This is a genomic window from Marinomonas maritima (assembly GCF_024435075.2).
Taxonomy (GTDB): Bacteria; Pseudomonadota; Gammaproteobacteria; order Pseudomonadales; family Marinomonadaceae; genus Marinomonas; species Marinomonas maritima.
On record NZ_JAMZEG020000002.1, the window covers coordinates 461071 to 518741 of the forward strand.

The following is a 57671-nucleotide window of genomic DNA, read 5'->3' on the forward strand; positions in this document are numbered from 1 at the left end:
GGTTTAAGCCCCATCGTGCGCCGAGCCAACCACCAAACAAATTCGTTACCACACCAAAAGCTTCGTAAAATAAGAAGAGCAAGGCAATCTCTAATGCGCCATAGCCCAGTTCGTAAAAATACAAAACAACCAGCATGCGCAGAGCGCCATCGGTGAGAGTAAAGCACCAATAGTTACCGGTTACGATAAGATATTGGCGAACATCATTTGATAGTTGTGAAAGCATAGGGCGGTTATTCGCTTCGTTTTTTGCAGTTTTATGGTTTTTAAATGAAAGCGGTTTAAACCGCTTGGTCTAAGCGTCCTACTTTACGCATAAGCTCGGCAGTGCGGTTGGCGTAACCCCATTCGTTGTCATACCAGACGTACAGCTTCACTTGCGTGCCGTTGACCACCATAGTACTTGGCGCGTCTATGATGCTAGAGCGAGGGTCAGTTTTGTAATCGACTGACACCAGAGGGCGTTCTTCGTAGCCCAATATGTCTTTCAACTCGTTTTCACTGGCGGCTTTTAGGATCTGGTTGATTTCTACTTCCGTGGTCGCGCGATTCATTTCGAATACGCAATCGGTTAGCGAGGCATTCGTCAACGGTATGCGCACGGCATGGCCGTTTAGTTTGCCTTTTAGTTCTGGAAATATATGTGTAATAGCGGTCGCGGAGCCGGTTGTTGTTGGAATCAAACTGGTACCACACGAGCGAGCGCGACGTAAATCTTTGTGCGGCGCATCAATGATGGTTTGGGTGTTGGTGATACTGTGAATCGTCGTCATTGAACCGTGTTTAATGCCAATGGATTCGTGCAGAGCTTTCACCACTGGCGCTAGGCAATTTGTGGTACATGATGCGGCGGTGACGATAGGGTGTTGGCTTGGGTCGTAGTCTTGATCGTTGACGCCCATGACAACATTCAGTACGCCGTCTTCTTTTACGGGCGCTGTGATGACCACTCGCCTCACGCCTTGATCAAGGTAGGCTTGTAAAAGGGCTTTGGTTTTCATTACGCCAGTTGCTTCGATAACCACATCGCATTGTGACCAATCTGTCGCGGTGATATCACGATTCTGCGTGCAGGCGATGGTTTTTCCATTGATGATAATATTATCGCCTTCACTGGTGGCGTTGTGTGTCCAGCGGCCATGAACGGAGTCGAAGTTAACCAGGTGAGCGAGCGTAGCCGTATCACCGGCGACGTCGTTGATTTGAACGAACTCTATGTCGTCCCAGTCAAAGGCAGCACGAAACGAAAGGCGACCCATACGTCCGAATCCGTTTATTCCTACTTTAATCGTCATTATTTGTCCTCGTGAAAATACATTAAGTGATTAGCGGCAAGTGCCTGTTCGCTTTGGTCGGCCGCCCATGGTTTCGAGTTGGTTAATATTGCCTTTCAGCCACAAAACCTGATTATCTAACGTGATTTTTAAGACATTCTTGGCCCAGCTTGGTAGTTCAGGGTGAAGTCGATAAAACACCCATTGTCCTTGTCTGCGATCGCTCAGAACGCCGCCTTTTCGTAGCTGGGCGAGATGTCGAGAAATTTTGGGTTGTGTTTCATTAAGCGCCGCCATGAGCTCGCAAACACAAAGTTCATTGTATTGAGTAATTAGTAATAAGCTTCGCAAGCGAGTGTCATCTGCGAGTGCCTTATAAAATAGATCGGGGGTCATTTAAATTTGACTCTGTTATAGCGTTGTTTGAAGTATATCGTCTAATGCATATATATGTAAAATCATATATTTGATTTTTAATATATTTAATCTAACTGTCATATTTATTTTTTGTGGGTGATTCAAAGTACAAGATGTGGGTGATTCAAAGTACAAGATGTGGGTAATTAAAAAGGGCGAATCCCGAAGAAGGCGCCCTTTAAAAGAAATTTTTGAATGGTTAGCGAAGAATTAAAAGAGGAATGTTACTTTCAATGATCATTTTAGTGGTGTTGCTCCCGACAAAGAACTGACGAACTTTTGAATGTGCATAAGCCCCCATTGCCATTAGCTCGATGTTATTGTCGTCACGGTATTGGGTTAATACTGGATAAATCTTACCTGGTCGAATGCTTGATATAACGTCGAAGCCTTCTTCTTCAAGAATGGCTTGCGCTTCTTCTAGTTTGGCACGTCTTTCAGGCGTATTATCACCCGCCATAACAAGATGGCATGGTAGACCTATCAATAATGGACTTTGAGCAATCCGCGCAATGGCATTGTCTGCGGCTTCGCGACCATCATAAGCAATCATAAAGTTTTTTGGTGCTTTAAATTTACCGACGCTGATCAGGATAGGTTTGTGTAAAGTACGCGCCACACGTTCAATGTGTGAACCAACCGTGTGAGCGTCCATCGTATGGCTGATGCCGAGTCGACCTATAACAACCAATCTAGTCTCTTCTTCAAGATCAAGAAGGTTTTCAACAAGGTCGCCATGACGCTGTAACTCTTCTACAAGTTTAGCGCCGACTTTTCTGGCTAATTCTCTGGCGTTTTCAAGAACGAGTTTTCCATGCTCTAGTGCCAGTTTAGCGCGCTTTACATCTAAAGCGACAAGTTCATCTAACAAGTGCTCTCGACTACCGAACCCAATAGATCCAGACAAATCGTCATTGGTTCGCAGGGCTTCTTTCTCTAAGGAGTGCAGCAAAGTCAGTGGGCAGCCCATTTGTTTGGCAGCCCACACCGATGCGGTGGTGACATATTCTGATAAAGCAGAACCATCGATACAGGCAATAATATTTGTCATTGTTGCACTCCTTCTTTTTCTTATTTAAAAGTATAGAAAGTATGTTGTGTAGCCACTTATTATTAGTGGCCGCCCATGACTTTCTCGACTTCTTCAGGATTATTATGAACACCAAATTTATCGACGACGGTCGCACTGGCTTCATTCATTCCCACAACATCAACCTCGGCACCTTCACGACGGAATTTGATGACAACCTTATCTAATGCAGAGACTGACGTGATGTCCCAAAAATGTGCGTCAGATAGATCGATAGTGATTTTTTCGGCGGCTTCTTTAAAGTCAAAAGATGCAGTAAATTGGTCTGATGACGCAAAAAATACTTGGCCGATAACTTTGTAGGTGCGGTGTTTTGTGACTTTATCTTGATTGCTTTTAACCACCATAAAGCGCCCGATTTTGTGTGCGAAAAACAAAGCGGCAAGCAAGATGCCGACAAACACTCCCAACGCTAAGTTGTGTGTGTAGACCACAATAGAAACGGTCGCCAACATAACAATATTAGTCGATAACGGGTGTTTTTTCAGGTTGATGACCGATTCCCAAGAAAATGTACCGATAGACACCATGATCATCACGGCAACTAAAGCGGCCATTGGGATTTGACCAATAAGATCGTCAAGAAAAACCACCATGATCAACAATAGGAGACCAGCAATAAATGTTGATAAACGACCGCGTCCTCCAGACTTTACGTTGATAACCGATTGTCCGATCATGGCGCAACCTGCCATGCCGCCAAGTAAACTTGAACCTATGTTAGCGATACCTTGGCCTTTGCACTCACGATTTTTATCACTGGTTGTGTCGGTGAATTCATCAACGATGGTGGCTGTCATCATAGACTCCAATAAACCCACAACCGCAAGGCCGATAGAATAAGGCAAGATAATCATCAATGTCTCCAGTGTTAGTGGAACATCAGGCCATAGGAAAATGGGTAGGGTATCTGGAAGTTCGCCCATGTCTGATACGGTACGAATGTCTAATCCATAAGTCATGGCAAAAACAGTCAGTACAACAATACACACTAATGGAGAAGGAAGGGCTTTACCTATAATAGGAAGCAAAGGGAAAAGGTAAATAATGCCCAAGCCAGCGGCTGTCATTGCATAAACGTGCCAAGTGACATCCGTTAACTCCGGTAACTGAGCCATGAATATGAGAATGGCTAAGGCGTTTACAAATCCAGTTACAACGGATCGTGAGACAAATCGCATCAAGGAGCCAAGTTTCAAATACCCAGCAAAAATTTGAATAACACCGGTTAATAGGCTGGCAGCAAGTAAATATTCCAAACCGTGGTCTTTTACCAATGTCACCATTAGTAATGCCATGGCTCCAGTCGCTGCAGAAATCATCCCAGGACGACCGCCAACAAAAGAGATGATCACGGCGATACAAAAAGATGCGTATAAGCCAACTTTAGGATCTACGCCCGCAATGATGGAAAAAGCAATGGCTTCGGGAATTAAAGCAAGTGCAACCACTGTACCAGCGAGGGAGTCGCCTTTAATGTTCGAGAACCAGTCTCGTTTTATCGAATCGATCATTTACTACCTTCTGAATTTAAAAGAAAAATACGCTGTCGCTTTTTATAAAAAAATAAGCTTGGGATTATTGCGCCACCTTGTGGCAAATGCATGACGTTGCCTTAAGGGCTCATTGCTCGAGTCAAGAATAGACTCAGAAATAGGTTACGGGCGTAGTTAAAGTGGCTGTAACGCTAAGGCCTGTGCCCGAAATTGCGGAAATTATAAAGATTTGATGGTTTTTTAGCAATCGTAAGCCCGTTTAAGGCCGCGATTTTTATAAAGATAGCGTTAATCGATAAATAAGCGTATCGACTGTACCAAGGTACAATAGATACTTTGCTTTTATTCTTCTATCTTGTCAGTAATCATTAAATTATTCCGTCTTATCTAGAGTCCAGGAGATTCACCATGAGCGACAATCAAATTCCTTTTGCAACGATGGGTAATGCCATCGGTTTCGTTACTAAATTAAACGGTTCTGTAACGATTGAATCTATCGACGGGCAAGAGCGGATAGTAAAGCTAGGTGATCCAATTTTCTTTGGCGAGACGGTTGTTACTGGAAGTAATAGTAGCGTTACGATCGAGTTTATTGACGGCACCGATGTGGTCATCGGTGGCGACTCTATCATAGAGATGACGGACGAAATTTATAATACAGGCGATAATGAAGATCTTGTCGCGGATTCTTCTTCCGAAATTGATGCATTACAACGTGCCATTTTAGCGGGTGATGACCCTACCCTTATTCAAGATGCGCCAGCAGCAGGTAACGCACTTGCTGACCAGCAACGTTTCGATGTGTCTATTGAGCGAAATGACGCACAAAACAGTCTTCCAACCTACGGTTATGACACAGGCAACGGTAGTGGTGGTCAAGGGGGTGAAAGTCAATATTCTGACCCCTCTTTATCTCGTGCGCTTAATCAAAACCCTTTGCTTATAAATTTGGATATTGATCCGATCACTGGAGACAGCATTATCAATGCGGCTGAGGCTGGCGGGATTGTTACTTTAACTGGTGTGGTTAATGGTGATGTATTCAGTAGTGGTGTCGTTACGCTTGTCATCAATGGTGTTACTTACAGCACCAATGTAAATCCAAATGGTACATGGTCTGTAGGTGTTGCTGGCTCTGATTTGAGTGCGGACTCTGACCGTATAGTAGATGCTAGTGTGGTTGTTACGAATGGTGCTGGACAGCAAGGTACAGCAGATTCAACAGAAAGCTTTATTGTAAAAACGAGCTCTAGAGCAACAATAAGTGTTAATTCAATTACTTCTGACGATGTAATTAATGCAGAGGAAAGTAATAGCACAATTACCGTTTCTGGTCGTGTGGGTCTAGACGCTTCCGCTGGCGATACGGTATCGATGACTATTAATGGAACCCTTTACACCACTGTTGTATTGGCAAACAAAACATGGAGCGTGGGAGTTTCTGGTAGTGACCTTGCTCAAGATGATTCCTTTCAAGTGTCTGTTGCAGGTCAGGACAGTGCTGGTAACCCATACACAGGAACTACCACTTCAACTCATACCGTTGATACAGAAGGGAACGAAACCACGGTAGATGCCGATGGCAACTGGACAGTGGATGTGGCGGGCAGCGACCTTGCGGCCGACACCGTGTTCGATGTGAACGTGGCGTCTACGGACGACGGGCAACCCAGTGACCTCAACAGGATCTTCAGAGCATACGGTCGTTCTAGAAGGGACAGAAGGCACAGTGACGGTTGATGCGATTACGTCTGATGACGTGATCAACGCGGCAGAAAGCGGACAAACCATCGCGGTGACAGGTACGGCGACAGGTGGCGATATCGCACCAGGCGATAAAGTGACCATGACGATCGCAGGTACGCCTTACGAAACCACGGTAGATGCCGATGGCAACTGGACAGTGGATGTGGCGGGCAGCGACCTTGCGGCCGACACCGTGTTCGATGTGAACGTGGCGTCTACGGACGACGTGGGCAACCCAGTGACCTCAACAGGATCTTCAGAGCATACGGTCGTTCTAGAAGGGACAGAAGGCACAGTGACGGTTGATGCGATTACGTCTGATGACGTGATCAACGCGGCAGAAAGCGGACAAACCATCGCGGTGACAGGTACGGCGACAGGTGGCGATATCGCACCAGGCGATAAAGTGACCATGACGATCGCAGGTACGCCTTACGAAACCACGGTAGATGCCGATGGCAACTGGACAGTGGATGTGGCGGGCAGCGACCTTGCGGCCGACACCGTGTTCGATGTGAACGTGGCGTCTACGGACGACGTGGGCAACCCAGTGACCTCAACAGGATCTTCAGAGCATACGGTCGTTCTAGAAGGGACAGAAGGCACAGTGACGGTTGATGCGATTACGTCTGATGACGTGATCAACGCGGCAGAAAGCGGACAAACCATCGCGGTGACAGGTACGGCGACAGGTGGCGATATCGCACCAGGCGATAAAGTGACCATGACGATCGCAGGTACGCCTTACGAAACCACGGTAGATGCCGATGGCAACTGGACAGTGGATGTGGCGGGCAGCGACCTTGCGGCCGACACCGTGTTCGATGTGAACGTGGCGTCTACGGACGACGTGGGCAACCCAGTGACCTCAACAGGATCTTCAGAGCATACGGTCGTTCTAGAAGGGACAGAAGGCACAGTGACGGTTGATGCGATTACGTCTGATGACGTGATCAACGCGGCAGAAAGCGGACAAACCATCGCGGTGACAGGTACGGCGACAGGTGGCGATATCGCACCAGGCGATAAAGTGACCATGACGATCGCAGGTACGCCTTACGAAACCACGGTAGATGCCGATGGCAACTGGACAGTGGATGTGGCGGGCAGCGACCTTGCGGCCGACACCGTGTTCGATGTGAACGTGGCGTCTACGGACGACGTGGGCAACCCAGTGACCTCAACAGGATCTTCAGAGCATACGGTCGTTCTAGAAGGGACAGAAGGCACAGTGACGGTTGATGCGATTACGTCTGATGACGTGATCAACGCGGCAGAAAGCGGACAAACCATCGCGGTGACAGGTACGGCGACAGGTGGCGATATCGCACCAGGCGATAAAGTGACCATGACGATCGCAGGTACGCCTTACGAAACCACGGTAGATGCCGATGGCAACTGGACAGTGGATGTGGCGGGCAGCGACCTTGCGGCCGACACCGTGTTCGATGTGAACGTGGCGTCTACGGACGACGTGGGCAACCCAGTGACCTCAACAGGATCTTCAGAGCATACGGTCGTTCTAGAAGGGACAGAAGGCACAGTGACGGTTGATGCGATTACGTCTGATGACGTGATCAACGCGGCAGAAAGCGGACAAACCATCGCGGTGACAGGTACGGCGACAGGTGGCGATATCGCACCAGGCGATAAAGTGACCATGACGATCGCAGGTACGCCTTACGAAACCACGGTAGATGCCGATGGCAACTGGACAGTGGATGTGGCGGGCAGCGACCTTGCGGCCGACACCGTGTTCGATGTGAACGTGGCGTCTACGGACGACGTGGGCAACCCAGTGACCTCAACAGGATCTTCAGAGCATACGGTCGTTCTAGAAGGGACAGAAGGCACAGTGACGGTTGATGCGATTACGTCTGATGACGTGATCAACGCGGCAGAAAGCGGACAAACCATCGCGGTGACAGGTACGGCGACAGGTGGCGATATCGCACCAGGCGATAAAGTGACCATGACGATCGCAGGTACGCCTTACGAAACCACGGTAGATGCCGATGGCAACTGGACAGTGGATGTGGCGGGCAGCGACCTTGCGGCCGACACCGTGTTCGATGTGAACGTGGCGTCTACGGACGACGTGGGCAACCCAGTGACCTCAACAGGATCTTCAGAGCATACGGTCGTTCTAGAAGGGACAGAAGGCACAGTGACGGTTGATGCGATTACGTCTGATGACGTGATCAACGCGGCAGAAAGCGGACAAACCATCGCGGTGACAGGTACGGCGACAGGTGGCGATATCGCACCAGGCGATAAAGTGACCATGACGATCGCAGGTACGCCTTACGAAACCACGGTAGATGCCGATGGCAACTGGACAGTGGATGTGGCGGGCAGCGACCTTGCGGCCGACACCGTGTTCGATGTGAACGTGGCGTCTACGGACGACGTGGGCAACCCAGTGACCTCAACAGGATCTTCAGAGCATACGGTCGTTCTAGAAGGGACAGAAGGCACAGTGACGGTTGATGCGATTACGTCTGATGACGTGATCAACGCGGCAGAAAGCGGACAAACCATCGCGGTGACAGGTACGGCGACAGGTGGCGATATCGCACCAGGCGATAAAGTGACCATGACGATCGCAGGTACGCCTTACGAAACCACGGTAGATGCCGATGGCAACTGGACAGTGGATGTGGCGGGCAGCGACCTTGCGGCCGACACCGTGTTCGATGTGAACGTGGCGTCTACGGACGACGTGGGCAACCCAGTGACCTCAACAGGATCTTCAGAGCATACGGTCGTTCTAGAAGGGACAGAAGGCACAGTGACGGTTGATGCGATTACGTCTGATGACGTGATCAACGCGGCAGAAAGCGGACAAACCATCGCGGTGACAGGTACGGCGACAGGTGGCGATATCGCACCAGGCGATAAAGTGACCATGACGATCGCAGGTACGCCTTACGAAACCACGGTAGATGCCGATGGCAACTGGACAGTGGATGTGGCGGGCAGCGACCTTGCGGCCGACACCGTGTTCGATGTGAACGTGGCGTCTACGGACGACGTGGGCAACCCAGTGACCTCAACAGGATCTTCAGAGCATACGGTCGTTCTAGAAGGGACAGAAGGCACAGTGACGGTTGATGCGATTACGTCTGATGACGTGATCAACGCGGCAGAAAGCGGACAAACCATCGCGGTGACAGGTACGGCGACAGGTGGCGATATCGCACCAGGCGATAAAGTGACCATGACGATCGCAGGTACGCCTTACGAAACCACGGTAGATGCCGATGGCAACTGGACAGTGGATGTGGCGGGCAGCGACCTTGCGGCCGACACCGTGTTCGATGTGAACGTGGCGTCTACGGACGACGTGGGCAACCCAGTGACCTCAACAGGATCTTCAGAGCATACGGTCGTTCTAGAAGGGACAGAAGGCACAGTGACGGTTGATGCGATTACGTCTGATGACGTGATCAACGCGGCAGAAAGCGGACAAACCATCGCGGTGACAGGTACGGCGACAGGTGGCGATATCGCACCAGGCGATAAAGTGACCATGACGATCGCAGGTACGCCTTACGAAACCACGGTAGATGCCGATGGCAACTGGACAGTGGATGTGGCGGGCAGCGACCTTGCGGCCGACACCGTGTTCGATGTGAACGTGGCGTCTACGGACGACGTGGGCAACCCAGTGACCTCAACAGGATCTTCAGAGCATACGGTCGTTCTAGAAGGGACAGAAGGCACAGTGACGGTTGATGCGATTACGTCTGATGACGTGATCAACGCGGCAGAAAGCGGACAAACCATCGCGGTGACAGGTACGGCGACAGGTGGCGATATCGCACCAGGCGATAAAGTGACCATGACGATCGCAGGTACGCCTTACGAAACCACGGTAGATGCCGATGGCAACTGGACAGTGGATGTGGCGGGCAGCGACCTTGCGGCCGACACCGTGTTCGATGTGAACGTGGCGTCTACGGACGACGTGGGCAACCCAGTGACCTCAACAGGATCTTCAGAGCATACGGTCGTTCTAGAAGGGACAGAAGGCACAGTGACGGTTGATGCGATTACGTCTGATGACGTGATCAACGCGGCAGAAAGCGGACAAACCATCGCGGTGACAGGTACGGCGACAGGTGGCGATATCGCACCAGGCGATAAAGTGACCATGACGATCGCAGGTACGCCTTACGAAACCACGGTAGATGCCGATGGCAACTGGACAGTGGATGTGGCGGGCAGCGACCTTGCGGCCGACACCGTGTTCGATGTGAACGTGGCGTCTACGGACGACGTGGGCAACCCAGTGACCTCAACAGGATCTTCAGAGCATACGGTCGTTCTAGAAGGGACAGAAGGCACAGTGACGGTTGATGCGATTACGTCTGATGACGTGATCAACGCGGCAGAAAGCGGACAAACCATCGCGGTGACAGGTACGGCGACAGGTGGCGATATCGCACCAGGCGATAAAGTGACCATGACGATCGCAGGTACGCCTTACGAAACCACGGTAGATGCCGATGGCAACTGGACAGTGGATGTGGCGGGCAGCGACCTTGCGGCCGACACCGTGTTCGATGTGAACGTGGCGTCTACGGACGACGTGGGCAACCCAGTGACCTCAACAGGATCTTCAGAGCATACGGTCGTTCTAGAAGGGACAGAAGGCACAGTGACGGTTGATGCGATTACGTCTGATGACGTGATCAACGCGGCAGAAAGCGGACAAACCATCGCGGTGACAGGTACGGCGACAGGTGGCGATATCGCACCAGGCGATAAAGTGACCATGACGATCGCAGGTACGCCTTACGAAACCACGGTAGATGCCGATGGCAACTGGACAGTGGATGTGGCGGGCAGCGACCTTGCGGCCGACACCGTGTTCGATGTGAACGTGGCGTCTACGGACGACGTGGGCAACCCAGTGACCTCAACAGGATCTTCAGAGCATACGGTCGTTCTAGAAGGGACAGAAGGCACAGTGACGGTTGATGCGATTACGTCTGATGACGTGATCAACGCGGCAGAAAGCGGACAAACCATCGCGGTGACAGGTACGGCGACAGGTGGCGATATCGCACCAGGCGATAAAGTGACCATGACGATCGCAGGTACGCCTTACGAAACCACGGTAGATGCCGATGGCAACTGGACAGTGGATGTGGCGGGCAGCGACCTTGCGGCCGACACCGTGTTCGATGTGAACGTGGCGTCTACGGACGACGTGGGCAACCCAGTGACCTCAACAGGATCTTCAGAGCATACGGTCGTTCTAGAAGGGACAGAAGGCACAGTGACGGTTGATGCGATTACGTCTGATGACGTGATCAACGCGGCAGAAAGCGGACAAACCATCGCGGTGACAGGTACGGCGACAGGTGGCGATATCGCACCAGGCGATAAAGTGACCATGACGATCGCAGGTACGCCTTACGAAACCACGGTAGATGCCGATGGCAACTGGACAGTGGATGTGGCGGGCAGCGACCTTGCGGCCGACACCGTGTTCGATGTGAACGTGGCGTCTACGGACGACGTGGGCAACCCAGTGACCTCAACAGGATCTTCAGAGCATACGGTCGTTCTAGAAGGGACAGAAGGCACAGTGACGGTTGATGCGATTACGTCTGATGACGTGATCAACGCGGCAGAAAGCGGACAAACCATCGCGGTGACAGGTACGGCGACAGGTGGCGATATCGCACCAGGCGATAAAGTGACCATGACGATCGCAGGTACGCCTTACGAAACCACGGTAGATGCCGATGGCAACTGGACAGTGGATGTGGCGGGCAGCGACCTTGCGGCCGACACCGTGTTCGATGTGAACGTGGCGTCTACGGACGACGTGGGCAACCCAGTGACCTCAACAGGATCTTCAGAGCATACGGTCGTTCTAGAAGGGACAGAAGGCACAGTGACGGTTGATGCGATTACGTCTGATGACGTGATCAACGCGGCAGAAAGCGGACAAACCATCGCGGTGACAGGTACGGCGACAGGTGGCGATATCGCACCAGGCGATAAAGTGACCATGACGATCGCAGGTACGCCTTACGAAACCACGGTAGATGCCGATGGCAACTGGACAGTGGATGTGGCGGGCAGCGACCTTGCGGCCGACACCGTGTTCGATGTGAACGTGGCGTCTACGGACGACGTGGGCAACCCAGTGACCTCAACAGGATCTTCAGAGCATACGGTCGTTCTAGAAGGGACAGAAGGCACAGTGACGGTTGATGCGATTACGTCTGATGACGTGATCAACGCGGCAGAAAGCGGACAAACCATCGCGGTGACAGGTACGGCGACAGGTGGCGATATCGCACCAGGCGATAAAGTGACCATGACGATCGCAGGTACGCCTTACGAAACCACGGTAGATGCCGATGGCAACTGGACAGTGGATGTGGCGGGCAGCGACCTTGCGGCCGACACCGTGTTCGATGTGAACGTGGCGTCTACGGACGACGTGGGCAACCCAGTGACCTCAACAGGATCTTCAGAGCATACGGTCGTTCTAGAAGGGACAGAAGGCACAGTGACGGTTGATGCGATTACGTCTGATGACGTGATCAACGCGGCAGAAAGCGGACAAACCATCGCGGTGACAGGTACGGCGACAGGTGGCGATATCGCACCAGGCGATAAAGTGACCATGACGATCGCAGGTACGCCTTACGAAACCACGGTAGATGCCGATGGCAACTGGACAGTGGATGTGGCGGGCAGCGACCTTGCGGCCGACACCGTGTTCGATGTGAACGTGGCGTCTACGGACGACGTGGGCAACCCAGTGACCTCAACAGGATCTTCAGAGCATACGGTCGTTCTGAAGGGACAGAAGGCACAGTGACGGTTGATGCGATTACGTCTGATGACGTGATCAACGCGGCAGAAAGCGGACAAACCATCGCGGTGACAGGTACGGCGACAGGTGGCGATATCGCACCAGGCGATAAAGTGACCATGACGATCGCAGGTACGCCTTACGAAACCACGGTAGATGCCGATGGCAACTGGACAGTGGATGTGGCGGGCAGCGACCTTGCGGCCGACACCGTGTTCGATGTGAACGTGGCGTCTACGGACGACGTGGGCAACCCAGTGACCTCAACAGGATCTTCAGAGCATACGGTCGTTCTAGAAGGGACAGAAGGCACAGTGACGGTTGATGCGATTACGTCTGATGACGTGATCAACGCGGCAGAAAGCGGACAAACCATCGCGGTGACAGGTACGGCGACAGGTGGCGATATCGCACCAGGCGATAAAGTGACCATGACGATCGCAGGTACGCCTTACGAAACCACGGTAGATGCCGATGGCAACTGGACAGTGGATGTGGCGGGCAGCGACCTTGCGGCCGACACCGTGTTCGATGTGAACGTGGCGTCTACGGACGACGTGGGCAACCCAGTGACCTCAACAGGATCTTCAGAGCATACGGTCGTTCTAGAAGGGACAGAAGGCACAGTGACGGTTGATGCGATTACGTCTGATGACGTGATCAACGCGGCAGAAAGCGGACAAACCATCGCGGTGACAGGTACGGCGACAGGTGGCGATATCGCACCAGGCGATAAAGTGACCATGACGATCGCAGGTACGCCTTACGAAACCACGGTAGATGCCGATGGCAACTGGACAGTGGATGTGGCGGGCAGCGACCTTGCGGCCGACACCGTGTTCGATGTGAACGTGGCGTCTACGGACGACGTGGGCAACCCAGTGACCTCAACAGGATCTTCAGAGCATACGGTCGTTCTAGAAGGGACAGAAGGCACAGTGACGGTTGATGCGATTACGTCTGATGACGTGATCAACGCGGCAGAAAGACAGTGACCTCAACAGGGACAGAAGGCACAGTGACGGTTGATGCGATTACGTCTGATGACGTGATCAACGCGGCAGAAACGGCGATAAAGTGACCATGACGATCGCAGGTACGCCTTACGAAACCACGGTAGATGCCGATGGCAACTGGACAGTGGATGTGGCGGGAGCGACCTTGCGGCCGACACCGTGTTCACAGTGACGGACGACGTGGGCAACCCAGTGACCTCAACAGGATCTTCAGAGATGTCGTTCTAGAAGGGACAGAAGGCACATGACGGTTGATGCGATTACGTCTGATGACGTGATCAACGCGGCAGAAAGCGGACAAACCATCGCGGTGACAGGTACGGCGACAGGTGGCGATATCGCACCAGGCGATAAAGTGAGGATCTTCAACTCATACCGTTGATACGTCGGCAGTAGGTCAGATTGATGTCGACCGTATTACTTCTGATAGTGTTATTAATTCTGATGAATCATCATCCGGTAATTTAGTGGCGATCACAGGCTATGTTGGCAATGATGCAATGCCTGGAGACACAATAAGTATTACGTTGGATGGTGTTGTGATTGGTCAGGGTACGGTTTCTGAGGATCAAAATAGCAATGGGAAATATTTATATTCCGTTAATGTTTTGGGCTCCGATTTGGCGAATACAACTTTAGTAAATCCATCTATTGTTGTCACTGTTTCGGGTGAGGATGCCGCTGGAAATGCTTTTACAGCTCAAAGTACAGAGATTTATAAAGTTGATATTTTTGCAGATGTTGATGTTTTTGTTTCTGAAGCAAGCGGAGACAATGTCATCAATCTTGACGAGGTTGGTAATTTAACTGTCGGGGGATGGGTAGAGTCAGAAGGCACCGTGACTTCTATTACAATTACAGACAGTAACGGCAACTCCATTACCATTACTGATGGTATATCCACCGAAGATGATGGAAGTGGCTGGGACTATTTCGAGAAAAATGTCGATGTATCTACCTTGGCGGATGGACAGTTAAGTGTCGTGGTGAATACTGTTGATGCTTCTGGCAATACCGGCTCTTCGGAACCGCAGCTTATTGAGAAAGATACGGTTGCAGATTCAGGAACAGTAACAATTGATCCGATTACGTCAGATGACACGATTGATGGTATTGAATTAGGCCAAACAATTTCTATCTCTGGTAAGGCTGTTGGTGGTGATATTTCGGTAGGTGATATCGTTAAAATGACGATTAATAATACCGAATACTCTACAACGGTTAAAGCTGGCGGCATCTGGATGATTGCTGGTGTATTGGGCAGTGATTTGGCAGCTGATTCTGCGTTTGATGTGGTGGTTACATCCAGTGATGCAGCGGGTAATAAGGTCGAAAGTATTGGCACTTCTACACATAGCGTTGATCTTTCAGCAGAAGCAAACTTTAGTTTAGCTGAAGGCCAACAACATGTTTTAACTAATCTACCAGAAGGCTTTGAGTTCCCTGATGGTACAACAGAGGTTACTACGAACTTTGGCGGCACGATTACGTTAGGTGGCGATGGTGAGTATCGATATGATGCACCTGTCAGAGACCATGGTGACACCATTTCTGATAAAGACAGTGCCACTATTACGCTTGAAGATGGTCGTACCTTTATTGTGAATCTTGATATTCAAGACTCTGCTCCAGTGGCCGTAGATGACCAAGATAGTATTGTTGTTCGACATGAGACCTTTGAAGTGAGCGGAGTTGAAGCTAACTGGATTAGCTACACTAATGGCTCAGCCATTAAGGTCTTTGATGGTACTAGCTCTAATGGTGGGATAGACAACGATGATGGCAAAGACCAAATTCGTTGGGGAACATCTTCAGGACATCAATCTGGCTATGGCTTTATTGACAATGACGCGGAATTAAGCGGTAAGCTTGATCTTAACGAAGACATTATTGTTGGTACGTTTACCCATTATAATTATCCAGTGTCTTCAGGTAGTGCTATTACGGCCGCATCAATGGAAGTGGCGTTCGGGGTTACTGATGATACAGGAGTGAGTGAACCTGTAACGTTAACGGTGAATTTTGATCACAACGAAACACCAAATACATCAAATGCCGAAGCATCAAGAGACATAGTGACTGTTCAGAATACGTTCGTAACGTTTGAATGGGAAAGTGGTATTTACACGTTGCAAGTTGTTGGCTTTAGAGAGGTAGGTAACCCTGATGGTGAGGTGGTTACTTCTATTTATACCAATGAAAATGCAGCCACAAGTTATGAATTGGTAGTGCGTGTTGTCGAAGGTGAAGGCTATAGTTTGCCTGAAACGACGGGTAATGTTTTTGACGATAATGGGCTTGGTGCGGATCAATTAGAGTTGAGTGAGGATGGCGGCGTTACCGTCGTTGGTGTGTCTGCTGGTGAGACGGTTAGCTTGGGATATGCGGACGTTGGTCAAAGCATTAAAGGACAATTTGGTAACTTAGTGTTAGAGACGGATGGTAGTTACGTCTATGAAGTCACAACTGGCGTTTCCAATATTCCAACAGGTGCGACTGAAACTTTCTCTTATATGATACAAGATTCGGATGGAAGTACATCAACAGCGACGTTGACTATTAGTGTTGGTACCAATACCAATACCAATACCAATACGGCGCCTTCAGCTCAAGATGACAGCTCTTCTGACTCTCTGGTTACTTTATCAGAACAAACCTTAGAGATAAGTGTTGATAGCTTGCTTGAAAACGATACTGATGCTGATGGTGACGCTCTAACTGTGACGAGCATTAGCAATGTCCAAAATGGGTATGCATATTTGGATTCAATTGGTGTTATCCACTTTACGCCATTACAAGGATTTACTGGAGTGGCGACGTTTGACTACACAATTTCAGATGGGAGAGGTGGAAAAGATACGGCAACGGCATCAGTTACTGTAACAGCTGATGGCATTCTACCGACAGTGACTGTATCGACAGCAGAAAATACGCCGGATTACGATGTTAATGCATGGAAAGGACAGGATAGTAATTTTGAGTCTGGAGTATTAGCTAATCATGGAAACTCCCAAGGTGGAAATGACACGTATTATTTAAATGGAGATTTGAATTATTCTGCTAGCTCCGGTGATGGTAGTGATGAAATAGTAATCACAGGCAATGTTAACCGTACTTTAACGCTTGATTCAGGGGATTTTTCTGGTGATGGTGATGATAATCTACTAGTGAAAGGTGAACTGAATTCAAACGGATCAATATATAGTGGTGCAGGTAATGACTCTGTAGAAATTCGTGGGAATACTAATGCAGATGTTGACCTTTCTGATGGAGATGATCGTTTAGCTATTGGGGGGAGTGTTAACTCAAACTCTGAAATAGACTTAGGTGATGGAAATGATTCTGCGTACGTTGCACATGATCTAAGCGGTGAAATCGATGCTGGAAATGGTAACGATACTGTTGAAATTGGTCGAAATATTAACTCCAGTGGTGATGTTAAGTTGGGCAAGGGTGATGACGTACTATTGGTTCAAGGTGACATTTCTGGAGAAATTAAAGGCGAAAATGGAAATGATACGGTCATAATCCACGGTAACGTTTGGTCTGATGCCAAGATCGATTTGGGTAAAGGAAATGATGTTATCACCATAGGCGGTAAGCTTTATAGTGATGTTGACGGAGGTAAAGGAAGTGATTCTATCTATTTAGCTTCTTATACTAAAAACGATTATAACAATAACGTTGATAACATTAAGTCGAGGGTTATCAGCTTTGAAAATATTATGATGAGCGATGGAATTGTTAAAGGTGACTCAAGTGGCTTTAATAATGGCTCTTCTGCATTTAGTTATAGCGTATCTGTTGATATAGATAGCACTAGTAGCACGACAGAGACCTCCATGTTGACGTTGTTTGGTATTCCATCAACAGCGACACTTACGCTGGACGGCGAGACACTAACGGCTAATTCTGATGGAAATTATGACATTGAAATTACCAATGGTCAGACAACTATCGAAAATCTTAATGTATTAAGTGATAGTGCATTACCAGACTTAGTAGTAACCAGTACCGTATCTTATGCGCCTAGTGTGGTCGATACGACTAAAGATGAGGATAATTATCTTGTCGGCACTCAAGATGAGGACACCTTAGTCGGAGGCTTGGGAGATGACATCTTATTTGGTGGTGATGACGAAACATCAGATACGTTAACAGGTGGAGAAGGTAAAGATATTTTCATATTGAATGACACGACGGATGTATTGAATATAGATACGATTACTGACTTCAATGCAGCGGAAGACGCATTAGACTTAACGGACTTATTGACAGGTATAGCAGGAAGTCCTGATAAAGATGCTGATGCGGATCTGATTGCTGAGTTCTTGTCACAACATGTCAAGGTAACAGATGGCAATGTTAAAGTAGATGGTGAAGACGTTGCTACCTTTATAGAGGAAACATCTTCTTTCGATTCGAATAACGATGGCCTTGTAAATAGCTCTGATAGCATTAAAGTAATTTACAATAATGAAGAATACAGCATCAATATTGATGGCTAGTAAATAAATAGCACTAACTAAAAAGCCGAATTGGAATTTCCAATTCGGCTTTTTCATCTCTTGAACCTGTGGTTAATGACTGGACAGGCCTATAGGGCAACTAACTCCTGTTCCATTCAATCCACAGTAACCATTTGGATTCTTGTGTAGGTACTGTTGGTGATATTCTTCCGCAAAGTAGTAAGTGTCTAGTGGTTCAATTTCTGTGGTGATCATGCCGTGGCCAGCGGCTAATAACTCTTTTTGATACGCTGCTTGGCTTGCTTTTGCTATCGCAAAATCTTGCTCGCCTTTAGTGTAGATAACCGAGCGATATTGACTGCCTATGTCGTTTCCTTGTTTCATTCCTTGAGTTGGGTCATGGTTTTCCCAGAAAACGTTTAGGACGCCCTCTAGTGTGATAATGGAGGTATCAAAAATGACCTGTACTACTTCGCTGTGTCCTGTTTGACCAGAACAGACTTCTTCATACGTTGGATTTTTAGTGTAACCACCGGTATAGCCAACAGATGTTACGAGTACGCCTTTTGTATTCCATAACTTTCTTTCCGCTCCCCAGAAACACCCCATACCAAGAATCACTTCGGACTCTTTGTTGTTGGGTTTGCGGTCAAAGGGTTCATTGTTTACAGCGTGTATACCTGACACTTTTGAAGGTGTGTCTCTGCCGGGAAGGGCGTCTTTGTCAGTTGGAATGGTGGACTTTCGAAGAATATCTTCAATCTTATTGGTCATGTTCATCTCCTAACATCGTAATCAAAACTATTGGATGGCTTTCTTTTACCTTGTGATAGTAAAGGATTCAAGTACTTTAACAATGGCCGCTATTTTAGTAATGGATTGTTTGTATTAAAGTTTTTTGAACTTATCGCATGTAAATACTCTATCTCTCTTGACTCCTACTTTAGTTTACCTATAATACGCACCTCGTTAACACGGGTGAGGTGGTTTTCTTATCCAATTAAACATTTAATAAATGATTAAAGTTAATGAGGATTAGTCGCGGGATGGAGCAGTCTGGTAGCTCGTCGGGCTCATAACCCGAAGGTCGTAGGTTCGAATCCTGCTCCCGCAACCATTTAAAGAGATTTTAGATGGCAGGTCGTAGGTTCACTTTATATTAGAAAAGTGCTCCCGCAACCAACTAATCAAATGAAATTGTCAGTGATTCTTGAAAAAATTAATTTGTCGCGGGATGGAGCAGTCTGGTAGCTCGTCGGGCTCATAACCCGAAGGTCGTAGGTTCGAATCCTGCTCCCGCAACCATACAAGTTAATTTAGTCACAACAGTTCAACGTAAAAAAAGATAAAAATCTAAACTATATCAATAGCTTAGTGTGTCGCGGGATGGAGCAGTCTGGTAGCTCGTCGGGCTCATAACCCGAAGGTCGTAGGTTCGAATCCTGCTCCCGCAACCAAAAATCTAGTGTTTTTGGCCACACAATTTATCTTTATTTTCTGCATATAAACTATATATAAATCAATAGTTTAATCTGTCGCGGGATGGAGCAGTCTGGTAGCTCGTCGGGCTCATAACCCGAAGGTCGTAGGTTCGAATCCTGCTCCCGCAACCAAATATCAGATTTGGTCGTACAAATATTCAGAAACACATTACCAAAAAGTAAGCTATATCAATAGTTTAACTTGTCGCGGGATGGAGCAGTCTGGTAGCTCGTCGGGCTCATAACCCGAAGGTCGTAGGTTCGAATCCTGCTCCCGCAACCATTTCTTATATTCCAATCAAAGCTATAACTTTTTCATCAAATATTTTACGTTTTTTTCTTTCCTCTATTGCTTCTTTGATCTTCTATATCGTGCTTTTTAAAGGCTCATATGGCGAATCTGCGACCATATTGTAACCAAAATGCATATCCACCCCTCAAAAAATCATACTGCAAAGAAAGAGGTCCTGAGTTTGATGTACTTCTTTGGCCCTTCGGGTATGGGGCTATCAATGATAGTGTCTTAGCTTTATCTGATTTCAAGTTTCTAAACAAATAATATTCGAGTCATGTGTTTTCGTCATGAAAGGAGGTTATAGTTTAATGATAGAGGTTTTTAAGTACGACGAATTTTCTGGTTATACTTAAGTTTAAATGACACATCATAAATTGAGTTAACTACATATGAAGACTGTTCCGTTACGATGGTTGATTGTTGCCCCATTCGTAGTGCTTGCATTGATATCGGGTGTAACGATGTATTTGGTTTCCACGATAACCATTTCGAATATTGCAAATACGGTGGGAATACAATACATCAAAGAGGTAGAGGGGCGTATTTATGATCGTGTACAAAATTTCATGGCGCCGTTGAATAATATTGTTGAGGTTAATTTCAATGCTTTTTCTCATCGACCTGAGCTGCTTGATGATCTGACTCCCATAGCGAGCCGATTTTACGAGCAAGCGATGCCTCATACGCAAATGACGTTTATTTCTATTGCAACGGTCGATGGGCGTTACCTTGCTTCAGCGCAAGACCCTATCAGAAGAGGACAGCATAATATTGCAGCTAATTTTGTTCACAAAGCACTCACAATGGAAGGGTTTGAATACGATCAAGCAAACGCTATTGGCGCTAAGATACTGTCTGATCCAACCTTTAGTTATGACCCCAGAACACGACCATTTTATACGGATGCTACAAAAGAAAGAAGAATCACGTGGAGTGACATTCATCCTTACTATGGTTATCCCGCACTTGGTATTGGGTTGTCTGCTCCTATATACAATGTAAAAGGAGAATTCCTAGGCGTTACCGCGACAAGCATTGCCCTGATCGAGTTGGATCAATATCTTGAATCTCTAGAACTAGTCGATGGAGCTTATATATTTTTGGCCGAAGAAAATGGAGCACTAATTGCGACGTCGGAGCAGGGTGAGCTATACAGAACCGCTGACGGTGTGACGACTCGAGCTAATCTTAATGACCATTCTAATGAAGTGTTTCAGTTGGCGAGTCAGAACTTAGAAGAAGGAGCGCAAACGCTTAATATTAAAAGACAAGAGTATTTATATTATGTTCGACCGATAACGCTAAAATACGGAAAGAGCTGGCTGATAGGTATTTTAATTCCTAGTGCATATCATAAGAAAGTTTTAACAGACTACACCCACAGTACGATTATTATTACGCTGGTATTGTTTGTATGCATTGGGTTAATTGGTTCATTGATTGCTCGCTATATTGGCAAGCCAATTCAGCTTCTCAATAAAGCAGCAAATGATAATAATATCAAGAGTATTCAAGTTCTGCCTCAGCCTCTAAGTGGAATTCGAGAGATCAACTCTCTTAGTCAAGGGTTGAGCTCAATGGCAGATAATCTTTTTGATATAATGCAGAATTTGGAAGAAAAAGTATCGGAAAGAACCTCTTATCTACAAGGTGAAAATGAACATTTACTAGAGAGTTCTCTAACCGATGAGTTAACTGGCTTATATAACCGCCGCGGATTCAACCTAGCATTTGATCAAGTCTTAAAAAATGTTCAGAAAAACAAACAGCAGTTCACTTTGGTTTTGTGTGATGTTGACCATTTTAAATACATTAATGACAAATTTGGTCACACAGTGGGTGATTTTGCTCTAGTGTCTGTTGCCATGCATCTTAAGAAATATACACGAGCTACTATAGACATTGTTGCGCGCTATGGTGGTGATGAGTTTGCATTGGTGTTTCTAAATACTGATGTTGCTCAAGTGGAAAAAAGACTTAATAGCATTCGAGAAGAATGTGCTAGTACTCCAGTGGTTAAAAGCGAATACATCACGATGAGTTTTGGCGTTGTTCATGTCAGTGAAGGTTCATCTATTTCTGCGGAAGGTCTGATTGAACAAGCAGATCAGAAGCTATACCAAGCTAAGAATAATGGTAGAAATAAAATAGTTATTTAATTTTTTGTAGTATTTTGACCTATATTTAACCCTAGCTAATTAGATAAAAAGGGTATGCTAATGGATAAAGGAGGTCAGCCACGCTTACTCTTTATCGTTCTAAGAACTAGGTCTTATTGATTTATATAAAAGGTTTTGTATGAGAAAATCATGAGTAAGACTTTAAAGACTATGGTTGTGCAAGACGGAGAGCGACGTTGAAATTTATGTTATCACTTAGGTTTTTGATTGTGTCACTTTCTCTCTCAGGTGTCTTATTTACTATTGGGAATGGGTATTATTCAACATATCAATTACAAAAGAATCTTCTGATAGATGTATCACTAGAATCCAACCGAGTCTATGCGGAGAAGTTAGCCCATATGACAGAGAGCTTTCTAGAAAATGCTAAATCTCAGCTGGGTACTGGTGCTGTATTTGTCGCTCCTATGTTAGAGCGTAAAGTCATTCAATCTGCTGAATTACAATTAGGGTTAGATCAAATTAGAAATATGAGCCAAGGTTTTAACTCTGTCTCTATATTAGACCGAAATGGTGTGATTTTGTCTATTTCACCTAAATCTATCCGCCTGGAAGGTAGTCGTTTAAGCGATTCTATAACCAATAACTTTGAAGTTAGCTCAGCAAAATTCATTGGTCCTATTACTGGACCCACAGGAACTTACCTCTCTTTTTTATCACACCCAATATTTAGTAAAACTGGTGAGTATATTGGTGACTTGCTGGGGACTATCTACCTTCACGAAAACCGACTTTTGGATCGTTTACTCTCACAGCATGGCTATGTAGATGATTCTTATGTCTACGTTGTATCACCACAGAAAGATCTTATTTACCATCCATTGAAAAACCGAATAGGGGAAAAGGTAACCAATAACGAGGTTATAAATCGCGTTACAAAAGGTCAAAGTGGCTCGTTGGAAGTTGTTAATTCAAAAGGCGTTCCTATGGTCACTGGCTACGCGTATGTTAAAGAGTCAGGTTGGGGGATTGTTGCTCAAAGTCCACGAGCCACAGTCTTGAAAGAGCTAGATAGACAGCTATGGTTAGTGATGAAGCAGGCTATCCCTATGCAAATTCTTATCCTTACCTTTATTGTCGGCTCGGCTTATTTTATTGCTAGGCCCCTTCGTCAATTAGCTCAAAGTACAACAAGCCGAGATAGAACGATCAAAATAAAAGCTTGGTTTTATGAAGCTTATTTACTTAAAAAAGTCATTCGGAAGGAAATCGATTTTTTGAATGAGAAAGTGTCTAGGTTTGATGAAGATCGAAAAAAAGACGCTTTAACTGGTTTGATGAACCGTCGTGCAATGGATGAGCTTGTTGCAGGTTTGGTTGCGCAGTTGACGCCCTTTAGTGTGATTTTCTTTGATATTGACCATTTTAAACAGGTAAATGATGAGTTTGGCCATGATATTGGCGATGATGTGCTTAAAGCTCTTACCAGAATAGTCAGTCAAAAAGTAAATGATGAGGGGATTTTAATCCGTTCAGGTGGGGAGGAGTTTGTAGTAATACTGCCAGGTAAAAAACCACAGCACGCGATAGACTTAGCCGAAGAAATACGCGTGCTTGTGGAGCAAAAGGTGATACCGCAAATTTCCAGACCCATTACTATTTCGCTTGGTGTTTCTAGTTGGAATCATACCATGGAGGAAGGTGATGCATTCAAGCGCGCCGATCTTGCTATGTACGAGTCAAAAAATGCAGGACGTAACCGTGTTTCAAGTCGTTTTTACTAATTGTATTTAAGCACAAGCTGATCAGACCGATGGCTGACCAGAGTTTGCTAGGTGATATAACCCCATTTTATAGTTACGAGCTCGCGGTGTTTGTTTTTTGATTAGATGGATCCGTTTTTTGTGACTGGGAGGATTGAATTCGTTTATAAATTTCTTCTCGATGAACGCTCACCTCTTTTGGTGCTTTAATGCCAATGCGAACTTGAGGGCCTTGTACACTGATTACCATGATTTCCGTATCGTCTCCGATAATGATTTTCTCGCCGGGGCGTCGAGTGACTACGAGCATGATTCCATTCCTTTATTGGTTGTAGGCGATATTTAAAATACAGTTTATGTTGTTAGTTTGTCAACAGTTTACCATTTTAGATTTCTTAATAAGTTAGGGGTTCTAGGAGTCTTGTGCTTTCTGGATGGCCTAAAAGAGGGCTCTTGCTTGTTTGACAACACCAATGATATTGATTTTTTTAGATACTTCAATCGGTCGGTAGTTGGAGTTTAGTGGTTTTAAGTAGATGTGACCTGCGTCAATGACGAGCTTTTTAAAGGTAACTTCATTGCTGTCTTCTGTATCGACAACAACCAAATCACCATTTTTGGCGCTTTGATTCGGTTCAACAAGGATAAGGTACCCTTCTGGAATACTAATACCGGAAACTGACGTCATGCTATCGCCACTCACCGTTAGCCAAAATGCATTTATCGATGTTTCAAGAGGTGAATCTAACCATTCTGAATGATTACTTAGGTTTTTTTGTGCAGGCCATGCCGCTGCTTGCAAAGCGGTAATAATAGGTCGTTGATTATCTAATAGTGACTGCTGGGAAGGGCTGTCATTGTTATAACTGGACGGATTTTCTCTGACTTCAGATGCAGTTCCAAGTAATAGCCACTCAGGATCACAGCCAATCTCTTTAGATAGGCTTATTAATTTTCGAGGATTTTGTGTTCTGCCGTCTTCGATTTTTTGTAACGATTGCTGTGTGATGCCAACACGTTTTGCTAACTCTGCTTGAGTTAGTCCTAGTTCTATTCTTTTTTTCTTAACACGGTCAGCTATAGTCATTTCCTAATGATTACAACTTTATCTGTATTTGACAAACAATAAAAACTGTTATTATATACAGCAAAGGTTGTTAAGGAGGTTATATGTCAGCCATTGCAAAAGTAGTCGTCATTGTAGGAAGTCAAACGGCACTTGCTCGAATGTTAGGTGTGAAACAAGCTCATGTTTGGAATTGGCTACATGTCCATAAGCGCTGCCCTGCCAAATATATACGGCGAGCCTCATTCGCAACTAAGGGGGAAGTAACTGAAAGTGAGCTTCTGCAAGATCATGAGAGGATATCTTGAGTGTTAATTAAACAGAATCATTATGATGTGTTTCTAATCTAATCAATCGCCGTTTAATTATGTTTGTTTATTAAAATTTACTAGGTTATTAGCGGCGTTTAAATCATACTGTACAGATATACAGTTTGAGTGTTTTTTTATGCGCGTTTCGTATCTTGGTTCTTCAGAGTCTGCTGCTTTCATTGCGGCAAACAGTATTCGAATTCCTCTTTACTCGGAGTCAGCTAAGCTTTCTCCGAAGAGTCAGCCGTCTAAAGATAAATCTTTGGACCTTAATACCTTGTGTATCCAAAACCCGACGTCGACCTTTTTTGTACGAGCTCAAGGTGAATCGATTGCCAAAGTCGATATTCAAACGGGTGATGTGTTGGTAGCGGATCGTTCATTAACCGCTCGCCATGGGGATATTGTTATTGCCTATGAGCATGGCAAGATGTCGGTCATGATATTGGAGTTAAAACCTGATGTACTGCTTCGACCTAAAAACAAAGCTTATGCGGCAAGCGCTGTTCCTGTTGTCACATCAGAAACGTCGAGCTTAGAAATATTTGGTGTTGTGACCAGTGTGGTTCGTCAGTTGGATCGTGGTTAACATTTATCTATTGTAATAAAAACGCCTTTCACTACATGATAGTGAAAGGCGTATTGGCCATCCAGCCTAGTGTTTTACCGTCACTTTAGAGCCTTCTATGGTGACGATGTAGTTATCCGTCGCTCGGCTGTTCCCCCGGCGGTATTTGAGACTTTCCTATTACTGCCTTTTCGATGTCTTTGTTACCCGCCAATGGACGAATATGCCCGTTGTCGCGATAGAAACCAATGTCTTTTAAATAGTGATCGTCAAGTTGACGAAAAACTTGGTTGGTACGGCGAGTTTCGAAATAGTCTTTAGCAGCGTTGAATAGGGCAATGATACTCATAAATATTCTCCAAATTTTTTTTTGGCGAAATTTACGAGGTTTTTTTATATAAGTGACCGCGTAAATTTCGCGGTCAATGGTGAATTACACAGGCATTGAACGCGTAGACAAAATGGAACGTACTCGTGTATAGCAAGTCGTCATAGAAGAAGCATAATGATTCAGTGTTTGTTTATTCATTTGTCTTCTCCTTCATCTTTGTTTGGCATTCGATTGTGTAATTTTTGCTCTTTGAGCTTCTTGATTTAGCCTTCTTTGATGCTTTATGTCAATTGCTTATACCGAAATAATGTTTCTTTATTTTAGTTCTTTCCGTTGGTTTCTTTTTTGTCATAAAAACAGTTGGCTGGTGGTGATATTGCTGCGGCTTTTTGCTGTACAATTTACCGCGATTTTTATTGTCCTTTTTTGTATTTAATCAGTGTAGTAGACCCCCATGGCAACAAAAGCAACAGTTTATAAAACATCGGTTCAAGTGTCCGATATGGATCGAAATCATTACCAAAGTTATGATCTAACCTTGGCATTACACCCTTCAGAAACCGAAGAGCGAATGATGGTTCGTTTGGCCGCGTTTGCTTTGTTAGCCGATGAAAAAGAAGGTGGTGAACAGTTAGGTTTTTCTAAAGGTATTAGCACGGAAGATGAGCCTGATCTTTGGCAGAAAAATTATTCTGATGAAATTCTTCTGTGGGTAGAATTGGGCCAGCCAGACGAAAAACGCCTACGGAAAGCGTGCGGTCGAGCTCGACAAGTTGTGATCGTCAACTATAACGACAAATCAGATATTTGGTGGGAACAAAATAAAGGCAAAAATAGCCGCTTTGATAACATGCGAGTGTTGCAGTTTTCGGAAGTTCAAGTACAAGCTTTGGCGAAAATTTGTACGCGTTCTATGCAGCTGAATGTCACCATTCAAGACGGTGAAATGTGGATTTCGGGTGAGTTGGGTGAATGCGCGTTAACGCCAATGTGGCGAGGCGAGGCATAAGCTCGCTCGACACATTGTTGTAATCTTAACCGAATCAGGCTTTGTGTAGCGTGCTATGAAACAAAGCAACCGCCTTGTTATAACACTCTAAGGCGAGGGCTGGATCGTAACGATCGCCTTCGTCTCGCATGAACGCATGTTGACCGTTAAACTCGTGCCACGTAAACAAGCGATCTGTCTCGATCAATTGTTGATAAATTTTCTGTCGACCTTGTGTTGAAACATGCGGATCTTGCTTGCCCCACACCATAACCAATTCCCCTTGAATGTCTTTGGTACGAGTGAAGGAGTCGTTGTCTTTTTCGCAAGGGATGGTGTTGGAGTGAATGTCAGTTGCATACAGGCAAAAAGCCGATTGGATACAAGGATTCAAAGCCGCTCGATATGCCAAATGACCGCCTAAGCAAACGCCCATCGCACCAAATTGGCCGGTGCAGTAATCTTCCTGTTCAAAGTAACCAATCATAGCAACAGTGTCGCTGTCGTGGGCTTCAAGCGTTTTAGTGAATTTGTCGGAGTTGCCTTTGTCTTTGCCTTCATCATCGTAGCCCAAGACGGTGCCAATTGGATTAAGCTCATGAAACACTTCTGGAACGATAACCACAAAACCATGCCCTGCCATCATCGCGGCGGAACGAGCGATAGGTGCTGTTTGTTGGAAAATTTCAGAATAAAAGAAGATGCAAGGAAAGCGACCGTCGGCTTGAGGACGATAAACAGTACAGCGCATGGTGCCAGTTGGCGTGTTAATATCTTGATCGTGTCGTTGAATGATCATGGTTTTCCTTAAACGATTCGTTATTTTCCTACATGATATTCGACCCAAGACAGATGAGCTAGCAGTAAGCCGCGAATAATGTGCTTCGGAAAGGCTGAAAGTACTCGATTTAAAATCGACAAAAAAACAAGTGAGAAGAATGCGTGCGAATTTTATTGATCAGCGCTTACGAAGCAAGCAGCCATAAGGCTTGGGCAAACACCTTAATGAACGGTCTGAGTGAGCATCGCTGGTGCTATTTGTCTTTACCTGCTCGACATTTTGCTTGGCGTATTCGAGGCAATGCCATGAGTTTTGCTTTTGATCCTAGGTTCAAATCCACGCTGGAACAGCCTTATGATTTGGTGATCGCCACGTCGATGACGGATTGTGTTGGTCTAAAAGCTTTTTGCCCCGACTTACAAAATATTCCTTGGTTACTCTATTTTCACGAAAACCAATTTGCCTATCCTGCCAGTGACAAACAACAAGGTTTGATCGAAATGCAAATGGTGACTTTATACAGTGCTTTGGCGGCGGACTTATGTGTCTTTAATAGTCAGTTCAATAAAGATTCTTTTTTTGATGGTGCCCGAGCATTGTTAAAAAAACTACCTGATTACGTTTCACCAGATTGGTTGATCAATACTGAGCAAACATCGCAAGTACTGCCTGTGCCGCTGGATATTCAGAGTCAACCAGAAAAGAGCGGTAGTCTAACGCCAGTAGAAGCACAGACCATTAAATTGGTGTGGTCTGCGCGTTGGGAGTTTGATAAAGGACCAGACCGATTGCTTGCCATCTTAGAAGAGTTAGAGCGCCGCGATGTTGCTTATGAGATTGCGATACTTGGAGAGCAATTTCGTTCTATTCCAGAAGAGTTCAATCAGATCAAGGTCCAATTCTCACATCGTATTACGCAATTTGGCTTTGCTGAAAGTAGAGTAGGCTACTTGGCTTTTTTGGCGTCAGCCGACATTGTGCTGTCTACCGCGTTACATGAGTTTCAAGGTCTTTCTGTTCTTGAAGCGGTTGCACTTGGTTGTGTTCCTGTATTGCCCAATCGGCAGGTGTATCCTGAGCTATTTGGCGACGAATATTTGTATGCAAGTGACATTAAAAATACACAGATAGAGGCTAAAGCGGCGGTTGACCTAATTCAGCGTCTTGTTGTAAATGCTCAAAAAGCCCCGTTTGTTAGTCAATATTTAGCGAAAGCGCTGCTACCACACTATGATGTGCTGATTAAGAAAATGAATGGCTAACGCGTTTGTTATGTATAGACAACCTATCTTAATTTCCTAGTGCTGAATACCTTTCTTCATGTCAACAGCAAGGCATGCTGTCTATATTTGTTGTGTATTATTAGTGCATAACGCTTTATTTTGCTCTTTACTTGTGCGATTCTCGCGGTGTTAGCGTTAAAAAATAAAAACAAAACTCTATTTATCTCTGTTTATAAAGCGGTGTTCATACAAATATTTTAAATGTATATACATGTTGGTATGTATGTTGCTTTTTACTTAGTGATTAATAACGTTCTCATAGGAAGTCACAATATGAATGCAACAGATTCAACCCCAAAAGGTCTATCACCGCTATCGCTTCTAAAGTTGGTAGTTTATAGCTGTATCGGTATTTTCTTCTTTTTTGTTCCCATCGACATTGGCGGTAAAGAAACAATTCCACTGGATCATATCGTTTCATGGCTAAGAAAAGACTTTGCTCAAGCCGCTGAAATTTATGCCGTTTTAGCCGTGCTTGCCGGTGGCGCATATCCTTTCATTACAGGAAAGTGGCGTGTAAGCAAAACACAAACTGTCTTGTCTATTTTTAAAGTCTTGGGTGTTATCACAGCCTTGATGGCATTTTTATCGATGGGTCCTGCGTTTTTATTCGAAAAGGACATGCTGCCATTCTTGTTTAGTAAATTGGTGGTTCCTGTAGGTTTAATTGTTCCTATTGGTGCGGTGTTTCTAGCCTTCTTAATTGGTTATGGCTTATTGGAATTTGCTGGCGTGCTTTTACAGCCGATCATGAAACCGCTCTTCAAAACACCGGGTAAGTCAGCGATTGATGCGGTAGCGTCTTTTGTAGGAAGTTACTCCATCGGTTTGCTGATCACCAATCGAGTGTATAAATCGGGTCAGTATTCAGCAAAAGAAGCAGCGATTATCGCAACGGGCTTTTCCACAGTATCCGCAACCTTCATGGTGATTGTGGCGAAAACCCTTGGTTTGATGGACGTATGGAACGTGTTTTTCTGGGCTACGTTATTGATCACCTTCGTCGTGACGGCCATCACGGTGCGTTTATTTCCGCTTAGCAAAATGGATGACACAGCAGAGCATCGTGAAATCGAAGTATTTGAACACTCGCGCTTTAAGCAAGCCTTATTGGAAGGTTTGGACGTGGCCAGCAATGCGGATTCTATTGGTCGTAACATTCTAAAAAACCTTAAAGAAGGCATGTTAATGGCGATGAGTATTTTGCCATCTATTATGTCTGTCGGTTTGTGTGGTTTGTTGTTAGCGAAATACACGCCTGTTTTCGAATGGATAGGGTATTTATTTTACCCGTTCGCTTGGATTGCCCAATTACCCGATCCAATGATGGTCGCTACAGCGTCTGCAACCGGCTTAGCAGAAATGTTTTTGCCCGCATTAATCGCAGCAAAAAGTGTGTTTGTGGTGAAGTTCGTTGTTGGTGTTGTATCTATCTCATCGATACTCTTTTTCTCCGCGTCGATTCCTTGCATCCTATCAACAGAGATTCCGTTGAATATTAAGCAAATGCTAATCGTTTGGTACCAACGTGTGGCGCTAACAATTTTGATCGCCTCGCCTGTTGCGTTTTGGGCAGAGCAATTCGTTCAATAACACGCCACTTACTTTAGTCACTAAAGCAAAAATAAAACACGTCGCATTGGCGTGTTTTATTTTTTGTGCGCCATTATTTTTTCTGAAATGTCGATTTTCTTCAATTTTAAAAAATATTCTATCGCTAAGATTGAACCTCAAATTTAATGTATTAGAGGTTTTTATGTTGGAACGTATTAATTATTATGCAGCGGCACCAGATGCTATGGAGATTTTATTTAAACAAGAAAGTATTTTAGGTGAGCAGTTTAGTGGCATACCAACATTGGGTATGACCATTTGGGAATTGGTCAAGTTACGTGTTTCGCAAATCAATCAATGTGCTTTTTGTTTGGATATGCACAGTACCCAAGCGTTAGAAATGGGGGAGACTTACGAGCGAATGATTGCACTCAATGCGTGGCAAGATTCATCGTTGTTTTCAGAGAAGGAGCGTTATGCTTTAGCGTTGGCTGAGCTTCTCGTAGCCGGACATTCTGTCGACGATGCTAAATATGAAGAAATGCTGGCTACCTTTGGTGAATCTGGACTAACCTATTTGATCATAGCGATAAACGCCATCTCTAGTTGGAATCGAATGGTAAAAGTATTCAAACCTAAGGTGGGTAGTTACCGTTGAAAAAAGAAACTTTTCAACGGATTGGTACATTAGGAGACTAATATGACATCGCCCTTGTTGTTTGACATCATTTTCCCACAGGGGCCTCTGTCTACATGGTTACAGGCTATTTGGTCGGCACAAATTCCGATGGATCAAAAAAGTGTCACTCGCCGCTTAATTGCTGATGCCGGTAGTGGTTTGCTGTTTAACCTTGGGCAACCTATTTCTATTGATCATCGGCTATTCAGTGACCAAGTGATGTTCCAACCGACTAATAAGCAGGCGCATATTATTCAGTTATCGCCGGGGACTGAATTAGTTGGTGTGCGATTCCAACCCGGAATGGGTCGTCTATTCTTGGAGAAAATGGATGAAGGCAGTGTGATTTCAGACTCTCCCCAGACGTCTGTATTCATCCAATCTGTCTTTAAAAAACTAGAGATAAGCCTTAATGCCAAACAGCGAATGTCGTTGTTAAACGAGGTGTTTGATAATGCGGTTGATAGCATGAATCACCTTCCTGATTTTGTAGAGCAAGCGACCGAGTTGTTACAACAATCTTCAAAAGTGGACATGTTAGGGATGCTCCCTCTTAGTCAGCGTCAAATCGAGCGACAGTTCCAGAGTCGGTTGAGCATGTCTCCAAAATATTTTCAACGATTGAGGCGAGTCAGAGCCGTACTTCTTGCCTTACAGCAACCTAGAAAACACACAAAACTAGCAGAGCTCGCTCTAGAATACGGCTTTGCTGATCAAGCTCATATGACGCGTGAATGTCATCTAATTGCGGGTATTACACCATCTCGCTATATTAAAGGTAAGCTGGAGCAGGAGCTCTCAGAACAGGCGCATCGATAAAAAAGTATTTTTTTCATTGGTGCGAGTCACATGCTTCACTTATCATCCCAACAATGACCTCAACATTTCAGTATAAATCCGTTTATCTTCCCGTTTTCCTTGTGCTATGGCTGGGTTTGTTTTTAGACAGCCAAGTGGTGGTGGCCCGTCTGGAGTACGGTCAATGGCTGACCAACGGATTGGTTTTATTGTGTTTCATTTGGGTGTATTTCAGCGTCACACGAAAAATAAAAAAGCTGATGTTGTATGGTGTCGGTTTGGCCTTTTTGGGTGAAGTCGTTTTTTCGATTATTTTAGGTATGTATGAATATCGTTTAGCGAATGTCCCGATTTATGTGCCTTTGGGACACAGTTTGGTTTACGCTGCGGTGTTTTATATACACAAAGAAAAAGTTATTCAACGCCATAAAGTGATGATCACCTCGGTGTTGTATTGGGGAATGATTGTTTATTCCAGTCTTTGGTTAATCTTCGATCAAGACTTGCTTGGCTTTCTTTGTATGCTAGCAGTGGTGTTACTGCTGAAGAAGAAAACGGGGAATGAGTTGTTCTTTCTCATTATGTTTTTCATGGTGGTGTATTTGGAGTTGCTTGGTACTTATTACGATTGTTGGGTTTGGCCTGATACGTGGTTTTCAACAATCTCTTTTATTACTAGTAGCAATCCACCAAGCGGTATCAGTGTTTTCTATTTTGGTTTCGACATCGGTTGTTTGTGGATGTATAAAAAACTCAATAGTCAGAACTGGAAACGAATGAAATCGATTCGGCTTTTAAGAAATTCTTAGGCAAACAATACCCTAAAACAACAAGACGTAAAGAATAGCCTTTACATGGCACCGCTCGTGACGCCGAGCAAAGACCTCAAATACATGTCGTATCAATCGTTAGCTTTTTAAAGCCCCGCCTTGATCTAAAAGCAACTCACGTAGTTTACAAAAAACCTCAGAGGATTGACGAACGCCATCGTGCTCGTAACTGTTTGTTAGCCACACTTGTGTACTACCGACGTGCTTGGCTGTCGCCATAGAAAGCGCCTGTGGCACATACATGTCGTTGTAATAAACAGCTGCGACAACGGGCACTTTATTTTGCGCAAGCTTGTCGAGGTCGTAAAGCGGCGCATAATCCTGGTAGTCAGCAAGGGCGTTAGCGGCCCCAGCAAAAGGGCGTAATGACGTAATTTGCTCAAACATCCACGGGTACATCATTTCCCCTGTTAACATTAAAGGGGAATGATCAGCATGGAATTCGTTGTATTGTCCTCGAAGCTGTTCTGCTGCCCAGCGGGTGCTCTCGTTAGGCCGACCATAGATACTCTCATGAATCACCGCAAAAAGAGGGCCTTCGTGATAATTGGTCAAGTTCATGGCTTGCTCTAGAAATACATCGCTGAGTTGAGTTTTATCGCTGCCAGCAAAGGCTTCGTCAATAAACCAATGAACTTGATCGATCCCGGGTCCCATGCCTAAAAGAATACCAATACTTTGGAATCGTTCTAGTGTGAGTACATCACCATCGGGTAAAAGTACTTTCTCGCTCGTTAGGCACGTTGCAATTTTCGCCATGGTCTTAGCGTCATCAGGGTAACGAGCATAATAGTCTTGATTCTTTTCTATCACGCTCTGATACGTTAGCTGATAAACATCGTGTGCCGAGGCTTCTAAACCAACAAGCCCTCCTGTGATATAACAAGCAGCAAGACCTTCTGGCGCTTGGGATAAATACGCGAGGGTAATAAAGCCACCATAACTTTGACCCAATGTTTCAAATAAACGACCTGCATAAACCGTTTTACGAAGGTGCTCGCAATCCGCCACAATACTGTCGGCACGAAATTTAAGCAGATAATCTCGGCCTTCTTCAGCAGACAGTTTACTAATCAGATGTTTATCAACACGACTACTTCTACCTGTGCCTCGTTGATCGATTAAAATGACGCGGTGAGTTTTTAATGCTTCGACCATCCAAGGCAGTGAATCTGGCATGGGACGAGGGGATTTCCCACCAGGACCGCCTTGTAAAAATAGCAGCAATGGCAGTTCGTCATCAGCTCGGTTCAAGCTCACGACTTCGCGGGCAAAGAGTATAATGCTTGGGCTGGTGGTGGGTGATTGCCAATCCAGAGGAACCTCTAGTTCATAATCGGTAATGAGCATTCCTTTCATTTTGTATTGCTTATTTACAGCGTTCATTCTATCCCCTTTTTTTCTATGTACTTTATTCCGTCGTAAAGAGCTCTTTAAGCATTGGCTCTGGGTTATTTAGGAATGCTTTGGTGACTTCATAATGTTCAGTATCTTCGTATTTTATTGGGTAAATTCCCGTTTTATCGATCTGATAAATTTTCGCTCCTGGATACGCCATAAGAATCGGTGAGTGTGTTGCTATAATAAATTGCGAGTGATCATTGATTAGTTGATGCATTCGACTTAATACAGCCAATTGTCTTGTCGGGGAGAGCGCGGCTTCTGGCTCGTCAAGGAGATAAAGCCCATTTCCCCCGAAGCGTTTCAGCATAAGTGCTAGAAAAGATTCACCGTGGGATTGTTGATGCAATGATTTTCCACCATAGCTGTATTTAATTTGGGTACCTAAACTGGGCTCTTCATCCAATTCATCAATATTGGTAGCAACGTTATAGAAACTCTCCGCTCGAAGAAAAAAACCATCTCGGTAGCGTTTAAAAGATTTTGAAAGGCGAAGGTAGCTGTGTAGATCTGAATGCGTGTTGCGAGTACCAAAGTTGAAGTTTTTGGTGCCGCCTTCTGCATTGAACCCTAAGCTGACAGCGATCGCTTCGAGCAGGGTCGATTTGCCACTGCCATTTTCGCCGACAAAAATGGTTACTTCTTTATCAAACTCAATAAAATCTAGCTCTTTTACCGCAGGGATAGAAAAAGGATAAACGTCGAAAGAGTCGATCAACTCTCTTTTTAATTCGATTGTTTTTAAATACGGTAGCGGTTCCATGCTGCTCTCTACTCATGCTACTGGTTAGTGAGGTGTATCATAGCCTTTGTTTACACGAAAAAAGAGCCTCAAATGAGACTCTTTAGATAATTCTTAAACACGATAGCAATATAAAGTTAGGCTACCCAAATCTGTTGTACATTGACGAACTCTCGAATTCCTTGTGGGCCAAGCTCGCGGCCATACCCTGATTTTCCAATACCGCCAGACGGTAAGCGAGGGTCACTTTTGACGATACCGTTCACCGCAATTTGTCCCGATTGTAAGGTATTAATCGCTTGATCAATGATGGTTTGGTTTCGTGTCCAAATACTGGCGCCTAAGCCGTATTCCGTATTGTTGGCCAGTTCAAGGGCTTGGTCTATGTCTTTAATCGGACTGATGCTTAGCACTGGGCCAAAGGTTTCCTCATCAAAGGCGGCCATGCCGGGTTTCATGTCCACCAGCAGAGTCGGTGGATAAAAGAAGCCTGAGCGAGAGGGTAAATCCCCCCCCACTAAGCAACGTGCTCCAGCGTCGATGCTCTGTGTTACTTGGAGATGGAGTTGGTCTCGTAAATCCTCTCGAGCCAATGGCCCTAGATTCGTACTTTCATCTGTTGGATCACCACACTTTAGTTTGCTAAAGCGCTGTCGTAACGCTTCGCATACCTCATCGTAAATTGTCTGTTCGACGAACAAGCGCTTCACGGAAATACACGACTGCCCCGCATTGACCATCCGCGACAGCGTAATCACATTTAGGGCTTTCTCTAAATCTGCATCCGCCATTAAGATGCAAGGATCGGAGCCACCTAACTCAAGCACCGCGGGTTTTAATCCTGCGGCAGCCTGTGATGCAATGGATTGCCCAGCCTTACTTGAGCCAGTAAAAGACACGGCTTTAACAAGAGGGTGATCGATCATTTTACTCGCTACCGAATTCGGTACGGTTAAATTTGTCACCACGTTTTCTGGTACGCCGGCGTGATAAAAACACTCCATTAATTTCTTCGCTGTGGCAGGCACATTTGGATCGGCTTTTAACACGCAGGTGTTGCCCGCCATCAACGTGGGGGCAAGAAATCGTAACGCCAACCAAACAGGTGCGTTCCAAGGCAAAATCCCCAATACGGTGCCAAGAGGAGGGTATTGCACATAACTGTGACTAGCATCCGATTCCAGTGTTTCGGGTGCTAAAAAAGTCGCGGCGTTTTCGGCGTAATACTCGGCACACCATGCGCTTTTTTCTACTTCAGCAAGACCTTCTTTAATAGGCTTGCCCATTTCTAAGGCCATTAAATCCGCAAGCTCGGCCTTGTTGTTACGCAAAGTGGCAGCGACAGCCTGTAACATTGTCGCACGCTTCGCCATGCTTTTTTCTTTCCATTGAGTAAACCCCTCTGCCACGCTATTGATGGCGGAATGAGCTTGTTCTAAAGTCATTGCTGGACAAGGGGGTAAAGCTTGTCCAGTGGTTGGGTTCGTTGTTTCTAGCATAGTCACCTCTTATCAGCTGGCGGCTTTCTTGTTGCTCGCCTTGGTTTTCTTTGCGGCATTTTTGGCTGGAAACGCACTTGAAAGGTCAATGGCGGACGTTTGATCAGCAAGAGTTGGTTTCACGGTGAAGTCACGATCCATATTAAAAAAGGATCGACAGCCGTCTTCAGTTATTTCAATGGTGTCCGAAATACCGCAGGTTTTATTGCCTTCAATGCCCCACATCCATGGAATCATATGGAAGGTCATACCGGGTTTTAACACCGCCGAATTCCCTTGTTTTAAGCTAATGATATAGCCTTCATCCCAGCTTGGAGGGAAGGCGATGCCAATGGAATAGCCCGAGCGGGTAATCAGGCTCGCTCCTACTTGGTTGTCCATAATGATATTGCGCACCATATTATCTACGTCCGACACAGTCATGCCTGGTTGCACCACACGATGAATTTCATTGAGTGCGCGTTTCATTATTTCCTGTGATTGATACATGGCGTCCGACAGCTCGCCTAAAATGACCGTGCGCATCATGGCGGTATGATAACGACGATAACAGCCGCCTACTTCCAGAAAGACATGTTCGCCATCTTGAACGGTGCGGCCTTCAAAAGTTGCGTGGCCAATCATGGTTCGCGGGCCGGATGTGACATACGGCATCACGGCGGGTGTTTCGCCACCCGCACGGAACATAGCCGCCGCAATCTCGGCGCCGATTTCATTCTCCGTAATACCCGGTCGGCAAATTTCAATACCTGCCTTCATACCCGCTTCCGTGGCGAGCGCGGCGCGGCGCATGACCATGATTTCTTCTTGCGACTTACAAATCCGACCTTCTTCCACAATGCCGAAGCAATCCATTAATTTGGCATTTTTCAAGGTGGTATGAATGCAATCTTGTTGATACGCAGGAAAGAAATAGCTGTTTCTTTCATAGCCAATGCGTTTGTCGCCTAAGCCAAATTCACGTAATGCATCGACCAGCATTTGGATGGCATCGCCGGTGTCTGGATAAGGGCGCGTTATTTCCACCCAAGTGCGCGCAAACACGTTAGATTCTTCTAACGCCCGAGTAATCATAAACGGCTCTTTATCCAGCGGGATCACTAACGCCTGAAAGAAGGAATAACCCGTCGTCTGATAATCGGTTAAATAGGTGATGTTTTCTGGATCGGTGATCACAATGGCATCCAAACGGCGCTCTGCTATACGTACGCGCAATTCGTCTAACCGACGCTGATATTCAGCAAACGTAAATGTCATATCATCGCGTTCAATCATGCGGCTTCCTCCATAACAAAGCGTACGGCGCTTTTTAAAATATCCAGGCCTTCCATCAAATCCGCCTCAGGAATCGTCAACGGAGGAATGATCTTCAACACTCGACCCCCTTTGCCGCAAGCCCCAATCATTAAGCCTTTTTTAAAACAACGCTGTACAATTTTAGCCGCTACTTCACCGCTGCCCATGTCCAAGCCTAAAATAAACCCTTTTCCGCGCAGCGCTTTAACACTGTTTTCAGTGAGTAAGGGTTCAAGGGCATGACGGACTTGCTCCGCTTTTATCGTCACTTCAGACATCAGCTTGTCGTCTTCAAAATAACTCAAGGCTTCTGCACCAGCGACAAACGACAAGTTTTGTCCACGGAATGTTCCGGTATGCTCACCTGGCGACCAATGTTTGTCCAAATCTGGATGCACCAGATTCATTGCCATGGGCGTGCCTGCGCCGCCGATGCCTTTGGCCAAGGTGATAATGTCAGGGTTAATGCCCATGTCATCAAAGCTGAAATACGACCCAGTACGACCGCAACCGACTTGAATATCATCCACGATCAACACAGAGCCAAATTCTTTTGCGAGTTTTTCTAACGCCTGCATCCACTGTGCACTGGCGATGTTGACACCGCCTTCCGCCTGAATAGTTTCGACCATGAATGCCGCAGGCGGTTTTATGCCACTGGAAGGGTCGCGGTATTGGCTTGCCAGTGCTTCTAGTGCGTCAAGTGCCGCTTCTTTGTCGTGCTCTTGATCAAATAATTCATGGCTGACGTGCAGTAAAGGCACGCCAGACGCTTGGCGAAAATAGTCGTTCGCCGTCGCGGCCAATGCGCCGAGCGTCATGCCGTGAAAGCCTTGGCTAAACGCCACGATATTGTGTCGTCCGGTGGCCTTTCTTGCCAACTTCATCGCGGCTTCCACTGCATTTGTGCCGGTTGGACCCATAAACTGCATGCAATGTGGCATGTTTCTAGGTTCTAAAATAACGTCGGTAAATTTCTGCATAAAGTGCGCTTTGGCTTGTGTCTGCATATCGAGACTGTGTAACACGCCGTCTTTTTGCAGGTAATCAATCATGGCCTGCTTCATACGAGGATTGTTGTGACCAAAGTTCAATACCCCAGCGCCAGCAAAGAAATCGATGTATTCCTTACCATCTTCGTCAACTTGACGAGCGTTTTTCGCCGTAACAAAAACCGTTGGGTACGTGCGAGCGTAAGCTCGAATGTTGGATTCTCGTTGTTCAAAAATGCTCATATCGTCTCCTAAGTAGCCGTTTGGTTATCTATTTGGTAAGTGATTGATTACGAAGGCCAGCCAGTTGGCAAAACCAACGGCAAACATCCGCAATCAGTCGATCATTGAAATCGTAATGAGGACTATGGCAAGGAACGTCATGTCCTTCGCCATCGTTGCTGCCAATCAAGGCGAATGCCCCTGGAATGGCTTGCAAGTAGTAACTAAAATCTTCCGACGCCATAATAGGCAAGGCTTGCCCATGGTTTAGCGTTTGTTGACCATACAGCGATTGCCACGCATCTCGGGCTTGAGTAGCTGGTGCTTTATGGTTGATGGTGGCTTGATAGCGGGTGTCATGTTGCACCACACATTCCACGCCATAAGCGGCTGAGGTTTGTGTTGCCACCGCAGAAATATGCTGATTAAGAAGCTGACGTGTTGCTTCATCTGGCACTCGAATACTGCCATTTAGCGTGGCGCTTTCTGGAATCACCGTCGGTGCCGAGCCGCCATTCATTTGCGTGACACTGATTACCGCGGTTGCTTGTGGCGCAATGCGTCGGCTAACAATTTGCTGTAATGCCACATTCACCGCGCTGGCGGCGAGTAGCGGGTCTGCGCACAATTCTGGTTGACTAGCGTGTCCGCCGCGACCTTTAAATTCCATGCTAAAAGTGCCATTACCACACATGACAATATCGTCTGGACAAGCAATAGTGCCGTAAGGTAAAGCGGGCCAATTATGCCAACCGTAAATAGCTTTAACACCTTCTAATGCACCATCTTTGATCATTTCACGAGCGCCATGAAAACCTTCTTCAGCGGGCTGAAAAATCAATACCACCGGTTGAGGTAATTCATGTTCAAACTGTTTGAGCCAACGGGCAGTTGCTAATAGGGTTGCTGTATGACCATCATGACCGCAAGCGTGCATGCAACCTTGATTCAGCGATTGCCACTCTTTGCCCGTTTGTTCGTGAATCGGTAAGGCGTCCATATCGCCACGTAACGCAATTGCCGCGCCTTTAGCTTTTTTATTCAACCAAGCCACGGTGCCTGTTTCTGCGCATGCACGCCATGAAATATTCAGCGCATCAAGCTGACTACGAACCAGTATCGCGGTATTTTTTTCTTGCCAGCTCAACTCGGGATGAGCATGCAATTGCCTACGCAAGGTTTCAGCAAAGGCAATATTTTTTTGCCATGAATCCTGCATAACGAACCCCTTAATAAAATACAAAGTGATAAAGAATCTCGTAAGACTTCATACAGTAGTAATTAAATAATGAAGGGGTTGCAAGTGCGTAAAATCAAAATAATGTCAATAAAAAGCAGAAATTGTAGAAAATAAAACTTGAAAGAATCAAAATAAACGCTCAAAACAAACACATAGAGAAATATGAAAAAACTTTAAAAAAACTTAAAAATTCACATTTATTTCTCTAAATGATGCCGAAAATCGGCATTTTCACGTTCTCTAAAAATACGCGTGAATGCCCCAATATTAAGCAGTTAGCTTAAAGTCGTGTTTAAAAATAGATACCATGTCTAATGATTTGTTGTGTAAGGATTATATTCTATTGAATATTACAGATCTAACTATTAGAGGTGTAACTTTATACCTTGGACGATTAATTTCAACCCAAGACAAAAAGAGAGCAAAAAAAGAGAGAACTAATAACGCTTAATAAAAGTATTATTGACGAATAAATACTGCAATGACTTGGGTTGATATTAAAGTTCCCGCTTATTTTTTTAAAAATAGCTAATAAACAAGGACTAGCTTAGGCCAATGATTTAGCCACTGCTTCGATTTTACTCGATGCTTAAATATGGCCTTCGTGCGTTTTGTGTTGTGACTCAGTTTTAAATCAAATAGCGAATCAAAGCCAAAGACAGACACGCATTCATAATCTTGATTTTCGAGTTTACGAATTGCCACTGCCGTTTCTTTTTCAGGCCAATAACTCATGGCATCGACCGAGTTTAGATAAGGCTTGTCGTTATTTCTTATATGCATTCTTGCTTGGTTTCGAACTTGCCAATTTAACTCTGGCATCAAGGTCAACAAGCGAGCTTCAAGCTCTAAATACTCATTCTCGTTACTTTCGCTAGCATCATAATAAATTACGTCAACGTCGTTTAATGGTGTGGGTGTTTGCTTACCGTGTAATGAGTCCCATACTAAATTTCTGATAAAGCCAGCCGCTATGTAACACTGAGGTAAGCTAAGAGAAGCAACGCTTTTAAGCGCTTTTATACGAACTTTGTCTTGCTCAATTAATCGAATAATTCTATTCATTTTTGCGGTTCTGGTAATACTGGCGGCGTGCTATCCATATAGGTTAAGAAGTTTTCCCATATATCGTGAGTTCTTTGCTTTGTTAATTTAGTTTTGCAAGAAATAGCCATGACGCCACGAATAGTGCCCTCTCGCCATTGTGTATAGACTGAATCGCAGTGCGATTTCATGTAAGTTTCCCAGTCTTTTTGAGCCAGTTTGATTGAGACTATTAGCTCTGGATCGTAGTCATTGTGTTGGTAACTTGTTCTCAGATATTTGTGCATTTCATCGTCTGCTACTCTCAGATCCATGGCAGCACATTGGTTTGTATCCATGGTTGTTATTGCTTTATCACAATCTATCGCTGTCTCAGACGCGGAAACGGAAAGAGAGAATGCGGCGAAAACCAGAATGATATATTTGTTCATAGTTATCTCTAATATGCGTAAGAATAGGTGTGTGGTTATTAATAAGGGAGAGCTCTATATTCGTTTTTTGGTTAAATGGCCGCGCCATTTCCACTCCAAATAGGCGAGTGTACCGACAAAAAAGGCTTCTCCCACCAAATGAAATACGCCAAAGAGACTGGCGCTATCGGCGTAATGAAAAGTGAGCCTCAGGCAGTTTATTACCCAAATAGAGTTTGCTACCACTAATACAATGATGGCTATCATCGATCGGTTTTTTATCATTGAAAGAGACAGAGAATAAACAGCATAGGACAAATTAATTAGGGCCATCGACACCAGTAACGCTTCTGGTAACTGATATAAACCTTGCAGCCAGTTTGTGGAGGAAATAACGGCAACACCGGCACAAGAGGCTGCTATTCCGTCTATCAATAGAATGTTCTGACGAATATCCATGTCTCTTACCACGTTCCTTTCAAGCAGGAGTTAGTTATGAGTAAACGACTTTAAATCGTTCTAAGACCAACAGCATGTCTTCGCTAGGTTGGATGTTTAGTTTTTCACATTCAAGAGAAAAAAATACCCAGTGGGCTTTTCGCCACCAAGCCAACGTTTTGTCGCCTTCACCTTCAGCAGCGGCAAATTCTTCGGTCACATCACAATATCGACAACGTGAAATGGCGTTTATTTCAATAATGCAAATAGGCTCACCGGTCCAATTAGTCACGACCTGTAGATGACCGATTTTTGGCATGGCTTCGCCTTGGTTGCTATACCAATAATCCATACTACAAGACGCTTGCTTTTCGCCGCGTAGAATTAAGTCAGCGCACGTATTGGCATTGTCTTCATCTGAACAGAAATAATCTGAGCTAAAAGAAGAGTACTTTTCGGCCGCGCCTAGTGGAAGCGAAAGTAGGTATTGGTTTAAGTAGGTTTGGCTGCGTTCGTCCATGATGCCCTCGTATATTATTTTATTGCCAAAGTATTTCGTAAACGGGCTTAAACGTACAGCCTTGTTAGATTTTTTTTGCTTCGAGTCTGGTCGTTACTTTTTCCATGACATACTCAGGCGCAACGGTTCCCGCTTTACTGATAACACAGCCAATGGACGTGCCTTCCGCGACCACTTTATCACCAACAAAGAAGGTGTGTATCATGTGAAAGAATTTCTCATCCCAGCCGATTATTTCCATCGTCACTTCGTATTTTTGAAACGGTTTTAGTGAGCGTTTATATTTCATCGTATGCTCTGCGATAACAGGCATCCAACCTTCTTTTTGCATGGTTCTGGCTAAACCTGTGCGGATAAACATATCGACTCTCGATAGGTCACAAATAGTCAAATAGCGGCCGTTGTTCATATGCAAATTAATGTCTAAATCATTGGGTAAAACTCGTAATTTGAGCGAGTTTTTCGGGTGCTTAATTGGTAATTGCGGTTTGAATTTTGACGCGATCAACAACATGATCATTCGGAAAATTAAGCTCATTGTAGGTTCCTTTATTATACTTATTAGCAATATGCTATGGGTGTTATTTGCCTTACTGACAGGCCTGCATTAATGCTAATTTTCTTTCTTTTTCGAAACCAGTACAGAAAAAGCCAACAATGCTAACAATTTACGCTTTAAACCGTATGTATTTGGGGGAGGGCTTAGAAGGAACATTGATTTGACCTATTTTCTCAAATTGTCTCAAAAGACAATAAGCCACAAAGTCATCAAAACACTTTTAAATACGCTGCGTTTATCGACTCATAGCAAATATTGAGGTTCTTAGGTTTTATTCCAGTGCATTCACGTTAGCGAATCGAGGATTCATTGATATACCAAGTATCGTCTTTACGGTGAATGCCAATAACGATCAAGGCTTCACGTTTTTCATAAAGGCCTTTCCACACGAAGCGAAAGCAGCCGTCATGATCGCCTTCGCGATAGCCTTGTAAGGCACCAAAATACTCGTAACCGAGGTTCATGCCATTTCGCGCTTGCATGTGTTTGATGTCGTTTTGAAAGCGCTCCATAGAAAAATCGACTAGATCTTTTTCTTCATAGTGCTGAATGAATAGCTCATAATTGCCTGTATCGTCGGCCTCAAGCATTTCCTTGAGAAAGTTCTCCGCGATGGCTTTTTCGTTTTTCAAATCTGACACGATTAGCATCCTTGTTTTCACTTTAAAAATTTTGATTTATATCGTTTATTTTTCAAATTTCATATGCAAATTATTGATAGTCTAAAAGGCTTAGCCCTTCTGTTTGACATACTTTAACGATGGCTTTACGTTGAGCCAATTTACGTAAATACTGGGACAGATGTGTAAAAGATAAAGGTGGCGTTTTGAGCTCATCAGCCCAAACAGCCAGCATGAATAGGAAATAATCACAGACACTGATTGTTTCCCCCACAAGAAACTCTTTGTTTTCCAGTTCATGGTCAAGCAGCTTTATTATGTCGGTTATCCTACTTTCTTGAGCGTCTATAATATTCGGTACATTCTTAGCCTCTGTGGTATGTCTTTGAGGATAAGAATAGATCATTAATTCAGCTTGAAGGGTGTTGGTTAAATACATCATCCATTGGAAAAAAAGCGCTCTTTTTTTGTCGCCTATAGACGGTATCAAATTAAATGAAGGGTGTGCTTCAGCTAAATGTATGCAGATAGCGGGGCTCTCGAAAATAGCAAAACCATTATCGATTAAAGTAGGAATTCGGCCAGTAGGGTTTAAAGCCAAGTAACCAGCAGATTTTTGTTCCTTATTTTTTCGATCCACCATGATGAGTTCAAAATCAGCATTCAACTCCTCAAGTACAAAGTGAGGCGCCATGCTGGCATTTAATGGATAGAAATATAATTGGTACAAGAGACGATCCTTATATTGTTGTTTACGTTAAAGTGTAAGATAAAACATAGTTGTTGTTTTTTCGCCTTCAAAATTAAAGTTAAGCCCTTCAACCACCTAGAATCATCTAACGTTTTATAAAAAGTGATGGTAATAAGGAGGCTTATCAGCCATGTACTGACTCTATCACGGAAGGTGATAAACGATGGGCAAACGAAAAGCCTTGAGTTTAAATTTTAACCAACTCCAAACATTTCCCTTCCATTGCCTTAGCGTCTTCAGAATCATGGGTAACAAGCAACGCGGGGATATTTGCTTGGCGTATTTCGGTAAGCACGAAGGCACGTACGTCGCGGCGTAGTGCTGGGTCGAGTTTGCTGAACGGTTCGTCGAGCAGTAAGTAGTCAGGCTGAGAGAGTAATGTGCGAAGTAAGGCGACACGGGCTTGTTGGCCGCCGGATAGCTCTTTCGGTAACGCGTTGGCTTTGTCGGTCATACCGAGTCGTTTTAGCGCATCGTGGGCGAGTACAAGACGGTCTGGTTTACGAGTTTTGTTTGGTAACGCAAACAACAAATTTTCGATGATGCTCATGTGCGGAAACAACAAAGGCATTTGTTGTAGTAGGCCGACTTTCCGCATTTCTGTCGGTTTTGTATGGAGTGCGTCGCCATTAAGAAACGCTTCGCCAGAAGCGGTAAACGACGGTGCTAGCGTGCCGCTTAGAAAGTTCAACAAGCTGGATTTTCCAATGCCGCTTGGTCCCATGATAGACAAGACGTGACCGTCAGCAATGTCGAAGCTTAAATTTTGGATCAATGGTTTGCCGTTCGATGACAAAGAGAATGCGTTGACGCTCAGCACGTTTTATCCTTTTTTGTTAATGCCTTTTTAAGCCGTTTTTTGATGGTGAGTCGCCATGCCGTCCAGCGGCTTGGGATGATCTGCGCTAGCCAAAATACCATAACGGGAAAGAATGCCTGTAACAGCGCCATGCTGCCGACTTGTTTTCGGTCACCAGATGCGGCTTGCGCCACCGCTTCGGTAGTTAATGTGCTGTAGCGGCCTTCGCCTGCGATTAACGTTGGCAAATATTGCGCGATACTGACGGAAAACCCCATGGCAAACGCAGTAAATAAAGCGGGTTTGAGCATGGCGATTTTGACACTGACGTAATGACGCCAAGGTCGATGGTTTAAACGATTTGCTTGTAATAAATAGTCTTCGTTATAGGCCAAATAGGGGGCTTTCAACGTGAGGTAAACATAGGGCAATACGTACATGAGGTGCAAGGCGATAATGGCGCACAGGTCACCATTTAGGTTGAGGTATATCAGTAACACATGCAGACCAAATAAAAAGCCAATTTGCGGCAACAAGATAGGCACATAAATGAGCCAGTCAAAGGCATGTTGCTGTGAAGGGGTAGCAGAACTCGTTATGCTATGACGCTTTATTTCCAACATAAGCAAGCTTATGCCACAGGCGATCACAGTTGAAAACAACGCAATGATCAAGGTGTTAGCGCTGAGTTCCATTAACAGCGGCGTAGCACGTTCTATGTTGTCCCAAGTCCACTGAGATGGCAGTGCGTCGGGGAAGCGCCAGCGTTTTGCTAAAGACCAAAAGGGCAGCAGAATAAGGGCTATAAATGCACTTAGTAAAGTAAAAACGCCTAGAATAACGCCAGTGCCCAGCAAGATGTCTGACACGCCGTGACGTTTACCATTGCTGCGTTCACATCGCGTCATGGCGCTAAACACTTTATGAGCCAGTTCCCAGCCCCCAAGCACTAAAAAAATCGTAATCATTAAGAATATTGCGCCCGCGCTGGCCGTGTAACGCATGGCCAAATCGGGATCATTGAACCAGCGGAATAAAGTCACCGCTAGGGTAGACGGCGTATTTGGCCCAATGACTAATGCTAGATCCACGACGGTTAAACTAAATGCCACGACGATAAAAATAGGCAAACGAATAATAGGATAAAGCTGAGGAATGAGTACTTTACGCCACAAAGTGAATCTGCTGTAACCTAAAGCTTGGCATGCTTGCATGCATTCTCGTGCTTGAATGCTTTTCATTGCAGCGAGCATGACAAACAACAAGTAGGGCATTTCTTTGATGATTAACGCGAAGATCAATGAAATGCCATAAGGGTCTTGTGCGGTTATCCAATTCGGCGGGCGTTCAAAGCCAGTTAGCCAAGGGCTGAAGAGTCGTACAATCCAACCCGAAGGACTCAATAAAAACAGCAAACCAATCGCTATGGCGGCGTGAGGAATGGCTAAAATAGGTGAAAGCAGGGCTTCTATTTTTTTGAAAAAAGGCCGTTGATAACCCCAAGCTAATAAAGACAACGCCAACCAAAGTGCCAATACGGGCGCACCAATGCCCGTGATTAAGGTCAGTTTTAGGCCTGCGTAAAATTCTCCTTGGGAAAACACGTTTCGCCAAGGGGATAAAGAAAAGCCATATTCGCCCAGTGGGGGGAAATAATGAAAAGCAGGAAGCAAGGTGCCGACCAAACCAATGACAATGGGAAAAATCAGTAAAACAGTGATAAAACCTGTGATCCATTGAATGTGTTTTAGCGGCATCTTGCTTCTTATTACTTATGTCGTTTTTGTTGAATGATGAATTACTGGGCGTAACGCTGACGCCATTCTTTTTCTAATGCGCCAACCCAGCTTGCGTGAGGTTCTGGTAGCGTTTTTCCAAGCTCTTCAATGTTCAGTGTTGCAATGCCACGTGGTAATGCATCGAATTTAGCTTGGTCGTCTTTCGACAGCTTTGCGTAGGATAAAACGCTTAAATCCCCCCAAACTGTTGGTGTTTGTTTTTTGATTTGTGCCTCGGGTGACAGTAAAAAATTAGCGACGACTTGTGCGCCAGCTTTCACGCCGCTGTTGTAAGGAATCGCTAAAAAATGCGTGTTGCCAATGGTTCCACCGCTAAATACATAAGAACGTACTGTATCGGGTAAGTTGCCTTTGTCGATCTGTACGGAAGCCGCCGAAATATCAAAGCTCAGGGCAACGTCTATTTCTTGATCATCCAGTAAACGCATCATTTCTTCTGAACTGGATGGAAAGCTTTCGCCGCTGCGCCATGCGACGGCGTGTAGCTCATCAAGATATGCCCACATTGTCGCGGTAATTTTGTCAAAATCAACGCTGTCTACTGGCTGAGAAAGGGCTTTTCGATGCGGTGAAAGTTCGTATAAAGCTTGCTTTAAAAAAGTCGAGCCAAGAAACTGCGGTGGCTCAGGGTACGTAATTCGACCCGGATGTGCTTTGGCATAAATGAGCAATTCGGGAATGGATTTCGGCGGATTACTTAAGGTTGCGGTGTCATGCATAAAGATGACTTGTGCCATGCCCCAAGGGGATTCCATGCCATCGACTGGCGTACCAAAATCCTGAGTGAGGCTTTGACGCGCATTTTCATCGACGTATTTTGTGTAGCTAGGTAAAGTTTGGCTAAAAGGGCCAAACAGCAAGTGGTTGTCTTTCATAGCACGGAAGTTCTCACCGTTAAGCCAAATAAGATCAATGGATCCTTTGGTGTTTTTACCTGCGGCTTTTTCAGCGAGTACGCGGTTTACCGCATCGGATGTGTCGGTCAGCTTCACTTGTTTTAAGGTGACATCGTAGTCGTCTTTAATACGATCTGCTGCCCATTGAATGTAGTCGTTAATGTTGTCTGCGCCGCCCCAAGCATTAAAGTAAACGGTCTGTCCTTTGGCTTCTTGTAGGGTGTTTTTCCACTTTTCTGACGTTGAGCTGGTTTGAGCTGAATGAGCTAGCATGGATGAGGTGGACAGTACTAATGTGGCGGCGATGGAAGCGGCAACGAACGATTTTTTCATTCCTTTCTCCTAATTATTATGGGCTATTGAGTCTAAGACGGTATGGATGTCCAATTTCTTACAGTTCTGGGAATTGTTTTTTATTAAAAATCGGTTTTAGCGTACCATGTTGCTGGCTGAAATTGGCGAATCTCACACTGTGCCTTTTCTCATTATAATATGAGCACAGTAATGTACGAGGTGTTATGTCTTATCAAATTTATTCTCATGTCTTGCCGAGTGCGACACCCGGTACCCAGCGCATTTTAAAAGCACATCATTTTGGTGAAGCGGGCGCTCGCCCTAAAGTGTATTTTCAAGCGGGTCTTCATGCTGACGAATGGCCTGGCTTTTTGGTGTTGAATAGACTGATTAAGCTGCTGAAAAAAGCAGACAAAGCGGACTTGATCCAAGGTGAAATCGTTATTGTGCCAGTGGCGAATCCGATTGGCTTGGCGCAGAATTTCCACGGTTACATTCCGGGGCGCTTTGCCTTTTCGGATGGTGGCGGTAATTTTAATCGCAACTGGCCTCAGCTCGGTTCGAAAGTACACAAACGCATTAAAGACGATGTGACGGGTGATGCGGAAACGAATGTCACGCTGATTCGCAAGGCGATTCGAGAAGAGCTGACGTTATTGCCAGAGAATACCGAGTTACAAGGTATGAAAAAGATGTTGTTGGCGTTGTCGATGGACGCCGATGACATTATCGATCTGCATTGTTCTGGCGAAGCTTGTATGCATGCGTATGTGGCACAAGAATTTGAGGATCACTTTAGGCCTTTGTTGGCGTTACTGGATGCCAACGTTGGTTTGTCAGAATTAGAAACCGGTGCGGCATCGTTTGATGAAACCAATGTCAGCGTGTGGCGGGATTTAAAAGCCCATTACGCGCATCTAGTGCCTTGGGGCAGTCGTTCTTTGACCGTTGAATTGCGCGGTGAAAATGACATTTCAGAGGGATTAGCACAACAGGATGCCAAAGCGCTGTTCGATTATTTGATACTGCGCGACGTCGTGTCCGGCGAAGCGCCCATCATTGACGACAGTGACGTAAAATATTATCCATTAGATGCCATGGACTTAGTGAAAGCGCCGTGCGCTGGTATTGTGTGTTATCACAAAACCATCGGCGAGGAAGTCGAAGCGGGCGAGGAAATTGGCGAAGTGGTTAATCTGATGGAAGACGATGTTGATACCTCCAGTTACCCTTTGATTGCTCGCACCAATGGTGTGTTTTTTGCTCGAGTGCAACGACGTTTGGTGGTGTATGGCGAATCCATCGCAAAAATCGCCGGTAGGGAGCATCTTGCTTTTCGTGAAATTGGGCACCTTTTCGAAGACTAGCACGTCCGAAGACTAGCACGTTCGAAGATTAGTAAGTTTTAACACTAGGCAAGATTATTTTGATACAAGCACAACCTAAAATAGAGGCTCATACCTCATTAACCGATGAGCAGACGCTTGTTGTCCATCATGACCTTATGACACCCGCGAAAGTGATTGCCGTGGCGGGTGCAGGAAAAACCACTACACTCATTTCACGTATCGAGCATCTATTGGTGCAAGGTGTGGATCCGTCTCATATTGGCGTGTTCATGTTTAATAAAAGCGCTCAGGAAGAGTTTGCAGATCGTTTGAGTAAGCGACTTATGTCGGTCGGGCACTTCCGTTCACCGAGTGTGATGACCTTTCATGCGTTTGGTATGAAGTTCTGCCGCCGATTAGAACAGCAAGGTTGGCTACCGTCAGCAAAGCTGGTCACTGATGACTTTAGCTTGATAAAGATGCTCCGCGAAGCCTTGCAGCGCTTGGTTCGAAACGGCGAAAAAATCGCCATGTTAGACGAGAAAGACTGGCTCGAAGACGTGTTGCTTTTTATCGATCAAGTTAAAGCCTCGGACTTATCGGCTTCTATCGTGTTTGAAGCCTTAGGTTGGTCAAAAGAGCGTCAGTTCTTCCCCGCGTTATACGATGAATTAGAACGGCTCCGAAAACGCAACAATATTCGTTTTTTTGCGGATTTACTCAGTGACCCTTACGAGTTAATTAGCGAACTTGCCGAGCCAGAGAGAGTCCGAATACGCGGTTTGGTACCGGACTTCCGTTATCTTCTTATTGACGAATTTCAAGACATTAACCCTTGCCAATACGAGTTGCTTAAGCAGCTTTATCCGGCGCCTTGCCAATGGATGATTGTTGGCGATGTGCAGCAATGTATTTATGAATGGCGTGGCGCAAGTCCAGACATCATGGCGACACAATTTGATGAAGACTTTGCCAAGGTTGCGACGTATCCGCTGAGCACCAGCTTTCGTTTTGGTCATGCGGTGGGGTTAATGGCGTCGAGCGTGATAAGCGAAAATGATCCAGACGCTTTAGTGATTGGCGCGGGGGAGCGTACTCGAGTGTCCTTTGCTCGTGCGCCAAAAACCGGCAAGGCGTTGTTAGGTGAGTTAAAAGCGTGGGTTGATGAAGGCAAAGCCTTGAGTGATACGGCAGTATTAGTGCGTTTGTACAGTGATATGGTGCCGGTGCAATTGGCTTTGATGCACAAAGGCGTGCCGTATCAGTTGCACGGCGATTCGCCATTGTTGGAAAACCGTCAAATTCGTATGTTGATGGCGTATTTGGCGGTGATTGCTGGTGGCTTAGAAAGCACAAGTGCGTTCTTTCGTCCTGATGATATTGAATATTTACTCACCGTACCGAGCCTTGGTGGTTCGTTTGCGCAACGTAAAACCTTGATTCAGCAAGCCAAGCAATCGCCGCATTTATTGCCACAAATTATCGAATCCGTCGCGGATGCCACAGAGGGTTGGCGCGCCAAAAAACTGTATGAACGAGCGGATTGGTTACGCAGTTTAACCATTTATCGTACTGATCCCGCACAAGGTTTGGCTCACACTTTGGAGAAGCTGGGTATTTATCGTTACTTTGAAAGCACCAGCAGTAAGGATATTCAAACTCAAGAAAAAATCGCCACCTGTGATGCGTTTATGGCCTATGTTCGCGGCGTAGGTGGTGACGCAAAATCGATTTTAGAGCAACTGGCCGCTTTGAACGAACGACATACCGATGACAGCCACGGCGTGCATTTGATGACGATTCATAAATCCAAAGGGTTGGAGTTCGATCAAGTATTACTGTCGGGTTTACAAGAGGGGCGTTTCCCTTATTACGAGGAAGACCTCAGCGCGATAGATAAGCAAGCCGCGATGGATCTAGCTTCAGAGCGACGTTTGTTTTATGTGGCCATTACGCGGGCTAAACAGAAGTTAGTGTTACTAGAAACACCAACGTCAGATGAGCATAAACGGATGAAACAAGGTGATATTCCGCGCGCTGCGCTAAAGAGCTTGTCCTTGTCGAGATTTGTGTTTGAAGCTCAACCTTATGCGGTCAGTCGAATCTGTGAAGCGTGGTATGTTGAGGCCAATGACGATCCCATTGATACAGAAAAAGGCTCGGTTTTTCAGCGTTATTTGAATGCCGTGACACCGTCGCCATTATTGACTTTTCGTCATCGGGTGGAAGGTAAAAGTCATTTGAAACCGGGCGACAAAGTACGTCATGACCAGTTTGGACAAGGCGTTGTGGTGCGACAAGAGCAAGGCGAGAAACAGATGATCTTCGTTGATTTTGGCGAGATTGGCCTAAAACGTTTTAATCCGAAACATACTCAATTAATTAAACTGTCTTCACGAACGTAATTTTGAATAAGAGAAACAAGATGTCCATTCCTTTGATTGATCTAGCTAAATTAACCCATGAGAGTGATTTGATTCGCCAAGATGAAATACGCAGTTTAGACACCGCGTGCCGAGAAATAGGTTTCTTTTACCTAACCAATACGGGCATACCAAAAGAATTGATGGCGGCGTTGATGCGCGAAGCCAAGCGCTTCTTTAATCTGCCGCAAGAAGATAAAAATACCATCGATATCAAGAACAGCATTAACCATCGTGGCTACGGTAATATTGGTGAAGAGCAGCTGGACGAAGTGAGCCATGCGGATTGGAAAGAAACCTTTGATATGGCGTTGGATTTTCCTGCCAACCATCCCTTGGTGGCAAAATACCCGACCATGTATGGGCCAAATCAAAACCCAATGAACCCTAAGACGGTAGAAATTTTACAAGATTACTATGTAGAAGCGTTCACCGTCGCGCAAAAATTGCTAACAGCGATGGCGCAAGCGCTGTCTTTAGACGATGATTTCTTCACTCGTTGTTTTACCGATCACGTGACGGTATTGCGGATGATTCATTATCCGCCACGTCCAGCAAACGACCATGATAATGGCGCGGGCGCTCATACGGATTACGGTTGTGTGACCTTGTTATTGCAAGATCAGATTGGTGGTTTACAGGTGAAAAACCGCCAAGGTGAGTGGGTCGATGCGACGCCGATTGATAATGCGCTAGTGGTGAATATTGGTGACTTGATGCAACGCTGGACCAACGATGAATACGTGTCGACAGCGCACCGAGTGCGAGCGTCTTTACCCGATGTTCATCGTTACTCGTTTCCGTTCTTTGTCGAGCCTGACTACGAGACCAGCGTCACTTGCGTTCCAAGCTGCGCAACTGAACAAAAACCAGCGAAATACGACGCCATATTAAGCGGTGATTGGATTCAATCGCGTTTTGATGCAACGTACGCTTACAGAGAAAAAGATGAAGCGCTTTAATTCTCGCCTTCTCGTTAGCGGTAAAGGCTAAACGGTACGGACTAAGCCGTTGCCAAAAGCAGGGTAAAAAAATGACCGCTAAGCGGTCATTTTTAATAATTCTGGTAATGGTTTAATGTGATATTTATTTTTATTGATTCTTGCTATGTGACCCGCAGGAACCAGTGTCCAGCTATCGCTCGATAGATCTAATGGTTCAGAACCAATCACAATGTGATGATCGAATTCTTTGCAATACAGGCTTGGCGCTTGTTCGTCGCTGGAAAAACGCACCGCAATAATGTCTTCACCGTCTGAAAATACGGCAGTAAAACGCAGCGGGTCTTCAATTTTTTTGAGCTTCATCATGTCGATGATTTGCGTCAAAGTAACGCTGATCGCATGTTCTGGATTGGCTTCTAAACCATTGGCAATCATCAACAAAAAAATAACTTCTGAATCTGTCGCGCCGTGTCGATGGCTATATAGGTACTCGGGAATCAGACGATCCAACTGCCAGCGTAAAGATTCATAGCCGCCAATTTGACCGTTGTGCATGAACAACCAATTTTTGTAACTGAATGGATGGCAATTAGAGCGGTTGGTTTCTGTACCGGTTGAAGAGCGAACATGGGCAAAGAATAAGCCGCTTTTAATATGTTTGGCCAGACTTTTTAAATTACTATCGCTCCAGGCTGGCAATACTTCGTGATACAGGCCGGGTTCTTCTCGTTCATCGTACCAGCCTAAGCCAAAACCGTCGGCATTTACGGTGACTTCTGATTTTCTTGCGCTTAAGCTTTGGTGTATTAAAGAATGCTCTTGTTTAAAGAGCAATGACTCAAGGTAGACGGAATCCCCTTGATACGCCATCCAACGACACATGTGTTTCTCCTAGAGTGATAAAAAGAGAAGCGATTTACTTCTCTTTTTATCTTAATTTAAAACGCTATTTTTGTGACAGGGCTAGACATTGAAATAGCTGATTTTAGCGGATAATTGAGTGGCTAACGCTGCCAATTGCTCCGCCGATTGGCTAATGGAATGTATGGATTTCGTTGTTCTGGACGTAATGTCAGTGATGTTCGCGACATTACGACTTACTTCAGAGGTGACGGATGCTTGCTCTTCTGCCGTTGCAGAGATTCTATCATTCATTTCACGAATCTTAGACACAGACTGGTTGATATTTTGTAAAGATACTTCTTCGTGCTTGACCTGATTTACGGCGTCGGTAGAGCGCTGATGACTTGATGTCATGGCTTTTACGGCGGAGGTAGTACCACTTTGTAAAAGGGTGATCATTTTTTCGATTTGCTGAGTAGCGTCTTGCGTGTTCTGAGCCAAATGGCGTACTTCGTCTGCGACAACAGCAAAGCCTCGTCCTTGTTCACCAGCACGCGCCGCTTCAATGGCCGCGTTTAAAGCGAGTAGGTTGGTTTGTTCTGCGATACCTAAAATAACATTCAGAATACTGCTGATCTCTTTCGTATTGGATTGAAGTTCATTTATTGTTGCGGCTGAACTGGATATTTCTGTGGCCAACTCTTGAATGCTACTAATGGTTTTAGTAACAATAACCGTGCCTTCATTGGCGGCAGTTTCGGCATTATGGGCCGCTTGGCTTGCATCGGCAGTAGATTCGGACACATGAACGGAGGTTGCCTGTATTTCTTGTATGGCTTGAGATATTTGGTTTGTTTCTTCTTGCTGACGATCTACCATTTCGGATGATTCGTCCGTAATGCGGTTTAGGTCGTTGGCCGCGTTGGTTAGCATGGCGCTGGACTCGGAAACATCGTGTAAGATGCTGCTAAGCTGAACAACCAGTTTGTCCATTGCTGTTTCTAACATGCCAATTTCATCTTTACGTGTACTAGCAACTTTAGATTGAACTAACTCACCTGACGCAATTTCTTCTGCACGTCGTACGGCTTTAATGAGTGGTTTGCATATACCGTTTACAATAATAATGCTGACCGTAATGCCGATAGCAATCAATACCGCCGCCAATACGCCGCTGGCATAAATAGTCTGGTCTAGTTTGTCATTTTGGTTTTCAGCAACGGCGGTGTTGTATTCATCGATAGAAGCAATAATAACTTCCATTTGTTCGTTTACGGTGATTAGGCTGGCATCTGCCAAACGTCGAGCTTTGCTGGCCTGCATTGTTTTTAGTTTCACCCACCAGCTGTAAGTTTCTGTACTGGCTTCTAGGAAAATCGCTTGCTGCTCTTCAAGGGTGGTAATTTGTTCAAAAAGACTGTTTAAACCGTCATTCTTTGGCATAGTGCCAAGAATGCTTTTGACATTTTCTATACTAGCGATCATCTCATCTGTGTAGGTTTTAAATTTTTCAGCCGATTCTGCGATTTGCTCCGTTCCATATCCACCCATGGATTTCGCGATAGACACTTGGAAAAAACCACGCTCAAATTCGACAGATTGTTGGAGTAATAACTGACGACTTTTTTCTAGGTTTTTCATTAATTGGAGGCTCTGCGATGAGAGGCTCTGTAACTCAGACGACACAGATTTACTTGAAAGGGCAGAGCTTATGCTCATGCCAACAATCACCAATGAAAAAAGTGCGATGAGTGAGAGTATTTTTGTTCGTACGGAAAAATTCAGCATGTTTAAATCCAATGAATTAACGATGTTTGGTGATGTCTCTTTCCAGCAATACTTATGCCAATCAAGTTGTGTTCCTTCACTCTAGGAATGCAACCTTTAACTAGACTGCGTAACGTGTACTTTTTAATCTGAATTTGGCAAAATTTTGATTGGTTTTGAGAATGCTCAGTTAACGAAGTTTTTAATGATTAATTTCAATGGCTCGTAGAAGAGTGAAATGTGCAATAAAAACTGATGCTTATAAAGATAACGTGAAATGAAGAAAGAAGCATAGTGGTATTTCTACAAAATGCTTCATTTCTGTGCGTTTGTTGCGTTACTTGTCAGAAGAGGGTGCCGAACTGATCACGACGTCGTTGCCATCAACTGTAAAAAAGAAACAATCACGGCGATTCGTATGACAAGCAGGACCTTTCTGATTTACTTTGAGTAGGATGCAGTCACCGTCACAGTCAAACGACATAGACACTAACGTCTGACGATGACCAGAGCTTTCACCCTTGCGCCAGTATGTTTGACGAGAGCGAGACCAGTAACAGACTTGCCCTGTATCCAAGGTTTCACGAATCGATTTTTCATTCATGTAAGCCAGCATTAATACTTCGCCAGTATCGTGTTGTTGCGCAATGGCGGCGATCAAACCATGTTCATCTGTTTTTAAATTCGCTAGTACCGTGTCTAGCGACAGTTTGTCACCCTTGGCCAGATTTTCGTACGCTTTTAAACTCATGTTGTTACCTTCTGTAGAAAGCACCTTCTGCTGAGAGTACTTTTGTAAAAAATGCCTTTAGAGAGACACCTTGCTGTCTGAAATCGCCCCTTTGCCGATACCTTCAAAGCCATGAGCTTCAATGTGCGTACCAGGGTTTTCTTGAGCCAATACGTTTGCAATATGAGCAGAGAGGGATTCCACCGTGGTATCGCAATCCAACATGTATACTTGATTGCTGTCTATCATGAGTTCAAATAACCCTTGTTGGCTGGTGTAGCTAAAACAATGATAACGACGGCCGTCTTCTTCAATGAATTTATCTAAGTCTTCTTGTGTGCCTAAATAAATATCTTTCCAGCGATCTGCCCAGTCTTTTTCCATGGCATCATTACGAATACCATCGGCGTATATTCCAACCGTAGAACGATGACCATGGGCAATACGCTGGCAATTACCAGCGTGCTTTTTCAAACCGTGGCTATATTGGTATTCTGCGCCGTCAATTTTTTCTGGTGAGAAACGCACACTAACCGCTTCAAGCTCCGCTGGTAACAAGTTCAATATTTGTGATTCAACCCACTTGGCGGCAGCATCCGGCGTAATTTTCGCCATTGGTAAAACGCAAATAGCCTGAGTTGGCGCGTCACATTGAAAGCGACGGCTGTCGTCTGGGTTTTCTTTACTATGATCAAAGCGAAACGAAACGCGATCATTGGTTAGCTTGGTTAAAGACGACCCTACATGCTCAGCAGGAATGGCTAGCATGTGATCGATGTGATCATCTAACCATTTTTTGATGTGCTTCTTAACAATACTAAAATCGCAAATCATGCTCTCGTCATTTAACTTACCAGTCAGAACGATGTCCGTCTGCCAGCTTTCACCCAACAGACCACGTTCCGTATCGAAGT

General features: G+C 45.2%; 49 protein-coding genes and 5 tRNA genes (2 of these 54 only partly in view). 24 read left to right on the plus strand and 30 right to left on the minus strand.

The genetic code is table 11. The features are described from left to right. The 5 genes from arsJ to M3I01_RS08225 form a co-directional block, all read right to left on the minus strand. On the minus strand, window positions 1–226 hold the 5' portion of the coding sequence (arsJ, locus tag M3I01_RS08205; protein ID WP_255895311.1) for an organoarsenical effux MFS transporter ArsJ. The gene continues 989 nt to the left of window position 1, outside the view; only the first 226 of its 1215 coding nucleotides appear in the window; the start codon lies at window positions 224–226; its stop codon lies beyond the left edge, outside the window. 55 nt (window positions 227–281) lie between these two features. Further along, entirely contained in the window at window positions 282–1295 is a 1014-nt protein-coding gene (locus tag M3I01_RS08210) for an ArsJ-associated glyceraldehyde-3-phosphate dehydrogenase (RefSeq protein WP_255895312.1), read from the minus strand. Window positions 1296–1325: 30 nt separating this feature from the next. Beyond that, a complete protein-coding gene (locus M3I01_RS08215; RefSeq protein WP_255895313.1) occupies window positions 1326–1670 on the minus strand; it encodes a metalloregulator ArsR/SmtB family transcription factor in 345 nt (114 codons plus the stop codon). Between the two features lie 220 nt (window positions 1671–1890). Next, a complete protein-coding gene (locus M3I01_RS08220; protein ID WP_255895314.1) occupies window positions 1891–2742 on the minus strand; it encodes a universal stress protein in 852 nt (283 codons plus the stop codon). 62 nt (window positions 2743–2804) lie between these two features. After that, complete coding sequence (locus M3I01_RS08225) at window positions 2805–4295, minus strand: SulP family inorganic anion transporter (RefSeq protein WP_255895315.1); 1491 nt, start codon at window positions 4293–4295, stop codon at window positions 2805–2807. Between the two features lie 390 nt (window positions 4296–4685). Here M3I01_RS08225 and M3I01_RS08230 point away from each other — a divergent pair, with 390 nt between their 5' ends. The 5 genes from M3I01_RS08230 to M3I01_RS08250 all read left to right on the plus strand — a co-directional run bounded on the left by M3I01_RS08230 (window position 4686) and on the right by M3I01_RS08250 (window position 18391). Next, window positions 4686–6017 carry a retention module-containing protein gene (locus M3I01_RS08230; protein ID WP_275565019.1) on the plus strand — a complete coding sequence of 444 codons (1332 nt, stop codon included), beginning with the start codon at window positions 4686–4688 and terminating at the stop codon, window positions 6015–6017. Then, window positions 5950–12873, plus strand: a complete 6924-nt coding sequence (locus tag M3I01_RS08235) for an Ig-like domain-containing protein (RefSeq protein WP_275565020.1) — start codon at window positions 5950–5952, stop codon at window positions 12871–12873. Before M3I01_RS08230 ends, M3I01_RS08235 begins: the two co-directional genes overlap by 68 nt. Further along, on the plus strand, window positions 12870–13862 hold the full coding sequence (locus tag M3I01_RS08240; RefSeq protein ID WP_255895319.1) for an Ig-like domain-containing protein: 993 nt from the start codon (window positions 12870–12872) through the stop codon (window positions 13860–13862). Before M3I01_RS08235 ends, M3I01_RS08240 begins: the two co-directional genes overlap by 4 nt. Window positions 13863–14127: 265 nt before the next feature. Next, window positions 14128–14265 (plus strand): hypothetical protein, encoded by a 138-nt coding sequence (locus M3I01_RS08245; RefSeq protein WP_255895320.1) that lies wholly within the window; start codon window positions 14128–14130, stop codon window positions 14263–14265. 34 nt (window positions 14266–14299) lie between these two features. After that, window positions 14300–18391, plus strand: coding sequence for an Ig-like domain-containing protein (locus M3I01_RS08250; protein ID WP_275565096.1), 4092 nt, complete (start codon window positions 14300–14302; stop codon window positions 18389–18391). A 72-nt stretch (window positions 18392–18463) separates the two neighbouring features. On the opposite strand, the gene msrA is transcribed toward M3I01_RS08250, so the two are convergent. Next, on the minus strand, window positions 18464–19126 hold the full coding sequence (gene msrA / locus M3I01_RS08255) for a peptide-methionine (S)-S-oxide reductase MsrA (RefSeq protein WP_275565021.1): 663 nt from the start codon (window positions 19124–19126) through the stop codon (window positions 18464–18466). Window positions 19127–19392: 266 nt separating this feature from the next. Between msrA and M3I01_RS08260 the strand changes: the two genes are divergently transcribed. From M3I01_RS08260 to M3I01_RS08290, 7 genes are all read left to right on the plus strand, one after another. Then, window positions 19393–19469, plus strand: a tRNA-Met gene (locus M3I01_RS08260). Between the two features lie 111 nt (window positions 19470–19580). After that, window positions 19581–19657: transfer RNA gene (locus tag M3I01_RS08265), tRNA-Met, on the plus strand. A gap of 75 nt (window positions 19658–19732) precedes the next feature. Beyond that, window positions 19733–19809: transfer RNA gene (locus M3I01_RS08270), tRNA-Met, on the plus strand. A gap of 79 nt (window positions 19810–19888) precedes the next feature. Beyond that, window positions 19889–19965 (plus strand) — tRNA-Met (locus M3I01_RS08275). 74 nt (window positions 19966–20039) lie between these two features. Continuing rightward, window positions 20040–20116 (plus strand) — tRNA-Met (locus tag M3I01_RS08280). Window positions 20117–20517: 401 nt separating this feature from the next. Continuing rightward, window positions 20518–22287, plus strand: a complete 1770-nt coding sequence (locus tag M3I01_RS08285) for a diguanylate cyclase (protein WP_255895323.1) — start codon at window positions 20518–20520, stop codon at window positions 22285–22287. 362 nt (window positions 22288–22649) lie between these two features. Then, entirely contained in the window at window positions 22650–24032 is a 1383-nt protein-coding gene (locus M3I01_RS08290; protein WP_394358973.1) for a sensor domain-containing diguanylate cyclase, read from the plus strand. 73 nt (window positions 24033–24105) lie between these two features. Here the strand turns inward: M3I01_RS08290 and csrA are convergent, their stop codons facing one another. Continuing rightward, the gene (gene csrA, locus M3I01_RS08295; RefSeq protein WP_255895324.1) at window positions 24106–24321 is read right to left on the minus strand and encodes a carbon storage regulator CsrA; all 216 of its coding nucleotides are present in this window, start codon (window positions 24319–24321) and stop codon (window positions 24106–24108) included. Window positions 24322–24450: 129 nt separating this feature from the next. Then, on the minus strand, window positions 24451–25098 hold the full coding sequence (locus tag M3I01_RS08300) for a LexA family protein (RefSeq protein WP_255895325.1): 648 nt from the start codon (window positions 25096–25098) through the stop codon (window positions 24451–24453). Window positions 25099–25181: 83 nt separating this feature from the next. Here M3I01_RS08300 and M3I01_RS08305 point away from each other — a divergent pair, with 83 nt between their 5' ends. Together M3I01_RS08305 and M3I01_RS08310 are read left to right on the plus strand one after the other, a co-directional pair. Further along, complete coding sequence (locus tag M3I01_RS08305) at window positions 25182–25385, plus strand: YdaS family helix-turn-helix protein (RefSeq protein WP_255895326.1); 204 nt, start codon at window positions 25182–25184, stop codon at window positions 25383–25385. A gap of 139 nt (window positions 25386–25524) precedes the next feature. Continuing rightward, entirely contained in the window at window positions 25525–25977 is a 453-nt protein-coding gene (locus tag M3I01_RS08310; RefSeq protein ID WP_255895327.1) for a S24 family peptidase, read from the plus strand. 112 nt (window positions 25978–26089) lie between these two features. Here M3I01_RS08310 and M3I01_RS08315 read toward each other — a convergent pair whose 3' ends face one another. Next, on the minus strand, window positions 26090–26305 hold the full coding sequence (locus M3I01_RS08315) for a DUF1127 domain-containing protein (RefSeq protein ID WP_255895328.1): 216 nt from the start codon (window positions 26303–26305) through the stop codon (window positions 26090–26092). A 436-nt stretch (window positions 26306–26741) separates the two neighbouring features. Between M3I01_RS08315 and M3I01_RS08320 the strand changes: the two genes are divergently transcribed. Next, window positions 26742–27296, plus strand: a complete 555-nt coding sequence (locus M3I01_RS08320) for a YaeQ family protein (protein WP_255895329.1) — start codon at window positions 26742–26744, stop codon at window positions 27294–27296. A 34-nt stretch (window positions 27297–27330) separates the two neighbouring features. On the opposite strand, the gene M3I01_RS08325 is transcribed toward M3I01_RS08320, so the two are convergent. Then, window positions 27331–28074 carry a dienelactone hydrolase family protein gene (locus M3I01_RS08325; protein ID WP_255895330.1) on the minus strand — a complete coding sequence of 248 codons (744 nt, stop codon included), beginning with the start codon at window positions 28072–28074 and terminating at the stop codon, window positions 27331–27333. Between the two features lie 143 nt (window positions 28075–28217). Here M3I01_RS08325 and M3I01_RS08330 point away from each other — a divergent pair, with 143 nt between their 5' ends. From M3I01_RS08330 to M3I01_RS08350, 5 genes are all read left to right on the plus strand, one after another. Then, window positions 28218–29318 carry a tRNA-queuosine alpha-mannosyltransferase domain-containing protein gene (locus M3I01_RS08330; protein ID WP_255895331.1) on the plus strand — a complete coding sequence of 367 codons (1101 nt, stop codon included), beginning with the start codon at window positions 28218–28220 and terminating at the stop codon, window positions 29316–29318. 294 nt (window positions 29319–29612) lie between these two features. Continuing rightward, complete coding sequence (locus tag M3I01_RS08335; protein WP_255895332.1) at window positions 29613–30932, plus strand: YjiH family protein; 1320 nt, start codon at window positions 29613–29615, stop codon at window positions 30930–30932. Between the two features lie 163 nt (window positions 30933–31095). After that, a complete protein-coding gene (locus tag M3I01_RS08340) occupies window positions 31096–31551 on the plus strand; it encodes a carboxymuconolactone decarboxylase family protein (RefSeq protein WP_255895333.1) in 456 nt (151 codons plus the stop codon). Between the two features lie 42 nt (window positions 31552–31593). After that, a complete protein-coding gene (locus M3I01_RS08345) occupies window positions 31594–32391 on the plus strand; it encodes a helix-turn-helix domain-containing protein (RefSeq protein WP_255895334.1) in 798 nt (265 codons plus the stop codon). Window positions 32392–32444: 53 nt separating this feature from the next. Next, window positions 32445–33179 carry a hypothetical protein gene (locus M3I01_RS08350; protein ID WP_255895335.1) on the plus strand — a complete coding sequence of 245 codons (735 nt, stop codon included), beginning with the start codon at window positions 32445–32447 and terminating at the stop codon, window positions 33177–33179. A gap of 99 nt (window positions 33180–33278) precedes the next feature. Here the strand turns inward: M3I01_RS08350 and M3I01_RS08355 are convergent, their stop codons facing one another. The 16 genes from M3I01_RS08355 to M3I01_RS08430 all read right to left on the minus strand — a co-directional run bounded on the left by M3I01_RS08355 (window position 33279) and on the right by M3I01_RS08430 (window position 48761). Next, the gene (locus M3I01_RS08355; protein WP_275565022.1) at window positions 33279–34586 is read right to left on the minus strand and encodes an alpha/beta fold hydrolase; all 1308 of its coding nucleotides are present in this window, start codon (window positions 34584–34586) and stop codon (window positions 33279–33281) included. 25 nt (window positions 34587–34611) lie between these two features. Next, window positions 34612–35364: an AAA family ATPase gene (locus tag M3I01_RS08360; protein WP_255895338.1), complete on the minus strand. Its 753-nt coding sequence runs from the start codon at window positions 35362–35364 to the stop codon at window positions 34612–34614. 116 nt (window positions 35365–35480) lie between these two features. Then, the gene (locus tag M3I01_RS08365; protein ID WP_275565023.1) at window positions 35481–36842 is read right to left on the minus strand and encodes an NAD-dependent succinate-semialdehyde dehydrogenase; all 1362 of its coding nucleotides are present in this window, start codon (window positions 36840–36842) and stop codon (window positions 35481–35483) included. Window positions 36843–36854: 12 nt separating this feature from the next. Next, on the minus strand, window positions 36855–38117 hold the full coding sequence (gene doeA / locus M3I01_RS08370) for an ectoine hydrolase (protein WP_255895341.1): 1263 nt from the start codon (window positions 38115–38117) through the stop codon (window positions 36855–36857). After that, entirely contained in the window at window positions 38114–39373 is a 1260-nt protein-coding gene (locus M3I01_RS08375; RefSeq protein ID WP_255895342.1) for an aspartate aminotransferase family protein, read from the minus strand. Before M3I01_RS08375 ends, doeA begins: the two co-directional genes overlap by 4 nt. A 28-nt stretch (window positions 39374–39401) precedes the next feature. Next, window positions 39402–40571 (minus strand): N(2)-acetyl-L-2,4-diaminobutanoate deacetylase DoeB2, encoded by a 1170-nt coding sequence (gene doeB2 / locus M3I01_RS08380; RefSeq protein WP_255895343.1) that lies wholly within the window; start codon window positions 40569–40571, stop codon window positions 39402–39404. 549 nt (window positions 40572–41120) lie between these two features. Then, window positions 41121–41657 (minus strand): nucleotidyltransferase family protein, encoded by a 537-nt coding sequence (locus M3I01_RS08385; protein WP_255895344.1) that lies wholly within the window; start codon window positions 41655–41657, stop codon window positions 41121–41123. Continuing rightward, window positions 41654–42067, minus strand: a complete 414-nt coding sequence (locus M3I01_RS08390; RefSeq protein ID WP_255895345.1) for a lysozyme inhibitor LprI family protein — start codon at window positions 42065–42067, stop codon at window positions 41654–41656. Before M3I01_RS08390 ends, M3I01_RS08385 begins: the two co-directional genes overlap by 4 nt. 54 nt (window positions 42068–42121) lie before the next feature. Continuing rightward, window positions 42122–42505: a hypothetical protein gene (locus tag M3I01_RS08395; protein ID WP_255895346.1), complete on the minus strand. Its 384-nt coding sequence runs from the start codon at window positions 42503–42505 to the stop codon at window positions 42122–42124. Window positions 42506–42539: 34 nt separating this feature from the next. Further along, window positions 42540–43004 (minus strand): ASCH domain-containing protein, encoded by a 465-nt coding sequence (locus M3I01_RS08400; RefSeq protein ID WP_275565024.1) that lies wholly within the window; start codon window positions 43002–43004, stop codon window positions 42540–42542. Window positions 43005–43068: 64 nt separating this feature from the next. After that, window positions 43069–43542, minus strand: a complete 474-nt coding sequence (locus M3I01_RS08405; RefSeq protein WP_275565025.1) for an acyl-CoA thioesterase — start codon at window positions 43540–43542, stop codon at window positions 43069–43071. A 311-nt stretch (window positions 43543–43853) separates the two neighbouring features. Continuing rightward, the gene (locus M3I01_RS08410) at window positions 43854–44204 is read right to left on the minus strand and encodes a hypothetical protein (protein ID WP_255895348.1); all 351 of its coding nucleotides are present in this window, start codon (window positions 44202–44204) and stop codon (window positions 43854–43856) included. Window positions 44205–44274: 70 nt separating this feature from the next. Beyond that, window positions 44275–44913: a glutathione S-transferase family protein gene (locus M3I01_RS08415; protein ID WP_255895349.1), complete on the minus strand. Its 639-nt coding sequence runs from the start codon at window positions 44911–44913 to the stop codon at window positions 44275–44277. Window positions 44914–45121: 208 nt separating this feature from the next. Beyond that, window positions 45122–45754 carry an ATP-binding cassette domain-containing protein gene (locus M3I01_RS08420; protein WP_255895350.1) on the minus strand — a complete coding sequence of 211 codons (633 nt, stop codon included), beginning with the start codon at window positions 45752–45754 and terminating at the stop codon, window positions 45122–45124. Next, window positions 45748–47490, minus strand: coding sequence for an ABC transporter permease (locus M3I01_RS08425; protein ID WP_255895351.1), 1743 nt, complete (start codon window positions 47488–47490; stop codon window positions 45748–45750). The genes M3I01_RS08420 and M3I01_RS08425 overlap by 7 nt, the downstream gene beginning before the upstream one ends. 41 nt (window positions 47491–47531) lie before the next feature. Beyond that, the gene (locus tag M3I01_RS08430; protein ID WP_255895352.1) at window positions 47532–48761 is read right to left on the minus strand and encodes an ABC transporter substrate-binding protein; all 1230 of its coding nucleotides are present in this window, start codon (window positions 48759–48761) and stop codon (window positions 47532–47534) included. Between the two features lie 185 nt (window positions 48762–48946). Here M3I01_RS08430 and M3I01_RS08435 point away from each other — a divergent pair, with 185 nt between their 5' ends. The 3 genes from M3I01_RS08435 to M3I01_RS08445 are packed head-to-tail and all read left to right on the plus strand — an operon-like array spanning window position 48947 to window position 53435. After that, window positions 48947–50089, plus strand: a complete 1143-nt coding sequence (locus M3I01_RS08435) for a succinylglutamate desuccinylase/aspartoacylase family protein (RefSeq protein WP_275565026.1) — start codon at window positions 48947–48949, stop codon at window positions 50087–50089. Between the two features lie 59 nt (window positions 50090–50148). Beyond that, window positions 50149–52455, plus strand: coding sequence for an ATP-dependent helicase (locus tag M3I01_RS08440; protein ID WP_255895354.1), 2307 nt, complete (start codon window positions 50149–50151; stop codon window positions 52453–52455). Between the two features lie 20 nt (window positions 52456–52475). Next, a complete protein-coding gene (locus M3I01_RS08445; RefSeq protein WP_255895355.1) occupies window positions 52476–53435 on the plus strand; it encodes an isopenicillin N synthase family dioxygenase in 960 nt (319 codons plus the stop codon). Between the two features lie 78 nt (window positions 53436–53513). Here the strand turns inward: M3I01_RS08445 and M3I01_RS08450 are convergent, their stop codons facing one another. Next, window positions 53514–54299, minus strand: coding sequence for a class II glutamine amidotransferase (locus tag M3I01_RS08450; protein WP_255895356.1), 786 nt, complete (start codon window positions 54297–54299; stop codon window positions 53514–53516). 81 nt (window positions 54300–54380) lie between these two features. Beyond that, entirely contained in the window at window positions 54381–55979 is a 1599-nt protein-coding gene (locus M3I01_RS08455; protein WP_255895358.1) for a methyl-accepting chemotaxis protein, read from the minus strand. On the opposite strand from M3I01_RS08455, the gene M3I01_RS08460 reads away from it, so the two are divergent. After that, window positions 55972–56133 (plus strand): hypothetical protein, encoded by a 162-nt coding sequence (locus M3I01_RS08460; RefSeq protein WP_255895359.1) that lies wholly within the window; start codon window positions 55972–55974, stop codon window positions 56131–56133. The two genes, M3I01_RS08455 and M3I01_RS08460, sit on opposite strands and share 8 nt — an antisense overlap. A gap of 231 nt (window positions 56134–56364) precedes the next feature. Here M3I01_RS08460 and hisI read toward each other — a convergent pair whose 3' ends face one another. Both hisI and M3I01_RS08470 read right to left on the minus strand, forming a co-directional pair. Continuing rightward, window positions 56365–56778: a phosphoribosyl-AMP cyclohydrolase gene (hisI, locus tag M3I01_RS08465; RefSeq protein ID WP_255895360.1), complete on the minus strand. Its 414-nt coding sequence runs from the start codon at window positions 56776–56778 to the stop codon at window positions 56365–56367. 57 nt (window positions 56779–56835) lie between these two features. Then, a protein-coding gene (locus M3I01_RS08470) for a 6-carboxytetrahydropterin synthase (protein ID WP_255895361.1) crosses the window boundary here: on the minus strand, window positions 56836–57671 show its 3' portion. Its footprint extends 43 nt past the window's final position; only the last 836 of its 879 coding nucleotides appear in the window; its start codon lies beyond the right edge, outside the window; it ends in the stop codon at window positions 56836–56838.

Excerpts from the sequence above, each read along its gene's own strand:
- M3I01_RS08210 (WP_255895312.1), bottom strand. The coding sequence starts at position 1,295 with ATGACGATTAAAGTAGGAATAAACGGATTCGGACGTATGGGTCGCCTT.
- M3I01_RS08215 (WP_255895313.1), bottom strand. The coding sequence starts at position 1,670 with ATGACCCCCGATCTATTTTATAAGGCACTCGCAGATGACACTCGCTTG.
- M3I01_RS08220 (WP_255895314.1), bottom strand. The coding sequence starts at position 2,742 with ATGACAAATATTATTGCCTGTATCGATGGTTCTGCTTTATCAGAATAT.
- M3I01_RS08225 (WP_255895315.1), bottom strand. The coding sequence starts at position 4,295 with ATGATCGATTCGATAAAACGAGACTGGTTCTCGAACATTAAAGGCGAC.
- M3I01_RS08230 (WP_275565019.1), top strand. The coding sequence starts at position 4,686 with ATGAGCGACAATCAAATTCCTTTTGCAACGATGGGTAATGCCATCGGT.
- M3I01_RS08245 (WP_255895320.1), top strand. The coding sequence starts at position 14,128 with ATGACGGTTGATGCGATTACGTCTGATGACGTGATCAACGCGGCAGAA.
- msrA (WP_275565021.1), bottom strand. The coding sequence starts at position 19,126 with ATGACCAATAAGATTGAAGATATTCTTCGAAAGTCCACCATTCCAACT.
- M3I01_RS08285 (WP_255895323.1), top strand. The coding sequence starts at position 20,518 with ATGAAGACTGTTCCGTTACGATGGTTGATTGTTGCCCCATTCGTAGTG.
- M3I01_RS08290 (WP_394358973.1), top strand. The coding sequence starts at position 22,650 with ATGACAGAGAGCTTTCTAGAAAATGCTAAATCTCAGCTGGGTACTGGT.
- csrA (WP_255895324.1), bottom strand. The coding sequence starts at position 24,321 with ATGCTCGTAGTCACTCGACGCCCCGGCGAGAAAATCATTATCGGAGAC.
- M3I01_RS08300 (WP_255895325.1), bottom strand. The coding sequence starts at position 25,098 with ATGACTATAGCTGACCGTGTTAAGAAAAAAAGAATAGAACTAGGACTA.
- M3I01_RS08305 (WP_255895326.1), top strand. The coding sequence starts at position 25,182 with ATGTCAGCCATTGCAAAAGTAGTCGTCATTGTAGGAAGTCAAACGGCA.
- M3I01_RS08310 (WP_255895327.1), top strand. The coding sequence starts at position 25,525 with ATGCGCGTTTCGTATCTTGGTTCTTCAGAGTCTGCTGCTTTCATTGCG.
- M3I01_RS08315 (WP_255895328.1), bottom strand. The coding sequence starts at position 26,305 with ATGAGTATCATTGCCCTATTCAACGCTGCTAAAGACTATTTCGAAACT.
- M3I01_RS08320 (WP_255895329.1), top strand. The coding sequence starts at position 26,742 with ATGGCAACAAAAGCAACAGTTTATAAAACATCGGTTCAAGTGTCCGAT.
- M3I01_RS08325 (WP_255895330.1), bottom strand. The coding sequence starts at position 28,074 with ATGATCATTCAACGACACGATCAAGATATTAACACGCCAACTGGCACC.
- M3I01_RS08335 (WP_255895332.1), top strand. The coding sequence starts at position 29,613 with ATGAATGCAACAGATTCAACCCCAAAAGGTCTATCACCGCTATCGCTT.
- M3I01_RS08340 (WP_255895333.1), top strand. The coding sequence starts at position 31,096 with ATGTTGGAACGTATTAATTATTATGCAGCGGCACCAGATGCTATGGAG.
- M3I01_RS08345 (WP_255895334.1), top strand. The coding sequence starts at position 31,594 with ATGACATCGCCCTTGTTGTTTGACATCATTTTCCCACAGGGGCCTCTG.
- M3I01_RS08350 (WP_255895335.1), top strand. The coding sequence starts at position 32,445 with ATGACCTCAACATTTCAGTATAAATCCGTTTATCTTCCCGTTTTCCTT.
- M3I01_RS08355 (WP_275565022.1), bottom strand. The coding sequence starts at position 34,586 with ATGAACGCTGTAAATAAGCAATACAAAATGAAAGGAATGCTCATTACC.
- M3I01_RS08360 (WP_255895338.1), bottom strand. The coding sequence starts at position 35,364 with ATGGAACCGCTACCGTATTTAAAAACAATCGAATTAAAAAGAGAGTTG.
- M3I01_RS08365 (WP_275565023.1), bottom strand. The coding sequence starts at position 36,842 with ATGCTAGAAACAACGAACCCAACCACTGGACAAGCTTTACCCCCTTGT.
- doeA (WP_255895341.1), bottom strand. The coding sequence starts at position 38,117 with ATGATTGAACGCGATGATATGACATTTACGTTTGCTGAATATCAGCGT.
- M3I01_RS08375 (WP_255895342.1), bottom strand. The coding sequence starts at position 39,373 with ATGAGCATTTTTGAACAACGAGAATCCAACATTCGAGCTTACGCTCGC.
- doeB2 (WP_255895343.1), bottom strand. The coding sequence starts at position 40,571 with ATGCAGGATTCATGGCAAAAAAATATTGCCTTTGCTGAAACCTTGCGT.
- M3I01_RS08385 (WP_255895344.1), bottom strand. The coding sequence starts at position 41,657 with ATGAATAGAATTATTCGATTAATTGAGCAAGACAAAGTTCGTATAAAA.
- M3I01_RS08390 (WP_255895345.1), bottom strand. The coding sequence starts at position 42,067 with ATGAACAAATATATCATTCTGGTTTTCGCCGCATTCTCTCTTTCCGTT.
- M3I01_RS08395 (WP_255895346.1), bottom strand. The coding sequence starts at position 42,505 with ATGGATATTCGTCAGAACATTCTATTGATAGACGGAATAGCAGCCTCT.
- M3I01_RS08400 (WP_275565024.1), bottom strand. The coding sequence starts at position 43,004 with ATGGACGAACGCAGCCAAACCTACTTAAACCAATACCTACTTTCGCTT.
- M3I01_RS08405 (WP_275565025.1), bottom strand. The coding sequence starts at position 43,542 with ATGAGCTTAATTTTCCGAATGATCATGTTGTTGATCGCGTCAAAATTC.
- M3I01_RS08425 (WP_255895351.1), bottom strand. The coding sequence starts at position 47,490 with ATGCCGCTAAAACACATTCAATGGATCACAGGTTTTATCACTGTTTTA.
- M3I01_RS08430 (WP_255895352.1), bottom strand. The coding sequence starts at position 48,761 with ATGAAAAAATCGTTCGTTGCCGCTTCCATCGCCGCCACATTAGTACTG.
- M3I01_RS08435 (WP_275565026.1), top strand. The coding sequence starts at position 48,947 with ATGTCTTATCAAATTTATTCTCATGTCTTGCCGAGTGCGACACCCGGT.
- M3I01_RS08445 (WP_255895355.1), top strand. The coding sequence starts at position 52,476 with ATGTCCATTCCTTTGATTGATCTAGCTAAATTAACCCATGAGAGTGAT.
- M3I01_RS08450 (WP_255895356.1), bottom strand. The coding sequence starts at position 54,299 with ATGTGTCGTTGGATGGCGTATCAAGGGGATTCCGTCTACCTTGAGTCA.
- M3I01_RS08460 (WP_255895359.1), top strand. The coding sequence starts at position 55,972 with ATGCTCATGCCAACAATCACCAATGAAAAAAGTGCGATGAGTGAGAGT.
- M3I01_RS08455 (WP_255895358.1), bottom strand. The coding sequence starts at position 55,979 with ATGAGCATAAGCTCTGCCCTTTCAAGTAAATCTGTGTCGTCTGAGTTA.
- hisI (WP_255895360.1), bottom strand. The coding sequence starts at position 56,778 with ATGAGTTTAAAAGCGTACGAAAATCTGGCCAAGGGTGACAAACTGTCG.